We start from the raw sequence: 57136 nt of genomic DNA, 5'->3' as shown, positions 1-57136 counted from the left end.
TTCTTGACGATCGGTTCCCGGACGGGCGCGCGGAGGACGGGCCTAGGCGCACCACCGAGTCATAACCCCTTGGGCGGGTCGGGCTTGCGAGTGAGTCGGAAGGGTCGCGGCCCTGGACATTCTGATGAGCGGGGTGGCGTCGGTCCGATCTCGTGATAGGTTTGCAGAAGGCCGAACGCCCCGGCGCCCAGGAGGGGAACGCCATGAGTCGTCAGGCCGACGAACCGGATCGAGAAGAGCAGGCCCGCAAGCGTCAGATCGCGAAGAACCTCGGCGCAGCACGCGACAACGCGGCAGCGTCCGGACCGCGAAGGCTGGACCGGCTCCCGCCCTACAACCTGATGCTCCTGCACGACAACGCGCACGACGCACGCTTCGTGATCCGTGCGATCACGGACTCGACGCCGCTGGATGCGGAAGAGGCCAAGAGCGTGATGCACGAGGCGAGCGCACGCGGCCGGGCAGTGGTGCTGGTGGCGCACTTCGAGCGGGCGGAGTTCTACCGAGAGCGGCTCCGAGCGAGGGGCCTGAGCTCAACGGTCGAGCCGGCAGCGTGAGGGCGGCGCACCTGTCAAGCGGACTCGCCTGCCGATTTGGAGTGGTCGCCCGCACAGCCCGAACGCTCGACCACGCTCCCCCAGCCGATCCTTTCCGCGCATGGATCGCGGTCGGCATGAGATTGGCGTGCGATGTGCCTCCACGCTCGCCCCGTCCGCTCGCCGTGTCGATGCCTGAGCCATCGCCGGCGCTGGCCGGCAGGGGAGACATCCATGACGCTCCGACTCGGTGATCTGCTGGTGGCTCGCGGTCTGCTCAGTCCCGAACAGCGCGACCGCGTGCTGGAAGCGCAGCGCACGCGGGGCAGGCCCTTCGGCGCCCTCGCCGAGGACATGTTCGGGCTTGATCCTGGCTTGGTCGAGGAGGCATGGGCGGAGCAGTACGCGGCGGTCGCACCGCGGATCGACCCGCTGGCGGAGGCGATCGACCTCGAGGCGCTCTCGCTGGTCGAGCGTCGGCAGGCGTGGCAGTTCTCGGTGCTGCCGCTGCGGTTCGAGGACGGCGAGCTGGTCGTCTGCACGACGCGCGAGGCGTTGCCGCGTGCCCTGAAGTTCGTCGGCTGGCGCCTGGCTGGCGCGGTGTACCTGGTGACCGCGGAGCGGGACGCCTTCGTGGCCGCTCTGAAGCGGCACTACCCGGCAGAGGGCATGGCGGGGCTGGCGACTGAGCCTCGGCCTGTCGCGCCGATCGTCTCGTGAACGCCGTGGTTTCCCGGCCGGGGCCTACAGTCCTCATCTGATGCCCCGAGGCGCTCGCACATCCCGAAAGACCGCGGCCGATCCGGGCGTGCGAACGGTCTCGTTCGTGAGCCTGGGGTGCCCCAAAAACCTCGTGGACTCCGAGAAGATGCTCGGCCTGCTCGCCGAGGATGGGCTGATCCCGGTCTCCTACGACCCCTCCGCGCACGACTGGGGGCACGACGACGCGCTCTCGGTCGAGGGGGGCGGGCCGGTCGAGGACGGCATCGAGCCGGCGGACGCGGTCGTCATCAACACATGCGGGTTCCTCGAAGCGTCCAAGCAGGAATCGCTCGGCGTCATCCGCGACGCCGTGCGCGCGAAGCAGCGCGGCATGGTGAAGCGCGTGATCGTTGCGGGGTGCCTCGTGCAGCGGCACAGGGCGAAGATGCTCGAGTGGGCGCCGGGCATCGACGCGATGATCGGCGTCTTCGATCGCGACCGCATCGTCGAGGCCGTGCGAGGCACCGGCGCGGCGCGCCAGGACATCGGCGAAGAGCGGCCACCGTACTGGATCGCAGCCAACGCGCTCCAGGCCGCGAAGGAGCGGGGACGCAACACCGTCGGCCTGACGGTGAATGGGAAGGACGGCAGGGGAGTCGGGTACTTCGAGGACGACTCGGCCCGTCTGCGCCTCACCCCGCGGCACTACGCCTACCTGCGCATCAGCGAGGGCTGCAACCAGAACTGCGCGTTCTGCACCATCCCCGGCATCCGCGGCAAGATGCGGTCCAAGCCGATCGAGCGGTGCGTCGCCGAGGCCCGCGAACTGCTGACCGACGGCGCGTTCGAACTGAACCTCATCGGGCAGGACACGACGAGTTACGGCGACGACCTCGGGGGCGGGTGGCGGCCGGGCATGGGACGATTCGAGGCCGGGCTGCCCGCGCTGCTCGACGCCCTCGACCGGGCGGCGGAAGAGACGGCCGGATCGGCGTGGATCCGGCTCATGTACGCCTACCCCTCCAACTTCCGCGACGAGTTCATCGACGCCTTCGCCGAGGTGTGCGCACGAGGCCGCGTGCTGCCATACATCGACATCCCCCTCCAGCACGGCTCGGACCGCATGCTCGCTGCGATGCGCCGCCACGTGACGGCGGAGCAGCAGCGGCGTCTCATCCGCATGCTCCGCGAGCGCGTGCCCGGTATCGCCATCCGCACGACCTTCATCAGCGGCTTCCCGGGCGAGTCCGAGGACGACCACCGCGACCTGCTGGCCTTCGTGGAAGAGTCGGCCTTCGACGCGGTGGGAGTGTTCGAGTATTCGCGAGAGGACGGCACGCCGGCGGGCACGATGGAGGGAGACCCCGCGCTCGCCGTCGCGGCCGAGGTGAAGACCCGTCGCAAAGCGGAGGTTCTGCTGCTCCAGCAACGGATCGCGTTCGAGCGAGCGGCCGCCCTCGCCGCGAAGTTCGACCCGAACCGGCCGGCGGCGACGGGGGTACGGCTTGACGTGCTCGTGGACGGACAGTGGGCGATGGGCGGTGAACAGCGGACATCCGGCCACTGGTACCGAGCACGAGCGAGGTTTCAGGCCCCGCAGATCGACGCGGTGACGTACGTGCTCTCCGGCTCGCCGCTCAGCCCCGGCGAACTGGTGCGGTGCGTGGTGGTGGGGAGCGACGGGTACGACCTGATCGCCCGGCCCGTGGCGGACCTGGACCGCCGTGTGCCGCTGGCGGTCGTCCGCTGAGCCGACGCGGGGCCGCGGCGCGCCGTTGCAGGGTTTGCGGCGGGTCTCCCGATAACAGAGTCACGTCATGCTCCGCGCCGGCCAGACGATCGCCATCTGTGTGCTCGCCCTGCTCACGCTGGGCGTGGTGATGGTCAACTCGGCGGGGATGGCGGTCTCGCCCATCGGGGCCGAGGTGGACGCGGACGGCATCACGCCGCGGTCGATCATCCTGTCCCGCTCAACCGTCTACATGCTCGTCGCCTGCGGCGCGTTCGCGGCGGCGGCCTTCGCACCGGTCCGACGGTTCTTTGGTCCCTCCGATGTCCTTTGCCCACGGTCCACTGCCCATTGCCCTCCCGATCGCGGCCTTGTGGCCGCGGGTTTGGTCACGCTCGGCCTGGTTTGCGTGCTCGGTCTGGTCTACGTGCCGGGCCTCGGACGGGAAGTGAACGCCTCATCGCGCTGGATCGCGCTGCCGATCGCCGGCGGCCTGTCGGTGCAGCCCTCCGAGATCGCCAAGTGGGGGCTGATCGGGCTGATGGCGTGGCTCGCGACCCAGCGGGCGGCCCTCATGCCGCGGTTCTGGTTCGGCCTCTTTCCAGCGCTCGTGCTCACCGGTGTCGTCGCCGGTCTTGTGGTCCTCGAAGACCTCGGCACGGGCGTCCTGATAGCCGCGGCCGCGAGCGTCGTGCTGCTCGCGGGCGGGGCGAGGCTGCTGCACTTCGCGTGCTTTGTGCCGGTCGGCCTGCTGTGCATCGCCGGCGCGATCGTCGTCAGCCCCTACCGGGTGCGGAGACTCACGGCGTTTCTCGACCCCTTCGCCGATCCGCAGGGGTCCGGCTACCACATGATCCAGTCGATGGCGGCCGTCGCGGGGGGCCAGGGATGGGGGCGCGGGCTTGGGCACGGCATCCAAAAGTTCGGCTACCTGCCCGAGGATCAGACCGACTTCCTCTTCGCCATCATCTGCGAGGAACTCGGCATCGCCGGCGCAGCGCTCGTGGTCGGGCTGTACGCCTGCCTGCTCGTCACGGGGGTGGTGATCGTCCGGCGCGAGCGATCGCCCTTCCTGAAGCTCCTCGGCATCGGGGTGCTGGCGACGGTCGGCCTGCAGGCGATCATCAATCTCGCCGTCGTCACCGGACTCGGGCCGACGAAGGGGATCGCGCTGCCTCTGCTCTCGTCGGGCGGGACGGGCTGGGTGCTGACGGCGGCCGCGCTGGGGTTGCTCGCGGCGATGGACCGCACGCAGCCGGTGCCCGCCGCCGACGACGAGGAGCAGGCCGACGCGGAGGCCGTTCCCTCGATGCCCTGATGCCTTGATCCCTCGATCCCTGCTCCCATTCAATCCGCAGCATGAACACGCCCGGCTTCATCTTCGCGGGGGGGGGAACGGGCGGGCACCTGTACCCTTCGCTCGCCGTGCTCGAACGGCTCCGAGAGCGTGTCGGGGGCGAGGTGCGAGCGCTGTTCCTGTGCTCGTCGCGGGGCGTGGATCGAGCGATCCTGGAGGGCGAGGGGGTCGAGTTCGTTCCGCTGCCCATCGCCACTCCGGCGATGCGCCCTGTTGCGATGGCGCGGTTCATCGGGTCGTGGGGAGCGTCGGTCCGAACCGCGCGTGCCGCCATCCGGCGCGCGCGAGACGAGTGCGCCAGCGTGCGTGTCCTGTGCACCGGCGGGTTCGTGAGCGCGCCGTCGGTGCAGGCCGCCCGCGTCGAACGGTGCCCGGTGACGCTGCTGAACCTCGACACGCCGCCGGGGAAGGCGAACCGCTGGCTGGCGCGCCATGCCGCGCGGGTGTTGAACGCAGGACGCGACGCGCACGTCGGCTGGGCCTCGATCGCACCGGTTGTTCGGAGAGCCGCCCTCGCGCCGGGCGATCGTGCCTCGTGCCGACGCTCGCTCGGTCTGGACCCCCACCGCCCCACACTGCTCGTGACGGGTGCGAGCCAGGGGGCGAGCAGCATCAACCTGTTCATGGCCGAGTTCGTGCGCGAGCGTGCGAATGACCTGGCTGGCTGGCAGGCGCTTCACCAGACAGGCCCGAAAGACGGCGACGCGGTGCGCGAGGCGTACGTGCGGGCGGGCGTGCCGGCGCGCGTAGTGGACTTCATCAACCCGATGGGCATGGCGTGGGGCGCGGCCGATCTGGCCGTCGCGCGGGCAGGCGCGGGCACGGTCGCCGAGGTGTGGGCGAATCGAGTGCCCACGATCTTCATGCCCTTCCCCTACCACCGGGATCAGCACCAGCGGCACAACGCCGAGCCGCTCGAAAGGGCCGGCGGCGCGGTCATCGCGGCCGACCTGATCGAACCATCACGCAACATGACGACGGCGGGCGTAGCGCTCGCCGACCTCCTGCGCGACGCGGGCCGACGCGATGCCATGCGCACCGCCCTGGCCGACCTCGGACCCGTGGACGGAGCAGCCCGGGTTGCCGAAGCCCTGTTCCATTCCTGAACACCTTGGACTCCCTTCTTCACGTCCACTGTCACTGTCGATTGTTTCACGGGCGGCGTGCCGTACACTGGGGGCATGGAGGGTCCGCGTTCATCGCCGCCTTGCGTGCTCTGGCACGCTCCGCGTGTCCGTCCGCCGGCCGCGCTGCTGGAGGCCCTTCGGCGCCGCGGGATCGAGCCGACGGCGGAAATCGGTCCCTACGCGGCCTTCGCCCGGCTGTTGCGCATGAGCAAGTCGGCCGGACACCCGCGCCCTGTGCTTGTACTGGTCGAGCCGGACTCGTTGCCGGATTGGGATCGCGTGGTTGCCGCGGCTGTTCGCTTCGTCCCGGCTGCGGTCTGCTGGGCATTCCGAGCGGGCAACCCGGACTCGCTCACCGTGGTCGAGTCACCGAGGCCGAAGCCGGTGACTTTTGTTCACCCCGCCCCGGCACCTGCGTCCGGCGCGCCGCTGCGGTTGTCCGGAACTCTCGCCGGGGCATCGGCGGCGACGCCGGGAGCAAACGGGCAGAAATCCTCCCCCGAACCCGATTCGATGCCGAACGCCCGGACGCTCCTGACCGAAGAAGAGTTGGCGATGCTGTTGGCCGATGAACCCACCGGGGACGCGCAGCGCGGTCGCTGAAGGTGCGTCCAGGTCGAGTGCGGGAGTGGCAGGTGGCCCCTGAGTCCCCCGAGTTGCGAGTGATCCTGGTCGGCCGGACCGGCCTCGACGCGCGCCTCCGGCTGGACCCAGGCATCGAGGTCATCCGCGCTCGCACGCCGCTCGACGCCATCGGCGAACTGAGCGACCCGATCGACGATCGCAGCCCCTCGGCGGCAGTGGTGGTCGTCGCGCCGGACGCTGAGCCGTCGGTGAACGGGGACTCGGCGTCGCGCGGCGACAACCTGCCGAACTTCCTCGCCGGCCTGCGCCTGATCGATCCGTGCGTGCGGGTGTTCCGCGTTGGGGCGGGCAGCCCGCAGGCGGGGCTGTACGACGGCGTGGTTGAGGCGGGCGCTACGGGGCAGACGCTGCGCGAGATGCTGCGTGCGGCATCGTCGAACGGGAAGACGCCCACGGACGACGGCGATCGCGAGCGCGTGCGAGCGGAGAGCGCGATCGACCCGATCGTCGATGCCCTGCTCGCGGCCGGATCGGAGCGCCCCGTCGGCGATGCGCCGATGGTCGAGCGGCTGCTTCGCGGCGGGGAGCCGCTCGCTGAGGGCCTCGCGCTGATCCGTGATCGAACGGGGAGAGCTGACGTCGAGTTCATCCCACCTGGCGCGGAGCGCGACGCGGCCGGTGCCGTCGCGCTCGTGCCTGCGGGCGCGGGCGGCGCGCCGGCGGGCGCGCTGCGAAGCGCGACGGCCACACCCGAAGAGTTGCGTCCGCACGCGGCCTGGCTCGGGCTGTGGCTTCGCCTTTCGTCGCAACTCGCCGAACTGCGACAGGCCGCGTTCCGCGACCCGGTCACCGGGGCGTGGAATCGACGCTACTTCGACCGGTTCCTGACGGTTGCGATCGACCGCGCCCGCGAGGCGCGGCGTTCGCTCACCGTGCTCGTGTTCGACATCGACAACTTCAAGCAGTTCAACGACAAGCACGGGCACGGCGCGGGCGACGAGATTCTCCGCGAGACCGTGCGGATGCTCACGAGCGTCGTGCGGCCGACCGACCGTGTCTGCCGCATCGGCGGCGATGAGTTCGCGGTGATCTTCTACGAGCCGCACGGCCCGCGCGACCCCGGAAGCCGCCACCCGGCCTCGGTCTTCGACATCGCCGAGCGCTTCCAGCGACAGGTCCACTCGTGCCGATTCCCGAAACTCGCCGGGCTGGCTCCCGGCACGCTCACCATCTCGGGAGGGCTGGCGACCTTCCCGTGGGACGGCTCGACCGCTGAGAAACTGCTCGACCGCGCCGACCGCCTCGCGCTGGAGAGCAAGGAGGCGGGGAAGAACGTCATCACGCTCGGGCCGGGCGCGCTCAAACTTCGCGACGGCGGCTCGACGGAGTGACCGCGCCGCGCCCGCTACCATCGGGCGTGCGCCGCTACGACATGCTCGCGATCGACCTCGACGGCACGCTGCTCGACCCCGCGGGGCGCGTCAGCGCGCGCAACGCAGAGGCGATCGCAAGGGCGCGCGAGGCGGGCGTGGCCGTCACGGTCTGTACCGGGCGCGGGCTGGCGGAGTCGCAGTTTGCGTTGCGAGCGATCGGGCAGGAGGAGCCGGTGGTCGTCGCGGGCGGGTCGATGATCGCCTGCCCGCGCACCGAGGCCACGCTCCACCGGTTCCCCATGCACCCGACGCTCTCCTCGCGGCTGGTGGATGCGATCCTCGACCACGGGCACGCCGCGCTCGTGCTCAAAGACCGGCACGCGGCGGGATACGACTACCTCGTCGTCACCGGAGAGCAGCAGCACGCGCTGGACCCGACCACGCAGTGGTGGTTCGAGACGATGTGCGTGAACGTGCGGCTGGCCCGTTCGATCGCGGAGGACGAGCACCCGGATCACACGGTGCGCGTCGGGGCGTGCGCGCGACCGGCCTCGCTGCAGGGCGTCGAGGCGGTCGTGCGGGCCGAGTTCGGCGGGCTGGTCTGCTACCACAACTTTCCGGCGGTGGTGGAGGCGGAGAAAGCGTCGGACCCCGACGCCGTCCACATCCTCGAACTCTTCGACGCGCGGGCGGACAAATGGTCGGCGATCCGGCACCTCGCCGACGAGCGCGGCATCGGCGCCTCGCGCATCTGCGCCATCGGCGACCAGGTGAACGACCTGACCATGATCCGCGGCGCTGGCCTCGGCGTGGCGATGGGCAACGCCATCCCGGACGTGCGAGCTGCTGCGGCACGCATCACCCGCTCGAACGCCGAGGACGGCGTCGCGTGGGCGGTGGAGCGGGTGCTCTGGGGTGAGTGGTGATCGCGTGCGTTCGTGCCCCGATCGTACAATGCGTCGTGCCCCAAACGCTCTCCGAGATCCGCGGACTCCTCGCCTCGCGCGGACTCTCGCCGCGCCACGCGCTCGGGCAGAACTTTCTGATCGATCACAACCTGCTCCGTCGGCTCGTCGATGAGTCGGGCGTCGGAGCGGGCGACCTCGTGCTCGAGGTCGGGCCGGGCACGGGGACGCTGACGGAGGAGTTGCTGGCGCGCGGCTGCGAGGTCATCGCCTGCGAGCTGGACCGCGGGTTGGCCGGCTTGCTTCGGAATCGGCTCGGAAACGAAGCGAGGTTCACGCTGGTCGAGGGCGACTGCCTGGAGGGCAAGCGAGCGCTCTCGGGCGCGCTGGCGGGTGCGCTCGCGGGTCGCCCGTTCACGCTCGTCGCGAACCTGCCTTACGGCAGCGCGACGCCGCTCATGCTCACGCTGCTCGTGGATCATCCCGAGTGCCGCGCGATGTTCGCGACGATCCAGCGGGAGGTCGCGGATCGGCTGGCAGCGCGCCCGGGGTCGAAGGCGTACGGGCCGTTGGCGGTGGTCGCGTCGTTGCTCGCACGCGTGCGGACTGTTGCGGCGCTCGCCCCGGAGTGCTTCTGGCCGCGGCCGGAGGTGACCAGCGCGATGGTGGCGATCGAGCGCAACCCCGACGCTCCGTCGCTGGACACGCGTGCCCTGGCCGACTTCTGCCAAAGGCTGTTTGCCCAGCGACGCAAGCAGATCGGCTCGGTTCTCGGACGCGACTTCCCCTGGCCGGAGGGCGTCCGGACCTCGGACAGGGCAGAGAGCCTGCCTCCCGAGGCGGTGCTGGAGATGTTCCGCGCAGAGGTTGTGCGGAACGGCACGAACCGTGTAGCGTGATGGCGGCGGTGCCGACCGCCGTGGGAGAACGCGCCGATCCGATGAGCGGAGGACCGTCCAGCCCCAGCCCGGTGGGCGACCCGCAGACGCTGGCCGCCGCACTCGCTCCGGCATTGCGAGAGGCGTGCGGCGGGCGTCTCGGCGAGATCGAGTGGTTCCGTTCCACGTGGCAGCGGGGCGGCGCGGCAACGGGCTTCGCGCAGTGGACGGAGCGCGATGGGCGCACCCTGCCGGTTGTGGTGAAACTCCCGGTCGGCCCGCGCGAGCACCGCTGGGCGATGCTGCTTGGCGCAGCGGAAACGGACACGATGCCGACGCCTGCCCACGAGCGACCCGTTCCCCGTGTGGTGACGGGCGGGAACTCGCTGGACGGGTATGACCTCGGCTGGCTCGTGATGGAACGTCTCGACGGGCACACGCTTTCGCACGCGATCGACCGGGCTGCGATCGAGGAGCTTCTTCGTACAGCTGCCCGCTTCCATGCTCTCGCCGAGCAGGCCAGGCCGGTTGAGGGGCCGCCCCCGGAGCGTGACTGGGGATCGCTGATCGCCCGATCGCGCGAGGCCCTGCGGGCACACGAGGTCGAGATCGGTGACGCCCAGCGCTGGAACGAGGCGTTGAAGAAGGTGCAGCGAGCCTTGCCGATGCTCGAGGCAGCGTGGCGGGCGAGGCCCTTGGACACCTGGTGTCATGGCGACCTCCACCCCGGCAATGCGATGCGACGGTCGGGCAGTGACGGCCGCCCCGGGCCGTGCGTGCTGCTGGACCTTGCGTTCGTCCACGCGGGATCCTGGGTGGAGGACGCGGTCTACCTGGAGCGCCAGTTCTGGGGGCACGAGGATCGTCTGGATGGGATCAAGCCGGTCTCAACACTCGCTAAGTGCCGACGAGAACTTGGGTTGCGTACAGATGGGGACTACGGAACGCTGGCATCGATCCGACGGGTTCTGATGGCCGGCTGCGTTCCCGGAGTAGCCGCCCACGAGGGAACCCCGGCCTATGCGGCTGCGGCCCTGGGAATCATCGAGCGCGTCCTGCCGCAGATCACCCGCTGAGACCGGGCGATGCCGGTTTTTGACCCCTTGTGCCTGTCGGAAGGGGTATGCTGTGGCCGGGCAGGCCCGGGGGCCTGCCGGTATCCTCGGGGGTCCGAGGTCGAACCGCACGCACGCGTCCCGGCGTCCGACGCCGGGTCGCCCAGCAGCAGGGGCGCGAGGCCGTGGAAGCATTCGAACACCTCAAGAAACTCGTCGCCGAGGCGCAGGACGACATCGAGAAGGCCGAAGGTGGAAACAAGGCGGCCGGCACCCGCGCCCGGCAAGCCATGCAGCAGATCAAGGAAGCGGCCCAAGAGGTTCGCAAGCAGATCCTGGAACTCCGCGATGCCGGGAAGCCCTCCTGACACCACGACGCTTGGGGCGAGACCAGCCGTGGACGCCTCCGAGGACGCCCGTGGTGCATCGCCCGAGGTGAACCAGGACGGCCTCCTGTTCGACCTGTCGGGGCTGAATCTCGACCGGACCATCGTCGATCGCGCCGGACTCGAGCGATACCTCCCACACCGAGGGACGATGCTCCAACTCGACGGTGTCCTGTGGCAGAATGAAACGAAGACGCGCGCGGTCGGCGTGAAACGCGTGCGCGACGACGAGTTCTGGGTGGCCGGGCACTTCCCAGGCCGACCGATGCTGCCGGGCGTGCTCATGGTCGAGACGGCGGCGCAGCTCGCCGCGTACCTCTTCAACGTCCGGCAGACCGAGCCGCAACTGGCCGCGTTCCTGCGCATCGAGAGTTGCGTCTTCCGCAAGAGCGTGTCTCCCGGCGACACGCTGCTGATCCTGTGCCAGGAGCACAAGATCGGGCGGAGGCGGTTCACGAGCGATGTGCAAGGCGTCGTGGACGGGCAGCCGACATTCGAGGCACGGGCGAGCGGCATCGCGCTCGGCCCGTTCCGCGGGTCGATCACCGGGCAGCCATGACCGCGCCCTACCCGCTCACGTTCGAGCCGATCCTGAAGGAAAAGGTCTGGGGCGGTCGCCGCCTCGCGCGGTACGGCAAATCGCTGCCAGAGGGCGCGCTCGTGGGCGAGTCGTGGGAGGTCGCGGATCTGGCAACAACGAGCGCGTCGGGGGGTGGGGGGGGCGAAGCCCGCTCGATGATCGCTTCGGGCACGTTGGCAGGGCGAACGCTGCACGACGCAATGGAGGCGTGGGGACGCGGGCTGCTGGGTACGGCGCGCCCCGCCCCGGACGGCGGTTTTCCGCTGCTCGTGAAGTTCCTCGACGCGCGCGAGCACCTGAGCGTGCAGGTACACCCTTCGCCGGAGTACGCCCGCGAGCACCCCGGCGCGCACCTCAAGACGGAGTGCTGGTATGTGCTGGAGGCCGATCTCGGGAGCGTGATCTACAAGGGCGTAAAGCGGGGCGTCGCGCGGGCGGATTTCGAGCGGGCGCTGCGGCGCGGACAGGGCGAAGGTGTGGTGCAGTTGCTGGAAGCGGTCCCCGCCGTGCCCGGCGAGTGCCACAACCTCCCCAGCGGCACGGTGCACGCGCTCGGTGCGGGCGTGCTGGTGGCCGAAGTGCAGACCCCGAGCGACACCACGTTCCGGGTGTACGACTGGGCGAAGGAGTACGGTCGGGCGGGGCGAGAACTGCACGTCGAGCAGGCGATGGCGTGCATCGACTTCAAGCCCGCGCCGCGCGCAGTGAAGTTCTTCGGCGAGGGCACGATGCCGATGGCTTCGACCGCGATCTATTCGGTGACGGCGGCGGGGCGGGGCACGACGCGAGTTGCCGGGGCGTGCACCGTCGTGATCTGCGCCGCCGGGCGCATCACGGTCGGCGACCTGCCCGTGAAGGCGGGCGGCGTTGTACTCGTGCCGGCGGATACCAGCCTCGTCGTGGACCACACGGAGGGGGTCGCGCTGCTGGTGGGACTGGCGGCGCGCTGACTTCCCGTCACGAGGTCGTGGCCGATCAGCCGTCCTCCACACTCGGCCATTGCTCGTGGAGGCCGGATCGGTCGATCCCGCGATGGAGGTGCGCGTCTTCGATCATGCTCCGGGCGGAACATCACATCATCCCGTCGAGCATGGCGGGTCGTTCCTCGGGTGTCTTGCGCTGGAGCGCTTTCGCCATCGCTTCGCTGACGCACTCGCGTTCCGGAGTGGGGAAGCGCCTCGCATCCAAGGGCGAATCATAGGAGAACACCGGCGGCCGTGCGATTCAGGTCTACGCTCGGAATGCCTCGGCCACCTTCCGCAGCGATCCCTCGATCACGCGGAAGTGCTCCTCCGTCAGCGCGTGGTGCATGGGCAGGCAGAAAACCCGGGCGGAGAGTGAACTCGCGACCGGCGTGTCGTGCCTGTTCCACGGGGCCAGGGCGGGCTGGTCCACTGTCGCACGCGGGTAGTGAACGGCGGTCGGCACGCCCTCGGCCTTCAGCGCGGCGCAGAACTCGTCGCGGGTGCAGGTGAAACGCGACAGGTCCATCTTCACCGTGTAGAGGTGCCACACGGCCTCGGCCTTCGGTGTGACCGTCGGCGCCGCCAGCCCGTCGATGTCGGCCAGGATCGAATCGAACCGACCGGCCGCGGACTGGCGGGCGGCGGTCTCCGCGGGCAGACGGTCGAGGCGCGAGCACCCGATCGCGCCGGTGATGTCGTTCATGCGGTAGTTGAAGCCGACTCGCTCGTGCAGGTACTTTTCCGTCTCGCCGTGCGAGCGCAGCAGGCCGATCTCTCGGGCGAGGGCATCGTCATTCACGGTGAGCAGCCCGCCCTCGCCTGTGCCGAGGTTCTTGGTGGCGTAGAAGGAGTAGGTGACAGCGTCGCCGAACGCGCCGATGCCGTGCCCGCCGTAGCGCGCGAGGTGCGACTGCGCGGCGTCGTACACGACCCGCAGGCCGTGCTTCGCGGCGATCGACTGGAAGGCGTCAACGTCCACCGGGCACCCGTAGAGGTGCGTAGCCGCGATGCCTCGGGTGCGCGGCGTGACCTTGCGGGCCGCGTCCGCAGGGTCCATCTGGAAGGTGTCCTCGCGGCAATCCACGAAGACGGGGGTGCAGCCGGCCGCGACAACCATGCTCACGGTGGCGATGTAGGTCCAGGCGGGGACGAGGATCTCGTCGCCGGCAGAGAAGAGCGCGCCGTACGCGAGTTGCAGCGCGGTCGTGCCGTTGGAGCAGGTCAGCCCGTGTCGGGCGTCGGACATCTCCGCGAAACGTCGTTCGAGTTCCTCGCAGCGAGCGGCGGCGCGGAGCATCCCGGACTCGAGCACGGCGATGGCGGCGTCGATGTCGGCCCGGTGGAGCTGGGGCTTCATGAAGGGGACAGGGGTCGTGCTGACCGGCGTGCCGCCGTTCAGTGCGAGGCGGCCGGCGGGTCGGGTGGCGTGCATCACGGGTGTGGACACCGGGGGACTCCGTTCTGCCGATGTGGTGGGGGGAGCAGCCTCGGATGGGCGGCCTGAGGGCTACGATAGGCGGGAACCGGCCCCGGTGGCGGGGCGTAGACCTCCTAGCCCACCGTGCGGGAGCCCCAGGGCCGACGACCACACCGCGGCCCATCCCTCCGGCCAACGCCGGGAACGACGGCTCCTCCTTATGGAAGAAAGCACTCCCATGAGTCCACCTGTTGTCAGGCGGCGAGTTGCCGCGGTGATCGGTCTGGTGTCGGTCGCGGTGGTGTGCGCGGCGTCGATTGTGCCGTCGCCTCAGCCCGCGGCTGAGTCGGCGACGGTGCGTTCGTTCGGCGGCGAGCGGGCGGTCACGAAACCGAGCCGCGACGCGGTGATGGGCTTCTCTCTGTCTACGAGCGTGGCGGAGGTCGCCGTGGTCGGCGGGCAGCGGGTGGCCGCGGGCGACCTGCTCGTTCGCGGCGACGACAGCGAGGACATCGCCGAGGCGCGCTTCCAGCGCGAGCGCGCCGAGACCGAACTGCCCGTGCAGCGCGCCCGCAAGCAGACGGAACTGGCGAGGCTGGAGTTCGATCGCGCCGACGAGGTCTTCCGGCGCGGCGGGTTGTCGCAGGCGGAGTACGACCGCGCCCGTGTGGCGAGCGAGACGGCGGAGATCGACCTCGACCTCCAGTTGTTCAACCAGACGCTCTCTCGTCTGCAGGCAGACAGAGCCGAGGCGAGGGTGGCGAAGTTCAGCCTGCGCGCGCCGTGGGACGGCGTGGTGGACCAGGTGCTCGTGGACGAGGGCCAGTCCGTGCGCGAGGGCGATCCGGTCGTGCGCATCGTGTCCGTCGATCCGCTGGAGATCGATGTGCCCGCGCCGGCGGACCAGACGCTCGAACTCGGGCTGAAAGTCGGCGACCCGGCGTGGGTGCTGATGCCGGTGGCGCGCGACCAGCGCGTGTATCTCGGCACCGTCTCGGAGGTCGCGCCGACCGTGGACGCGGCCAGCGGCACGCGGCGCGTCCGCGTCGAGGTGCCGAACCCCGAGCATCTCGTGCCCGGCCTGGCGTGCTGGGTTCGCTTCACCGAGCCGAGCGCGGAGTGGCGGGAGCGGATCGTGCCAGGCCGCGCGGCACGCGCGACGAGGGGGGAGGCAGCGCCGTGATCGACCTGTCGAAGTTGCGAGCGCCAGGCTGGCAGCGCGTGGTGGCGGAACTCTCCGCGCCAGCGCCGGACGACCGCACGTTTTTGATGCGCCTGATGGCAGTGCTCGCCCAGGCGGCCGGGGCGCGCCAGGCCGTGCTCTTCACCGTGGGCGTGAGCGGGGACGAGGGCGGCTCGGGCGAGCCGGAGCCGCGGCCCGTCATGGTCTGGCCCCCCCCTTCCGACGCCCAGGGAGGGACGCTGCCCGAGGGCGCGGTCGAGCGTGAGATCGACGTCCGTGGCGGAGCACGAGCGGCGGCCACCGCGAACAGGATCGAGGTCTACGGCCTCGAGGCCGACAGCCCCTTCTACGACTCGGACCACAAGGGCTATCTCGTCGCGGTGCCGCTGGCGTCGGGCACGCCTGAGGGGCCTGCGCCGGTCGTGCGGCACGTCATCACGCTCCTTCTCGAAGGGCGGTCGCGGGCCGCGTTGCAGACGACCCTGGCGCTGGTCGAGGTGCTGTGCGGCTACGTTCATGCGCACGGAGCGCGGCAGGCGTTGCGCCGGACGCGCGCCGCCGGCGCCGCCCTGGACCTGGCGACGCGGCTGATCGCATCGCTGAACGCGACGCCGAACTTCAAGGGGGCGGCGATGCAACTGGCGAACGATCTCTCTCGCCAGCTGGGCGTCGATCGTGTCGCGGTCGGATGGGCGAAGGGCATCGGCCGCGGCGGCGAAGGGGCGAGCGTGAAGGTCGTGGCCATCAGCGACACCGAGCACGTGGACCGGCGAATGGCGATGGTCCAGAAGCTCGAAGCCGCGATGGACGAGTGCTTCGACCAGGAGCAGCCGGTGATGCACCCCCCCCCTCCGGAACGGGGCGAGGCCGGCGAGGTCGCCGACGTGCTGCTGGCGCAGGCGATCACGCACGCGCACCGGGAGTTGGCGTCATCGGACGCGAAACTGAAGGTCTGCTCGCTGCCGCTGCGCATCGACGAGGACGCCGCGGGCGTCGTGACGGTCGAGACGAGCGGCGAAGGACGGATCGACCCCGCGACGATCGAGCTGCTCCAGAGCACGATGGACCTCGTCGCGCCGGTGCTGCGGCTCAAGCGGCTCAACGACCGCAACCTCGCGCTGCGCACCTGGGACGCGACACTCCGCGCGGGCGAGTGGCTCGTCGGTCCGAAGCACACGGCGTGGAAACTGGCGGGCGTGACCGTGATGGCGATCGCCATCCTCGTCACGTTCGTTCGCGTGCCCTACCGCGTCGAGGCGCCGATCACGCTCGAACCGAGGCACAAGCGGACGATCTCCGCACCGTTCGACGGCATCATCGCCGCGCTGCCGGACGAGATCCGCCCTGGGGCACGCGTCGCAGCCGGCGACGTGCTGCTGGAACTGGACACGGTCGAACTGCGCCTGCAGATACTCGAAGCGGAGAACCGTCGGCGCGAGGCGCTCAAGCGCGCTGACAACGCCCGCGCTCAGGGCAAGCAGGCCGAGGTGCAGCAGGCCGAGGCGCAGGCAGATGCCGCACAGGCCGAGGTAGACCTCCTGGCGACGAAGATCGAGCGGGCCGTGGTGCGGGCGCCGATCGCAGGGACGATCCTCGCTGGCGAACTGGAGGAGCGGATCGGCTCGTCGGTGCAGACGGGGCAGGCGCTCTTCGAGATCGCTCCGCTCGACGACATGATCGGCGTCGCGCGAGTGGACGACCGCGACATCGCGCTCATCATGGAGGCCGCTGGTCGGGAGAGCGGCGCGGCACGGCACGACCTCGCGACGAAGGCCAAGCCCGACACCCGGTTCGGGTTCGAGATGGAGCGCATCGTGCCTTTGGCGACGCCGGAGGAGGGACGCAACGCCTTCGAGGTCCGCGTGCGTCTGACCGAGACCGCCCCCTGGATGCGACCGGGCATGGAAGGGCTGGCGAAGTTCGACACCGGCCGGCGCACGCTGCTCGACATCGGCACCCGGCGGATCAGGGACACGGTGAGGTTGTGGCTGTGGTGGTAGGACAAATGACCAAGCGGCAAACAGCCGAATAGCGAAAGTGATCCAGTCGTGCCATCAATCTCATGTGTTCCGGCTCCGCTTGACCGCTCGGCATTTTGAGGCATCCCCTTGAGCGAACGCCCGACATTCTCCCCCTTCTGGCACCGCGTGCGGGCGATGAAGCCCCGGCTGCGGCCGCACGTGCAGATCACGCGCCAGCACTACCGCGGTCGGCGCTGGCACGTCGTGCGCGACCCCTCCAGCAACCAGTTCTATCGGCTGAATCCGATCGCGCATGAGTTCGTCGGCCTGTTCGACGGCTCACGCACCGTGGAGGAGATCTGGCAGGCGTGCCTCGAACGCCACGGCGACGCCGCGCCGACCCAGGGCGAGGTGATCCAGCTCATCAGCCAGTTGTACAACTCGAACCTGCTGGCCGCGGACGTGACCCCCGAGACGGAGCAGCTCCTGCGGCGCGGGCGCAAGCGGCTCGGGCAGAAGGCGGCCCAGCAGGCGATCGGCATCATGTACTTCCGCATCCGGGTCTTCAACCCGGACCGTTACCTCGCATGGATCGAGCCGATCCTGCGGCCGGTGCTGAACAAGTGGGGCTTCTTCGCGTGGCTGGCCTTCGTGCTGTTCGCGCTCGTGCAGCTCGCACCGCACTGGGAAGCCCTGCTCGGACAGGCGGAAGACGTCTACCGCGACCCGACGCTGTGGCCTTGGCTCGTCGTCGTGTTCATCGTGACGAAGGCGATTCACGAGACGGGGCACGGCGTCATCTGCAAGCGGTTCGGCGGGCAGGTGCCGGAGTTCGGCTTCATGCTGCTCGTCCTCTTCCCGGCACCCTACGTCGATGCCTCGGCCGCCTGGTCCTTCGCCAGCAAGTGGAAGCGAATCGCGGTCGGCGCGGGGGGGATGATCTTCGAGTTGTTCGTGGCGTCGATCGCTGCGCTCGTATGGCTGAATACACAGCCCGGCTCGTTGGTGCATCAGATCGCGTACAACGCCATCTTCACGGCGTCGGTGTCCACCATCCTCTTCAACGCCAACCCGCTCATGCGCTTCGACGGCTACTTCATTCTCGCCGACCTGCTCGAGGTGCCCAACCTCATGCAGCGGTCGATGAACCAGCTCAAACACTTCTTCAAGACCCGCGTCTACAGGATGAAGAACGAGACGCCCCCGAGCAGCCAGCGCGGCGAGACGGCCATCCTCTACACCTACGGCATCCTCGCGCTCGCCTACCGCATCTTCCTGTTCTTCTCGATCACGCTCTACGTGATGGGCAAACTCTTCGCCATCGGGCTGGTGCTGGCGATCTGGACGGCGGGCATGTGGTTCATCCTGCCCGTCGGCAAGTTCGTCCACTGGCTGGCGAGCCACCCGTCGCTCGCCGACTTCCGGCCGCGGGCGATCGCGACCAGCCTGGCGATGATCGCCGTCGGTCTCGGTGCGGTCGGCCTTGTGCCCATGCCCGACCACAGGCGCGCTACGGGCGTCGTCGAGAGCGAGGCATCCACCGGCGTCTTCTTCGGTGCCGACGGGTTCGTCGAGGAGGCGCACGTCCGCATCGGCGACGCGGTCCGCGCCGGCGAACCGATCGTCACGCTCCGCAGCGATGAGTTGCGGGCACGCCTCGCCATCGTCACGGCCCGGATCGCCGAGATGGAGAGCATCGAGCAGCAGGCGATGGGCAGAGGCAGCACGGCAACGGCCCAGGTCGCGCGCCAGCGCATCGACACGCTCGGCGGGCAGGCCGATTACCTGCGGAAAGAGATCGAAAAACTCATCGTTCGCGCGCCCCACGACGGCCGCGTCGTCTCGGCGGACCCGGCGGCGCTCGTCGGCTCGTTCGCAAAGCGCGGCGAGCCGGTCTGCCGTGTCGTTGACGAATCGCGCGTTCGCGTGACCGCCTTGCTCAAGCAGCAGGACGCCGACTGGCACTATGCGCTCGGGCAGGAGCGTTACCGCGTCGAGGTGCGGTTCCTCTCGCGTGCAGGCGACACGGTGCCCGGGCGCGTCGTCAAGGTTTTGGAGGCGGGGCAGACCCGCCTGCCGCACCCGTCGCTCGGGTACGGCGGCGGAGGCTCGGTCGCGACCGCCAAGGACGACAACACGGGGCTTGTCGCGACAAACCCGCAGTTCGTGATGCACGTCGAGCCGCTGCCCGCGCAGGCCGGGCAGTGGACGGGGATGCCCGGTGAGCGGGTGCGGCTGCGGTTCACGCTGCCACGCACCCCGCTCGCGTGGCAGTGGATCGACCGCCTGCACAAACTGGTGCAGGGCAAGGTGAACGTGTGAAGACAGAATGACGAAGTGACCCATGTCCCAGGCAGTCACGCGATATCACGCATTGTTCGAGGCCGTTCGTTCGCGGAGGCGTCGGCCCGAGGTCCACAAGGGCCTCGACGGACTGGCCGTGCGCGCGGGCGTGAAGGCCCGACAGTTGCGCGTTCGGCGCGCATGGTTCATCCGGCAGGCCGAGCTGATCGATGACCTCGCGCCGCCGATCCGTGCGCTCTCAGAAGCGGCTCTCGAGGACAACATCCGTGAAGCGCGCGAGCGGTTCGTACGCGGACGGGCCGATGATGCGCTGGTGCGGCGCGGCATGGCGCTGGTGCGTGAGGCCGCACGCCGCGAAACGGGGGAGGAGGCGTTCGTCGTGCAGTTGATGGGCGCGCTCGCCCTCTATCACGGGCGCGTCATCGAGATGCTCACGGGCGAGGGCAAGACGCTGACCGGCTCCATCGCGGCTCCGCTCATCGCGTGGCGACGCAGACACCTGCACGTTTTCACCGTGAACGACTACCTCGCGCGACGCGACGCGGAGAGCCGGCGGCCGGTCTACCGCCGCTGCGGCCTGGACGTCGGCGCGATCCAGCAGGAGATGGACTCCGCCGCGCGGTTCGACGTCTACGCCCGCGCGATCGTCTACGGCACGCCGAAGCAGATCACCGCCGACTATCTGCGCGACCAGATCCGCCTGGGCGAACTGAACAGCGCGTGGGCCGGTCGGCAGCGATTGATGCTCTCGGGCGATGCGGGCGGGCCGCTGGTGCCCGGGCTGCAGGCCGCGCTGGTGGACGAGGCGGACGCGGTGCTGATCGATGAGGGCGTTGTTCCGCTCATCATCGCGCGAAGCCGGCGTGAGGACGATATGTCCGAGGTCTACCAGCAGGCCGCCGCGATGGCCGCGAAACTCGACGAAGGGCCGGACTACAAGATCGACTATCTCCGCAGGCGCGCCGAACTCAAGAGTCGCGGCGAGCACCGCCTGTCGCAGATGTTCCAGGGGCTGGACCAGCCGATCTGGCGGGCGACGCGCCGCGCGGAGGAACTCGTCCGGCAGGCGCTCGTTGCACGCCACTGCTACCGCCACGGGCAGCACTACCACGTCGTCGACGGCCGGGTCGTCATCGTGGACGAGTACACAGGCCGGTTCCTCCCGGACCGGTCCTGGGAGCACGGCCTGCACCAGGCGGTGGAGGCGAAGGAAGGGTTGACCGTCACCGCCGACCGCGAGACGCTCGCCCGCATGAGTTTCCAGCGGTTCTTCCGCAGCTACCCGTTCCTCTGCGGTATGACGGGCACCGCCGCCGACGCGACCGGCGAGATCGAGCACGTCTACTCGCTGCCCGTCGTCGTCGTGCCGACGAACAGGCCGGTCATCCGTGAGCAGTGGCCGCGGCGCATCTTCCGCACGGCGCAGGCGAAGTGGTCGGCGATCGTCGAATCGATCGAAGCCGTACACGAAGCGGGCCGGCCGATTCTCGTCGGCACACGGTCGATCGCGGCGAGCGAACTGCTCAGCGAACGGCTGACGCAGCGCGGCCTGCCGCACGTCGTCCTCAACGCCCTGCACGACAAGGAAGAGGCAGAGCTGATCGCACACGCCGGGCGCGGCGCGACCAACGAATCACCCGCGCCGATCACCGTCGCCACGAACATGGCCGGCCGCGGCACGGACATCGTGCTCGAACCCGCCGCTCGCGCCGCAGGCGGGCTCCACGTCCTGCTCACCGAGATGCACGCCGCGAAGCGCATCGACCGCCAGTTCATCGGGCGCGCCGGCCGGCAGGGCGACCCCGGCTCGGCCCAGGTCTTTTGCTCGCTCGAAGACGAACTCGTGATCCAACACGCCCGCGACCTCGCGCCCGTGCTGCTCCGGCGCACCCAGGCGGAAGAACTCTCGCACATCCGCTCAGCACACGCCTTGATGCGCCTCGCGCAGCGCCGCGGCGAGGCGTTCGCCCGCCGCAACCGCGCGGCCGTGCTGCGGCAGGACGACTGGATGGACCAGTACCTCCCGGGCCGGTGAGAGTCGGCTGGCGGCGATCGGACGCGGCGCACCAAGCCTCTGCCACCCATCCCAAGCCTCAGCAAAGAGCCACCTCGGGGACTCGAACCCCGGACCTGCGCTTTACGAAAGCGCCGCTCTACCGACTGAGCTAAGGTGGCGGTCGGGCGACGGAGGCCGCCGCGGAGAGGAAGTATCCGGGCCTCGGGGTCGATTGTCCAGTCAGGGCGTCGTGGGGATCGGTTCGAGGGTGTGGCAGATCCGGGCTTGTGAAACAAACGCCCCTGGCGGCAGCACTAGGGGCGAGTGTGGGATCACCGGCGGCGGTTGGCAGGCGGCTTGAGCGCGCGTGGGGGCACTGATGGCTGCAGCGGCGCTCAGCACCCGCCGACGAAGGCGTTCAGGAAGGTCAGCACGTCGATCGTGTTGACGGTGCCGGTGCCGTCCACATCGGCGCAGGGATCGCCGGCGGTGTAGGCGTTGAGGAAGCCGATGAAGTCGAGGGTGTTCACGACGCCGTCGGCATTCCAGTCGGCGATGCAGATGAGGGCGAGCACTGCCGCGACATCGGCTTGCGTTACCCATTCGGCGTTCGTGAAGCCGGCACCGTCGTTCACATCCATGTGCATGAGGGCGTGGACACTGTTGAAATCGCGGCCCTGCCACTTCCAGCCGGTGTATTCGAAGTCGTCTGAGGGATCGTTTTTCGTGCCGTTGTCGTGGACCATGAGCGTCTGGTCGTCGAGCGTTGCGCCCAGGAGCGACACGGCGAGGCAGTGATCGAGCCGGTCGGCTGCGCCGTCGAAGTTGATGTCGCCGATGACGTAGCGGAACTGAGCGACACCGGCCTTGTCGTTGAAACGGCCGGGAGTGAGCCCGAAGCCGGTGAGATCGACGCCCGTGGGTCCGTTGACGCGGGCCGAGTCGAAGAGCATGTCGGGGACCGAGACCACGTCGCCGTGCACCCATTCCTCGTCGGCGCGCCGGGGCTGCGGGCCTGGGTTGGTGTCGCGGTAGGCGAGCCGGACGATCGCGTCGGGGTTGTAGCCGGGCGTCTCGGAGATCTCGTCCTGGCTGCTGCGGACGTACTCCTTGCCGGCGTTGTGCGACCAGGCGATATCGTCGACCATCTGGTACGGCTCGAGCCTGCGGCCCCACGGCTGGTAGGGCGGGCCGAAGTCGATGCGGCTGTCCCAGTTCTCGTCGGGATCGACATCCTTGCGCCATGAAGTGCCGTAAGGCTGGTCCGCGGGTCTGCGGCGGAGAAGTACGTAGGTCGAGGAATCGTCGTTGGCGAGCTTGCCGGGGGTGTCCGTCGTGGGGACGTGCGTGGCGATGAAGCCTGCGATCGCGGTTTCGGGAGCGACGAGGTCGGGGATGAAACTGAACCCGCCGGTATCGTTGTAGAGCACGAAGAGTCCGTTGGAGCCGATGCTGTATCCGTCGAGGGCGAAGCACTCGTCGATCTCGGAAGGTCGGTCGGGGATGCCGTTGCCGTTGAGGTCCGCACCGCCCTTGAGCAGGGCGATGACGTACCCGTCGAGGCTGGCGCCGGGGTAGCCGTAGAGTTCGATGTATTCCCAGTACTCATCCACGCTGCCCGGAGGATTCTCGAACACCTCGTTGATGACGACCTGGGCTTGGGCAGCACCGCCCATGAAGGCCAGGACGAGTGCCGCGGGAACGCGAGTTCTGAGCATGTGATCCTCTCCTCTGGTTTGGTGGTGACTCAGCGGTATCTGCCCGAGGAGAGAATCCCCCCGAACACCCTGCCTTCGAGATCCGGGTATGTGTACTCGCCGCCTTGCAGCCTGCCCCCGAACTCCTTGTCGCCGTTGATGTCGCGGAAGGAATCGACGTGCCCGTCGGCGAAGGCGAAGTTGCCGATGACGCGATCGTGTCCCTTCTTTGAGATGCTCATCGCGCCCTTGCCGTGTGCGGGTCCGAAGTCGGTGTAGTTCTGCCAGGCGAACCACTTCGTTGCGGGATCGATGACTGGCCCGTCGGTCATCTGCTTGACGGCGGGATACTTCTGGCCCTTGTAGGTGATCTGGTCGTTTCCCGAGAGCGTGTCGGTTCTGGCGTCGGCCATGAGTGGGACGGCATCGGGAGGCGCCATCACCATGTACCGATCGTTCAGCGGGCCGACGCAGTCCTTGGGGTTCTTCGTGTCGGGAAACGGCACGCCTTCTCCGCCGCGCGGGTATCGCAGCTCGGTGAGGCCCATGTACCAGGACTGCGTGTAGTTGGTGTTGAAGCCGCGCTGGATCAGCAGGTCGCGCTCCTCTTCGGTGAACGGCTTGAACGGCTTGTCGTTCAGCCGTTCCATGATGAGGTTCTGGCTGAACTTCGCGGGCAGGCTGGGGCAGAGCATCTCGCCCGGCCTGCCGTACTCGCCGTTCACCATGTCCGCGACCCAACCGGCCTCGTCGGCAGGTCCGTAGCCCCGGTTCGTGCGGTTGTCCCAGGGGCCTGAGCCGTACGTTCCCTTCCAGGAGCCCGCGTACGAGGTGAACGCAACGCCGATCTGGCGCAGGTTGCTCGCGCACACGGCCTGACGCGCCACCTCGCGCGCCTGCCCGAGCGCCGGCAGGAGCAGGCCGATCAGTAGCGCGATGATCGCGATGACGACGAGCAGTTCGATGAGCGTGAAGCCCGAACGGGAAGGCTGCGTGTACGCCATGAACCGTGTCCCCTCGAACGGCAGCGCGAGCGACGATGCCCACGCGGCATGTGTCGAAAGTATGGACGTGCGAGCGTTGTCCCGGATCAAGGCGGCGCAAAGACTCGGCTAAGACTCCGGGTGCGTGAGCGTCGAGCACGCGGGGTCCGCGCTTTTTGTCAGGACCTTAGCGGAACGCCAATCCGTGCGAAACGAACCCCGTTCTACGCTGCGTCACTGCCACGGGTACGCGACGGGCCCGCGCGGGTCGGCGGGTCGGTGGCGACCGCAGTTCAGCATGGGAGCAAAGAGAGATGACGAAGATGAAGATGATGGCGACCGTTCTCGCGGCCGGCATCGCCTCCGCGGCCTGCGCCAGCAACGTCCGCATCACTGAGTGGATGTACTCCGGTAATCTCGGCGAGTTCGTCGAGTTCACCAACATCGGCAATGTTCCCGTCGATATGACGGGATGGTCCTACGACGACGACAGCCGCCTGCCCGGCGTGTTTGACCTTTCGGGCGCGGGCACCCTGATGCCGGGGGAGAGCTTCATCATCACCGAGGTCTCTCCCGCGGCGTTCATCGCCGATTGGGGCCTCTCCGGCGTCACTGTTCTCGGGCCTTACACCAATAACCTCGGGCGCAACGACGAGATCAATCTCTACGACTCCGGCGGCAACCTCGTGGACCGCTTCACCTACGGCGATCAGGCCTTCCCAGGCACCATCCGCACCCAGACGATCAGCGGCAACCCGAACTCGAACGCCGCTCTCGGCGCCAACGACGTCTACCAGTGGTCGCTCTCGTTCATCGGCGATGTGCAGGGGTCGTGGTTCTCGGCAGGCGGCGACCTCGGCAATCCGGGAACTTACATCCCGGCTCCCGCGTCGATCGCTCTGCTGGGCCTCGGGCTGGCGTCCGCCGCTCGCCGCCGTCGCTGATCGCGTGCCGAGATCCTGCGCGTGGTCACTCAGCCAGCGCCGCCCGTTCGTGTGGGCGGCGTTGTCATGCGCGGCGCAAGTCAAGGGCATCGGCGATCCGCACGCCTGGGGCGGCAGCCCGGAGGCGGACGAGTTGCCGCTCGCCGAGGCGCGCGCGGAGCGTGACCTCCGAGTCGTTGTACGACCGGTCCAGCACGCGCCCCTCGGTCTCGACGAGGTGCACGGCCCGCGCGTCCGTGCTCGGCAGCGTGACGAGCACTTCGCGCTCCCCCCCCCGTGCCGCGAGGGCAACCGCCGAGGCGAGTTCGTCCGCACCGAGGCGCGGCCTGCCGTCTGGGCCGGGCAGGGCGCAGAGCGCGATTGCACCGGGCCGCTTGCGTTGCCAGACGAGCGGCTCGGAGTTGTCGCGCAGGCGGTCGGCCTTGTTGAGGAGCAGCAGCCGCTGGGGTGCACGCCACTGAGTGTTTCCGTCGCGTTCCTCGTGGCGACGCACCTCCGCGAAGAGGTCGTCCAGCGTCCGCTCGACGACGCCGAGTTGGTGCTCCGCCGCGGGATCGGAGACGTCCAGCACGATGAGCAGGAGGTCCGCGTGCGTCGCCTCTTCGAGCGTGGCCCGGAACGAAGCGATGAGGTTGTGCGGCAGGTCGCGGACGAACCCGACCGTGTCCGAGAGCATCACCCGCAGGCCGCCCTCGACCGCCCATTCGCGGGTGCGCGTCATCAGGGTGGCGAAGAGGCGGTCGTCCGCGTACGCTCCGCCCGCGGTGAGCGTGTTGAAGAGCGTGCTCTTGCCGGCGTTCGTGTAGCCGACCAGTCCGACGGTGAAGTGCTCTTCGTTGCGCTTGCGCACGGCGCGGCGTTTGCGTCCCTGGATTTCGTCCAGTTCGCGCTGCAGGGCGAGGCGCCGTCGCTGCACGAGTCGGCGGTCGATCTCCAGCTGCTGCTCGCCGGGGCCGCGTGTGCCCACGCCGCCGATCCCGCCGCGTCCGACGATGCGTTCGAGGTGGTCCCACATGGCGCGCAGTCGGGGGTAGGTGTACTCCAGCTGCGCCAGTTCGACCTGGAGCCGGGCTTCGTGCGTGGTAGCGCGGGCGGCGAAGATGTCGAGGATGAGTTCGGAGCGGTCGATGACCTTGCGCTCGACTTCCTGCTCGATGTTGGCGATCTGTCGCGGAGAGAGATCGTGGTCGAAGATGACGGTGGTCGCTCCGAGGCGCTCGCACAGCCCCTTGAGTTCGCGCACCTTGCCCGTGCCCATGTAGGTGCCCGGGATGGGCCGGTCGAGGCTCTGGCTCATCTCGCCCACGACGACCGCGCCGGCCTGCTCGGCGAGGGCACGCAGTTCGCCGAACGGGTCGGCCCGGTCGTAGCGCGACTCAGGCAGCCGGACCGCCGCCAGCACGGCACGCTCCGCCTGCACGCCGAGCGACGTTCTTTCCCGTGGTTCCGGCACGGGCAAGTTTAGCACGCGCCGCGCCGCTCACGACCGTAGAATCACGCGCCCGCCGCGGCATCGAAGGGAGTACGCCGTGCCAAAGGTTCGCGTGTTCGTGCAGGTCGCGCTGGTCGCCATTCTCGGCGTCGCCGTGCTCGGCTCGACGCTCCGCATCGCCCAGATGGGCGGCGACTACGAGTTCTTCGACCCGCTCATCGATGTCAAGCACATCCTGACCACCCGCTACGTCGAGCCGGTGGACGCCGCGACGCTGCAGCGGGCCGCCATCGACGGCATGATCGAGTCGCTCAATGACCCATTCACGGTCTACGTCCCGCCGCGCGACGTGCGCGAGTTCGAGAAGGCCCTGACAGGCGAGTACGTCGGCATCGGGGCGCAGGTCATCGTCCGCGACGGCTGGCTCACGATCGTCACGCCGCTCGAAGGCTCGCCCGCCTTCCGGGCAGGCCTCATGCCCGACGACCGCATCGTCGAGATCAACGGCGAGTCCACCTTCGGCAAGACCGCCCAGGACAGTGTCGACGTCCTGACCGGACAGCCCGGCACGTCGGTCGAGTTGACCGTTGAACGCGCGGGCGAGCGCTTCGGCGTCACCGTCGTCCGCGACCAGATCAAGACACTCCCCGTCAAGGGCTTCCATCGACGCGGCGCGGAGGGCGAGTGGCAGCACCTCATCGACCCCGACCGCGGCATCGTGTACGTCTGGCTCACGCAGTTCAATCCCGGTTGCGCACGCACGATCGGAGAGGTGCTGCTGCAGCACGGCGCGGAACGCGGTGAACTGGGCGGCCTCGTCCTTGACCTGCGATGGAACCCCGGCGGCGTTCTCGGCGAAGCGATCGCTCTCGCGGACATGTTCCTCAAGGAAGGCGTCATCGTGTCGACACGCGGCAGGGCGCACCCGGAGGAGGTCGCCACCGCGCGCGCCCAGGGCACGCTGCCCGATTTTCCCGTCATCATCCTGCTCAACGAGGCGAGCGCATCCGCCAGCGAGGTGCTCGCGGGAGCGCTCCAGGAGAACGGCCGTGCCGTCGTGCTCGGCACACGCTCGGTGGGCAAGGGCAGCGTGCAGTCGGTCATCACCCTGCCGAACGGAAATGGCGCGCAACTCAAGATCACGGAGCAGGGCTACTACCTGCCCTCCGGGCGAAGCCTGCAACGAACCGACACCTCCGTCGAGTGGGGCGTCGATCCGACGCCGGGCTTCTACATGCCGCTCTCGACGGAGCAGGTGTCCGACCTGCTCCGCGTGCGCCGCGAGGAAGACGTCATCCGCGCCAACGGCGAGGGCGATTGGTCCGATCCCGCCACGATCGTGGACCGTCTGCGCGATCCGCAACTCGCCGCAGCGTTGCGTGCCGTGCAGGCACGGATCGACACCGGCGAGTGGGAGCGGACCGGCCAGCCCGGCCCGGAGCGCGAGGCGATCGCGCTCGACGAACTCCGCCGCATCCAGCGGACGCGCGACGTGATGCTCCGCGAACTCGGCCGACTCGAAAGGCGCATCGCTGCGATCGAGACCGGTGTGCCCGACGCCGCCGCTCGTGCCCAGCGCGATCTCTGGCCCGACGACGTCGAACTCACGGGCGGTACGCTCGAACTCTTCGACCCCGAGGGCAACCGTGTCGTCCGCATGCGGATCACGGCCGACGATCTCGAACGCTGGCTGCTCGACGCCCCCCTCGAACCCGCCGAATGACTCACCCTCCCGTTCTTCCCGCTCTCGCTGGTGCCCGGTGCCCAGCGCCCGATGACTGACCCGTCATGCTGCTGCTCGGCCTGGAAACATCGTGCGATGAGACCGCCGCCGCGATCGTCGAGGACGGCACGCGCGTCCGGTCGAGCGTGGTCGCCTCGCAGCACGACCTGCACGCGGAGTACGCGGGCGTCGTGCCGGAGATCGCGAGCCGTGCGCACGTCGAGCGCATCACGCCCGTGGTTCGCGCCGCGCTGCGCGAGGCGGGCGTCGCGCTCGCCGACCTCGACGCGGTGGCCGTCGGATATCGCCCCGGCCTGATCGGATCGCTCGTCGTGGGGGTGGCCGCGGCCAAGGCGCTCGCCTGGTCGCTCCGCGTCCCGCTTGTCGGCGTGGATCACGTTCACGCGCACCTGTACGCCGGCCTGCTGCACGAGGGGAACGCGGCAGGCGGCGACACGCACGCTCTGTTCCCGGCGATCGGACTCGTCGTCTCCGGCGGGCACACCTCCATCTATTCGATTGAGTCTCCGGTCGCGCTCGCGCGCCTCGGCGCGACCATTGACGACGCCCTCGGCGAAGCCTTCGACAAGGCCGCCACGATCCTCGGCCTGCCCTACCCGGGCGGGCCGGCGATCGACGCTCTCGCACGCACGCCCGGCGCGAACGATCACGCCCACGACTTCCCGATCGCACGCCTCGCCCGCGATTCCCTCGACTTCTCGTTCTCCGGCCTGAAGACCGCGCTCCTCTACGCCGTGCGCGGCGTGCCCGGCCCGGGCGGGCGGGTGACTCCGCCCGTTCTCACCGAGCGCGACCGCGCGGACCTGGCGGCGTCGTTCCAGCGGGCGGCGTGCGAAGCGGTCGTGCTGAAACTCCGGCGCGCCCTCGCCGGTCTGCGAGTGCGCGGGCCTTGCCGATCGCTGCTCACCGGCGGCGGCGTGACCGCCAACACGCGCCTTCGGGCCGAGCTGGCCTCGTTCGCGGCCGGCGAGGGGCTGGAACTGCGACTGCCGCCCGCGCGGTTCTGCCTCGACAACGCCGCGATGATCGCCGGGCTGGGTCATGCCCTGCTCGCCGCGGGCGTGCGGCACGGCCTCGACCTGTCCGCGGTACCGACAACGTCGCATTGACCGGAGAGTCATCGCATGGTTGCCCGTTCACTGCTCCTTCTGGCCGCGCTGACGTTCTCGTCCGTCACGCCCAACCCGCTGGCGGCACAACCCCAGCGCACGGGCGGGTGCCACGAGTCCATCGATAACTACGAGGCCCGTTCAATCCGGGGCTTCAGCGTGATGGTCAACCGTGCGTTGCTGACCGACGACACGCTCGTGCGAGACACGCTTGTCAGTCTCGAGCACGACCTGTCGATGGTGGAACGATCGGTCGCGTTGCCGCAACTCGCGTTCCTGCGCACGGTCACGGTCTGGGTCGAGGCCCAGGGCGCGGCCGTCCCGGGCGGCATGAGCGGGCGGGGCATGTGCTACCACCCCTCGCCGCAGTGGCTCGCGGCCCACGGCCTGCTCCGTGAGAAGGCCGGCGGCATCGAGGTCGTGAACGCTCGGGACTTTCTCGAGTGGCGGCGGAACCAGCCGTTCATGACGCTCCACGAGTTCGCGCACGCCTACCACCACGCGCTCGGCTACGACCACCCGGATGTCCGCGCGGCCTACGAAAGCGCGATGGCCGAGGGCCTGTACGAGGCGGTCGCCCACAACCTCGCGGCGGACGGATCGCCCGCGCGTGCCTACGCCGCGAACAACCCGCAGGAGTACTTCGCCGAACTGACAGAGGCGTACTTCGGGCTCAACGACTACTTCCCGTTCACACGCCCGCAACTCCGTCGGCATGACCCGCGGGGCTTCGCGCTGGTCGAGCGTCTCTGGACGATGACCGAGGCGGACCTGGCGCGCGCCCGCGCGGCACGTGCCGATCCGGACTGACCTTTCACGGTGCGCCATATGCCGGAACCACCGTCGAAGCCGCGAGTTTCGCACCATCCGGCATCCCTTGACCCGGATGTTCTGCTGCGACAGTGCTCGCTCGGGCGAGGGCGCAGCAGCGGACCTGGCGGGCAGCACCGCAACAGAGTCCAGACCCTCGTGATCCTGACCCACACGCCCACGGGGCTGTCAGCGCAGGCGTCGGAACGCCGCAGTGCGGAGGAGAACCGGCGCGTGGCGTTGCGGAGGTTGCGTCTGATCCTGGCCACGGAGCACCGCGCCGCGGTGCCGCGCGGGGAGTGCCGCACCGCGCTCTGGCTCTCGCGCTGCGGCACGGACGGTCGCATCGCGTGCAACTCGCGGCACCCTGACTACCCGGCCATGCTCGCCGAGGCGCTCGACGTCGTGGAGGCGTGCGGCCTGGACGTGAAGCAGGCGGCCGTTCGGCTCGGATGCACGCCGACGCAGATCGTCCGGCTCGTCGCGGCGCATCCTCCCGCGCTCGAACGCCTGAACCGGTCGCGACAAGCGCGGGGCATGCGCGCTCTCCGACATGAATAACAACACGAACCCGCCGGGTCGGGCGGGTTCGTGCGTACTCGGAGAGGGACGCCCCGTCCTCGGTCTGCCGGAGTCGTCGTCAGCGACGGCGACGAGCGGCGAGCAGCCCGCCCAGCCCGACGAGGGCGAGCGAGCCTGGCGCCGGGATCGTGTAGAGACGCATGTGGAACTGCGCGAAGGGGTTCCCGCCGAAGAAGAAGGTGCCCGCGTACGTGCCGGAGCCTTGCGGCCCGCCGTCGTAGCGGTCGAAGGCGTCCTCCTGCCCGTGACCGCCGGTCGAGATCAGCGGTCCCATGCTGGTGGCGTTGCCGCGGTTGGCCATGTTGTAGGAGTACTCGAAGTCCTGGCCGGGGATGGAATCCTTGTCCGGTCCGTTCATGATGAACGCCGAGGATCCCAGGTTCACGTCAACGATCCAGGCCTGAACGCCGCCGGTGTTTGAGCCGGGCAGGCCCGTGAGGAGGAACGCGGCCACCTGGTTCGAGACGTCGTTGAACCCGTTGCCGTTCTCGTAGAATCGGACCTCGATGTCCACGGGCACGGTGCTGTTGGTCGCGTAGCCGATCTGGAACCCGTCCACCGTGTTCAGCACGAGATTGCCTGCGGGAACATCGCCCCAGTCCACGACCCATTGGGTGCTGACGCGGTTCGAGAAGAACCCGGTCTGGTTCGTGCTGTCCCACGCGATCTGGTGGGTGCGGTGGCCCCCGCCGCCGACTTTGACCTTGCCGGTCGTCAGGTTGTACTTGGCGTAGTTGACCACGGAGACCGGCTCCGCGATGTCAGCCATCGCCATGCTTCCCGTCAGCGCGAGCGCGCTGACCACGACGAGACTCCTCATGTCTCAATCTCCTTCCGCGCTCCGGTGACTCGCGCTCCGGCGACCCCCGCGCGACGCACCGTCGCGCTCCAGAGGGGTGCCTCGGCCGACGCCCGCTGGGTGTCGGGGCCTCGGACATGCCCGCGCATCCATCGAAACGCACAAACTCCTCAGAACGAGGGGGATTGCCCGTTCGTTCATGGGGCAATATCCCTGCTTTGAAGGCGCGAATCAAGGGGAATCCGCCGGATTTGCTCGGGACACGATCGTTCGGAGTATGCACAGTGGACGGCACCTGAACTCGGGGATCGACGCCGCAGTTGTGTCGATGGGGGGACCTGGAGAACCCGCCGATCGTTCGTCGGGCTGTGCCGAGCCAGGGACTGGGCATCGGATGCGAGAATGGGGTGTTGAGTTCGTGCCGTGTGCGGATCGACGGGCTGGGCCGGTACTCCTGTCTCGCACTGCCGGATGGCCGCAGCCGAAGGCTTGATTCCCCCCGAACGGCGGGCGTGCAGGAAAAAGTGTTTTTGGAACGAACCGGGCTTGACACGGGGATCGGGCATCCGGTACTTTCGTCCGGTGAGTACCGCTCGGTTTGTGGCGGATTGAGAGAGACTGACAGTCGGAGAGAGATAAGTCGATCTTTGCCCGTGGTGCATGCGCCAGCCTCCACGCGAGGCTCCAGCGGTTGTTGAGGCGACTTCGTTCGCCGCAGGCGCTGGGATGCTGGCGACTTGGTTCGGAGACAGACTGCCTCGGACGCGTTGTCGGGGGCATCACCCCATGCGGGTGGTTCGTGTGGATTCGTATAGGAGTGACGAGACAATGAGAAATGTGACTCGCAGCGCACAGTGCCTCTTCGGCGGCACGATCCTCTCGGCGGGACTCGCTGCCCCCGCTTCGGCGCAGCTCTTCAACATCGACCAGAACCCCGGCGGCTGGGCCGCGGCCAAGGCCGGCCTCATCCTCGAGGGCTGCTCTGACTTCACCAAGGACGCCAGCTACCCGCTCATTGGCATCAAGGGGCCGGTGACCAGCGCGGGCAACGGACCGGTCAGCCCCGGCACCGTCTACGCCACGCACTCGTTCAACACCGTGAACGCGGCGAACTACTTCTACAACATCGCCACCCTCGGGCCGCACTACGGCTTCGGCAACCCGCACAACGCCCTCCTGGCGAACTACTTCGTCGACGCGTTCCGCATGGACTTCTCCGGCGCGGGCGTGCAGGCCGTTGAGTTCAACGCTCTCACCGTCGTCGGCGGCGCGTCCGTCAACATCACGGTCTATGACTCCAACGGCTCCACCGCCTACAACAACGTGAACGTCGGCGGCGCGTTCGGCGCGAACCTCGGCGTCCTCGGCAACGGGATCACCCGCATCGACATCTTCGACGCCGGCGGCGGCGCGGAAGGCGTCCAGCGGAAGGTCTGCACCTACCTCGTGCCCGCCCCGAGCAGCGCGGCGCTCCTGGCCCTCGGCGGCCTGGTCGCCACCCGTCGCCGTCGCTGACGGCACGGCACGCCGGCGGACTCCCGCTCCCGGCTTGCGCCGCGGGTGAGAGAATCGCAGGCGTGAACAACACACGCTCAAGCCCGACCCGGTGAAAGCCGGGTCGGGTTGTTTCCACAACCCCCGTCGCGCCCGGCACGCGCGCGTGCCCGCGTCTACGATTCGCCCGCGGGCGCTCGGACCGGCGCACCGCACTCTTATCCCGGGCGCCGGCCGCATCGCGTGTGCGGCGCGCCCGCAGGCAACGGCGAGTCGGGCAGGACGATGATCATCCAGGGCCAATCCCAGCGCATCCACGCCATCCGTCAGGCCGTCAATGCCCAGCAGTGGGTGATCGCCGAGGAACTGCTCCAAGAGGCCGTGCAGCGGGGGAGGCCCGACGCGGAGATGCTTTATTACATGGGCATCGTCCACGAGGTGCGGTTCGAAATCGACGCCGCCCTGGAGTACGGCGAACGCTCGATGCGGCTGCTCCCGAACCCGGGCGCCGCGCTCCTGATCGCCCGCGCTCACCGCCTGCGCGGCGAGACGGACGAGGCGGTGCGGATGTGCGATCGCGCCCTCGAACTCGCCCCCGGCAACGTGCTGGCCCTGGCGACGAAGGCCGGCTCGCTCGAGGAGGCGGGCCGGTACGACGAGTCGCTCGCCGTCGTGGAGCCGCTGCTCGAGCGAGCGAAGCAGCAGGACCGCCAGGCCGAGGCGCCCATCCTGGCCGAGTGGGCCAAGCTCCTCATCCAGCAGAAGCGTTACGAGGAGGCGATCGGCGTCATCGACGACCTGATCGCCAACCACCAGCCCGACGAGCGGCGTCGGTGCGGCCTGCTCTACACCCGGGCCAAGGCCTGCGACAAGGCGAAGGACTACGAGGGCGCGTTCCGCTCGGCGGAGGAAGCGAACAGGTTCGAGGCCCTCCCCTTCGACCCCGAGGTCTACCGCGAGCAGGTGACGGCCCTGATGACGCACTGGTCGCGCGAGAAGATGGCGAAGTTCCCCATCAGTTCCTGCGCCAGCGAGGTGCCGGTCTTTGTCGCCGGGATGCCCCGCAGCGGCACCAGCCTCATCGACCAGATCATCGACGCCCACCCCCGGGCGGCGGGCGTGGGTGAGCTCGACACCATCGACCGCTTCGCCATCGAGCTTGCCGCCGCGTGGAACCCGGACCTCGAGCCGCCCGAGAGTTTCGGCCCGTTCAACAGCCGCAGGTGGACGCAGGTCGCGGAGAGGTACGTCCGCGAGGTGCGCAGGCTCGCGCCGACGGCCGAGCGCATCGTGAACAAGTCGCTGGGGAACAACCGGCTGGTCGGGCTGATCGCGCGGCTCTTCCCGAGGACGCGCATCATCCACGCCATCCGCGACCCGCGCGACGTGGCCGTCAGCTGCTTCATGGGCGGGTTCAACAACCGGATGCACCCGTGGACGACGCGGATCGACTGGGTCGTCGCCGCGTGGGAGCAGTCGATGCGCATGATGGAGCACTGGAAGTCGTCGCTGGACGTGCCGATCCTCGACGTGCACTACGAGCGGCTCGTGAACGACCCCGAGACCGAGTTCCCGCGCATCATCGAGTTCCTGGGCCTGGAGTGGGACGACGCCTGCAACGAGTTCCACAAGAGCCGACGCACCGTCCGCACGCTCTCGTACGACCAGGTGAACCGCCCGCTCTACACCACCTCGGCCGGGCGCAACCAGCACTACGCGAAGTTCCTCGAGGGCGTGAAGTTCCCCGCCTACGACCCGTACGCGTGACGGGCCGCGACCGTGGGGGAGCGGTCGGCCGCGCGCCGTGCTCACGCCGCGCGGCGGGCCGTCGTTTCGGCGCGCGGCGCGTCCCGCGCGGACCCGAAGAGGACCGCGTGCAGCGCGGGATCGCCGCGGCCCGTGCTGCGCAGGGCCCGCACGCGGTAGACCGTCTCGCCCCCCCCTCCGCCCGGCGGGAGCGTCTCGTCGGTGAAGGCACGCCCGCCCGCGACGCCGAGCGTCTCGAACGGCCCACCCCCGAGCGACCGCGCCACCTCGTAGACCGTCCCCCCCAGCCCCGGCGGCGTGGCGCACGACCAGCGCAGCCCCACCGTCCCGTCCTGGCGCAGCGTCGTCCGGAAGCGGTAGGGCACGCCCGGCGCGGGCGCGGGCGAGGGCGGACGCGGCGCGGGGATCGCCGCCGCCGCGTAGACCTCGGGGTCGTCGGCCGCCGCCGCCTTGATCCGCGCCACCGCCGCCGCCGTGCGGCGCCGGGCCGTCGAGGCCGCCTCGCGGAACGAGGCCGTCGCGGCCCGGGCCGCGTCGCGGGCCTCCTGCGCGGCCGTCCGCGCCGACGAGGCCGACTCGTACAGCGTGCGGAGGGCGGCCACCTCGGCGGCCGTCAGGCCGATGGCCCCGGGGTCGGCCTCCCACCCGTCGAGGTGGGCGGCGAGGAAGTCGATCAGGCGTGAGTCCGACTTGGGGAGGACGCGCATGGGGGTTGCCATCGGGCCGATCCGCCCCCGGCTTCAGTGCGCGGGGCTGAAACCCACGTCCGACCCTCGCGAGCGTGCGCCCATGCGCCTCGGACCCGTGCCCGCGCGCCTCGGGCACGGGTCCGTGGGGGTCGGGCACGGGTCGGCGCGTCCTGGGCATGCGCCCGCTCGTGGGCGCTCGTGGGGGTCATGCGCCCGCTCGTGGGGGTCATGCGCCCGCTCGTGGGGGTCATGCGCCCGCTCGTGGGGGTCATGCGCCCGCTCGTGGGGGTCACGCGCCCGCTCGTAGGGGTCACGCGCCCGCTCGTGGGGGGCCGTGGGGGTCGCGGGTCACGGGGCCGCCGCGCGGACGCGAACCGCCAGCACGCCCGTCCGCCCGTAGTCGATCTCGAAGGGCGCGGCGACCGGCAGCGGCGTCACCTCCAGCCCGGCGGCGCGCAGCCGCTCGAGCGGGTCGCCCGGCGCGGCGTCGGCGTGCGGCGCGGCCCGCACCAGCACCGTCCACGGCCCCTCGGCGCGCACGCGCTCGACCAGCGCGGCCAGCGGGAGGGGCGCGCCGAACGGGTACCGCGTCTCCGGCCCGGCGTCGAAGTACGGCTCGACGCGCGTGCCCGCGTAGTACTCCACCGCCGGGTGCCAGAAGTCCACCGATGCCAGCCGCGACGGATCGACCAGCAGCCCCGGCCCGCGCAGCGCGGCGACGAACGCCCGCGGCGAGCGCTCCGCCTCCGCCCACTCGCGCCCGTAGCCGTACCACGCCCCCTGCGCCGCGGCCATGACCGCGACCGCGACCGCGGCGGCGCGCGCCAGCGCCCCCCCCCACGCGAAGTCGCGCACCGCCGAGGCCATCCACGCCCCCCCCAGCAGCGCGACGCCCGGCCAGACCGGCGTCAGGTAGCGCGGCACGCCCTTGCTCAGCGCGGCGAACCCGCACGCGCCCAGCACGACCCACGCGATCACCACGCACAATCCCGGCGTCGGACGCACGCGGTCGCGCACCAGCCACACCAGCCCGGCGAGCGCGGCGATCGAGCCGAGGCCGACGCCGTAGGCCGCCGCTTCGAGATAGGCCAGCGGGGCCTCGGGCACGAAGAGCTGCAGGTTCTCCGAGGCTTCGAGCTCGAGCGCGTCCCGCACCGCCTCCGGCCCGATGCGCGCCGTCACCGCCCGCCCCCACGCCCACAGCGCGGCCGCGCCCACGCCCAGCACGCCGACCGGGTGTGTGCGCGCAAACGCGGCGATGCACGCCCGCAGCGGCGCGGGGCGGGCCAGCGCGCCGACCAGCGCGGCCGGCAGCGCGACGCACGCCGTCATCAGCGCGAGGCCGGCCGCGTCTCCGAACGACCGCACCTCGTCGGCCCGCGTCGCCGCCACCGCCGCGGCGGCCGCCAGCGCGCAGGCCGCGACCACGCCCCACGCGCGCGCGCCCCGGGGCGCGTGCTCGACGGCGCAGCGCAGCGCGATCCCGCCGTAGCCGGCCAGCCCGATGACGAGCAGCCCCGGCGGCCCCTTCGTGAGCGCGGCCCCCGCGGCGCACATGCACGCCGCCGACACCGCCCCCCAAGCCGTGCGCGAACGCTCGCGGTGCGAACGCCACGCGGCGTCGATCGCCCAGACCGCGCCGACGACGAATGGGACGAGGATCGCGTCGAGTTCGCCGATGCGCCCGGAGCGCACCGAGAGGATGCCCGTGCCGAGGAACAGAGCCGCCCACCACGCCGCGTGCTGCGCCCACGCCCGCCCGCCGAGGCTCGCCCCTTCGCCCGCGTCGCGCTCGTGCAGCATCCGGCGCCCGAGCAGGTAGACGCCCACCACGCCCAGCGACATCGCCATCGCGACCGTCGCGCGCAGGTGCCACTCGCCCGGGCGCGTGCCCGTCAGCCGCGCGAGGGCCATCGGCGCCCAGTAGACCAGCGGCGGCTTGGCGAGGTACGGCCGGCCGTGCACCGTCGGCACGATCCACGCGCCGCGGTCGTGCATCTCGCGGGCGACGAGGGCGCGCTGCGCCTCCTGCCAGTTGGTCAGCCCGTGCGTGGAGAGGCCCAGGAAGAACACCACCGCGCACAGGGCGGCGAGCACCAGCACGTCGCGCACCGGCGGGCGGAGGCTCATGGCGTGGCCAAGCCTACGCCTCGTCGAGCAGGTCCACGCTCTCGAACCGCCTGCCCTCGAGCATCTCGAGGCTCGCCCCGCCCCCCGTCGAGACGTGCGACATCCTGTCGGCGAGCCTGAACCGCTCGACCGCGGCGGCCGTGTCGCCTCCGCCGACGATGCTCGTCGCGCCGGCGGCCGTCGCGTCCGCGATGGCGCGGGCCACCTGCTGCGTGCCGACGCGGAAGGGCATCCACTCGAAGACGCCCATCGGCCCGTTCCAGACGATCGTCTTCGCGCCGCGGAGCACTCGGGCGAACGTCGCCTGCGTCGACGGGCCGATGTCCAGCCCCATGAAGCCGGGCTTGACGTGCTCGCGCTGCACCTCGACCTGCCCCGAGGTCTCGGCGAACTGCGTCGAGCAGACGTGGTCCTCCGGCAGGTGCAGGTCGCACTTCAGCCGCGCGGCCTCCTCGACCATCCGCTTCGCCTCGGCGACGAACTTCTCCTCGACGCGGCTCTCGCCCACCTGCCGCCCCAGCGCGCGCAGGAAGGTGTACGCCATCGCCCCGCCGATCAGGAGCGCGTCGCACTTCGGCAGCAAGTGGCCCACCGCGCCGATCTTGTCCGAGACCTTCGCCCCCCCCAGCACGACCACGAAGGGCTTGGCCGGGGCGCGCAGGGCGTCGCTCAGGTAGCGGATCTCCTTCTCGACCAGGAACCCGACCACGCGCGGCCGGCCCTGCATCGCGCGCGGCAGCGCGACCATCGAGGCGTCCGCGCGGTGGCAGGTGCCGAAGGCGTCGTTGACGTACACGTCGCCCAGCAGCGCGAGCCGCCCGGCGAACGCCGCGTCGCCGTCCTTCTCGCCCCTGTGGAACCGCAGGTTCTCGAGCAGCACGACCTCGCCGTCCTTCATCGTGTTGACGGCGTTGAGCGCGGCCTCGTCGGTGCAGTCCTGCGAGGGGAACGCGACCGGCCTGCCGAGCAGCTCGCCCAGCCGCGCCGCGACGGGACGCAGCGAGAACGCCTCCTCGTAGCCCCTGCCCTCGGGTCGGCCGAGGTGCGAGATCAGCACCGCCCGCCCGCCGCGGTCGATGACGGACCTGATCGTGGGCAGGGCCTCGCGGATACGGCGGTCGTCGCCGATCACCCCGCCGTCGATCGGCACGTTGAAGTCCACGCGCACGAGCACACGCTTGCCGGCGACCTCGACGGCCCCGACGCTCTTCTTCGCCATCCCTGTGCCTCCTCGTCCGTGCAGGTCGTCCGCGCCGGGCGCGCGTTACGCGCCGCCCTGGTTGTCGATGATCCGCGCCGCGTTGCCGCGCACCGCGGCCGCCCCGCGCGAGGCCAGCTGCTCGCGCATGCGGCGCAGGCGCGTCGCCACCGAGGCGTCCACGAGCTGATCGCCGATGCGGAACCGGATGCCGCCGATGATGGACTCGTCCACGTAGGGGTGGACCACGACGTCCTTCTTCAGGGCGCGGCCGAGCCGGTCACGCACCGCGGCCAGCTCGTTCGCGCTCACGGGGGCGGCGGTGAAGACGTCCACTTCGACGCGGCCGAAGCGCTCCTGCACGATCGCGTCGTAGGCCGCGACGATCGCGGGCAGGTGCCCGAGCCGCTCCTTCATGTTCAGCACGAGCAGGAACCGGAGGAGCAGGTCGTCGCACCGGCCCTCGAAGATGCGCCGCAGCGCGCCCTCGCGGGCCTTCACCCCCAGCACGCGCGAGGCGAGGAACTCGCCGAACTGCCCGTCCGAGCGGGCCATCTCCAGCACATCCTCCAGCTGGTCGAGGATCGACTCGGTCTTCTCGCGCCCGCCCTCCGCCTCGGCCATCTCGAAGAGGCTGCGGGCGTAGGTGTTCGCCACGGCGTCGGGCTTGGATTCGATCAGGGGCATCGCCGCATCCTTCCTCGCCGCTTCACGAGCGGACCGACTCGAGCTCCGCGAGCGACTCGTCCACGAACGCCTGGTGGTCCGCGGCGTTGATCTCGCGCCGCAGAATCTTCGACGCGACCATCGCCGCGAGGCTCGCCGCGTCGGCGTAGACCTCGTTGAGGGCGGCGCGCTTCGCGCCCTCGATGTCCCGCAGCGCCTTCTCGCGCATCTGCCCGAGCTCGGCGTCCGCCTTCGCCTTCAGTTCCGCGGCCAGCTTCTGCTGCTGCGCACGGGTCTCGTCGAGCATCTTCTGGGCCTCGGCCCGCGCTTCGGCCAGGCTCTGCTGGTACATCGCCAGCGCGTCCGCGGCCTGCTGGCGTGCAGCCTCCGCCGCCGCGATCTCCTCGCGGATCTTCTCCTCGCGGTCCTTCAGGCCCTTGGCGATCTTCGGCCAGACCTTCGTGGCGAGGATCATGTACACGAGAAGGAACACGACGACGGCCATGATGCCGGACATCACGCCCGCGTTCGGGGCGTGGATCACGCTCGGCTCGCCCTTGGCCGCGTGGGCCTCGTCGCCCGCCGCGAACGCGACCGCCGGCATCATCGCCATCCCCGCCATCGCCGCCGCACGCACCAATCGTTCCATGGGTCATCTCCCGCGCCAGGGCGGTTGTGATCGAAAACTCGAATCCGCGCGCCGCCCCTTCGGCCGGCGCACGGGGAATGTCGTTCCGCGTCGCGTCAGGCGATCATGCCGACGACGACGGCGAAGAGCGTGGCGCCTTCGACGAGTGCGGCGCAGAGGATCATGTTGGTCATGATCGGGCCGGAGGCCTCGGGCTGGCGGGCGATCGACTCGACCGCGCCCTTGCCGATGAGGCCGATGCCCAGGCCGCCCCCGAGGACGGCGATGCCCGCGCCGATCGCGGCCAGGCCCTTGCCGATCTTGCCCGTCGAGGCGGCCGCCACCTGCACCGCCGCCGAATCCTGCGCCATCGCCAGCGCAGGGCCGAACACAGCAACCGCAGCCGTCGCGATCAGAGCGTGCTTCACGATGTTCTTCATGGCTCTACCGATCCCTTTCAGATTCAGAGAACTCGTTGCGAGAATCCTTCAATGGGGCCTGTCCGGCACACGACGCCGAGACACCCCGACGATCAGACCCGTTCCCCTCAGTGCGCCGCCGCGTGCGCCTGCCCCTCCCCGTGCTCGTGCTCCCCGTCGTGATGGCCGTGCGGCATCAGCTGGCTGATGAAGACGGTCGTCAGGAACATGAACACGAACGCCTGCAGCAGCGCGACGAAGATTTCGAGCAGGTACACCGCGATCGCGCCCAGGCCCGCCACCAGCGTCACGGGCACGCCCAGCGCCCAGCCGCCCGCGAACGCCGCCGCCGGGAACCCGAGCAGCACCGCCAGCAGGATGTGCCCGGCCGTCATGTTCGCCATGAGACGGATGGCGAGCGCGGCCGGCTTGATGAGCAGCGCGCCCGCCAGTTCGATCACCACCACCAGCAGAATGACCGGCAGGAACACCGGCTTCATCGGCACGCCGCCGGTCATGTGGGCCATGTAGCCCTTCACGCCCAGGCTCCGCAGCCCGCCGATGTTGAACACGATCGCCGAGATGAGCGCCATCGCCCCCGTGATCCACAGGTTCTGCGTCGCCGTCCCGCCGACCCACGCCAGGTGCCGCTCCGCCAGCCCCTTGAACGTCAGGTTGTGGATGTCCAGCAGCGGCACCAGCCCGATCAGGTTGTTCACCAGAATGAAGAAGAACGCCGTCAGCAGGAAGGGCAGGTACTTGTCCGTCCGCTCGTGCAGGAGCGGCCTGATCGTCGTGTCGCGCAGGTAGGTGCAGATCACCTCGATCATGCTCGCGAACGCGTTCTTCGTCAGGTAACGGTCGTTGCCCTCGCTCTCAGGCCCGGTCGCGATCTTGTTCGCCACGTACGGCCCGAGGATCAGCAGGATCGCCGCGGAAATGACGAGGTTCGTCATGTTCGCCGACCACAGCCACCACCCGTCCACGACCCACAGCGGGTGGTCGATGACGTGCGAGATCGGGTTGTCCGCAGCCAGCGTCAGCAACGCGCTCATGACCCGCTCTTCTCCCCGGCGCCGAGCCGCCGACCCACGCCCGCCGCAACCTTCGTCTCAGCCGCCAGCGCTCCCGCCTGCGCCGCGAGCAGCGCGGTCCAGAACGGCAGTTTCTCAAGCCCCTGGGCCGAGTAGACCGCCCATCCCAGGCCGACCGCGGCAGCCATGCGCAGCGTCGTGCCCGCGATCACGCTCGCCGTCGCCGCCATCACGCTCCGCTCACCCGCGAGCCACGCCGGCACCAGCCCCGCCACGCCTGCCGCGAGGCAGACGATCGTGGCCAGCATCACGGCTCGCGTCGCGCCCTCTTCGCCGACGAGCATCCAGACCAAGGCCGCAAGCCCCGCGCCGGCCAGCGTTCCGAGCGCAACGGCCGCGCCGAGTCTCGGCAGGGGCAGCCGCACCGTCGGTTGGGAGGCGCTCGCGGTCATGGTGTCGTCCGAAACCCCTCGGGGTTCGGCCCGGCGATTCCCATGACGCCGCAGCCAGTCCCGTAGGACGGGAAGAATAGCAGCCACCCTCACCCCCGGCGAGCGATCGCCCTCACCTTTCAAGCCTTCGCGGACCCGCTCCCGCCATGCCCCTTGCCGCGGGGTTTGTTGAGTTCCCTGACCGCCCGCATCAGCCGCCAGGTGCCGATGGTCAGGCCCAGGGCCATGCCCACGAGCGTGAGCACCGGGGCCGTCCCGACCTTGCCGTCCAGCCACCACCCGCCCAGGGCGAGCAGCCCGACCGCCGCCACGAACTCCGTCCCCAGCGTGCCCACCGCCGCGATCGGGCCGAGAGCGGAGACCGCCCGCTTGGGCGCGGGTTCACTCGGCCGTGGCAGAGGAGACCTCGGCCTCAACTCCTCGGGCAGTTCCGGCGGCTCGCCCGGCCGTCGTGCCATGGTCCGCCCCGATCATGCGTTGGAGGTGACTTGCCGCATCGCCCACGTCCGTGCCGCCGCTACCGCCTGCTTCACCTTGCCGACGTCCGGCCCGCCGCCCTGCGCCTGGTCGGGCCTGCCCCCCCCCTTGCCGCCGACCGCCTGCGCGGCCTCGCGAACCCACTCGCCGGCGCGGATGCCGAGTTTCATCAGTTCTTCGGGCACGCCCGCGATGATCGAGACCGACGGCTTCTCCCCGTCGTCCACGCTCAGCAGCATGACGGCCTTTCGCGGGCAGCGGTCCCGGATCGTCTGCAGCGCGGCCTGCAACGCCTGCCGGTCGCCGCCCGCGTCGAGCGTCGCCACGACGATCGGGTCCGGCGAGACACCGGCGGACTCGGCGATCTGCCTCGCCAGGTGCGCCGCCTCCGCCGCCTTCGCCTTCGATTCTTCCTTCGCGGCGGACTTCAGACGCTCCTGCAGCCCGGCCAGCGCGGCACGCAACTCCGCCTTGCGCGCGACCGGCATCGTCAGCTCGTCGATCTCGGCGGCGATCTCCCCGGCCTCGCGCCGCAGGCCCGCCGCGGGGAGCGACGCGGCAGCCCCGATCCGCTCGGCCATCGCGTCCGCCGCCGCGTGCGCCGCCAGCGCGGCCGCGCCCGTCACCGCCTCGACCCGACGCACGCCCTTGGCGATGCCGGTTTCCGAGACCAGCGCGAACTCCTTCGCCTCGCCCGTGTGCGCCAGGTGCGTCCCGCCGCAGAACTCGACCGAATACTCGGCCCACCGGGGATCACCCGGCTTGTCGAGCAAGTCCTTGATCGGCACGCCGATGGAAACGACACGCACCGGATCCGGGTAGGCCTCGCCGAAGACCGCCCGCAGCCCGGTGATGCCGCGCGCCACGAACTGCGGCGCAAGGTCGGCGTACACCGGCAGGTCACGCGCGATGTGCTCGCGCACGATCCGCTCCGACTCGGCCAGTTGCTCGGGCGAGACCGGGCCGTTGTTGGCGAAGTCGAAGCGCAGGCGCTCCGGCGCGACGAGCGAGCCTTTCTGGTCCACGTGCGCGCCGACCGTTCGCCGCAGCGCGAGGTTCAGCAGGTGCGTCGCGGTGTGGTTGGCGGCCGTCGGCCCGCGGCGCGAGTGGTCCACGTGCAGGTGCACGTCGTCGCCCACGCGGATCTCGCCCCGCACGACGCGGCCGACGTGCACGACGTAGCCGCCGAAGGCGCGCACGTCCTCGACGCGGAACTCCCCGCCGTGCGGCAGGCCGCCGCTCGCCTCCTTCGTCACGAGCATCCGACCGTGGTCGGCAACCTGCCCGCCGGACTCGGCGTAGAAGTTCGTCCGGTCGAGGATGACGCCCACGCGCGCGTGCCCGTCGGAGGCCGTCGCGTGCTCGTCGAAGTTCGCGCCGTTCCAGACCGCCCGCACGGTGGCGCGCATGTCGCGCCCGTGGTACTTGTCCGAGTCGTGCGTGGGCTTGACGCGCAACCGGCCGAGCCGGTCGATCGCCTCCGCGCTGAGCGTCAGTCCGCCCCCCCCCTCCTTGGCTCCCGCCCGCGAACGTTCGCGCTGCTCGGCCATCAGCCGCTCGAAGCCCTCGGTATCGACGAGCATGCCGCGCTCTTCTGCCATGAGGACCGTCAGGTCAAGCGGGAAGCCGTAGGTGTCGTAGAGCATGAAGGCGTCTTCTGCTGTGATGCTGCCGCCCTTGTGCGTGCGGGCAGCCGCCTCCTCGAACAACTTCATCCCGCGGTCCAGCGTCTTCCCGAAACTCACCTCTTCCTCGTGGATCGTCCCGACCACCCGCGCCTCGGCCGCGCGCAACTCGGGGAAGGCCCTCCCCATCGTCCGCACCACCGCCGGCACGACCTCGCTCAGGAACCCCGTCCGCGCCCCGAGGAACTGGTGCCCGAACCGCACCGCCCGGCGCAGCACCCGGCGCAGCACGTAGCCGCGTCCCTCGTTGCTCGGCGTCGCCCCGTCGGCGATGGCGAACGTCAGGGTGCGCGCGTGGTCGGCGATCACCCGGTACGCCGTGTCCACGCGCCCATCGTCGCGATCGCCCAGCCGGCCGCGGTATTCGTGCGGCGCGCCGGTCTTGCGCATGATCTCCTCGAAGAGCGGGGCGAAGAGGTCGGTATCGTAGTTGCTCCGCACGCCCTGGAGGATGCTGGTGAGCCGCTCCAGCCCCATGCCGGTGTCAACGTGCCGGGAGGGCAGCGCCCGCAGCGAGCCGTCGGCCTGCCGGTCGAACTGGATGAACACCAGGTTCCAGACCTCGATCACGTCCGGGTCGCCGGTGTTCACGAGTTTCGCGGCGTCGCGCCCGCCGATGCGATCAAAGTGGATCTCCGAGCACGGCCCGCACGGCCCCGTCTCGCCCATCTCCCAGAAGTTGTCCTTGAACGATCCCGGCAGCACGCGCTCCGCCGGCAGGTGACGAAGCCACAACTGCCGCGCTTCCTCGTCCGCAGGCTGGCCCGTCGCCGGATCGCCGCCGAAGTACGTCGCGTACAGCCTGTCCCCCGGCACGCCGTAGACCGTCGTGAGCAGCTCCCACGCCCACCCGATCGCCTCGCCCTTGAAGTAGTCGCCGAACGACCAGTTGCCCAGCATCTCGAAGAAGGTGTGGTGGTAGGTGTCCTTGCCCACGTCCTCGAGGTCGTTGTGCTTCCCCCCGGCCCGGATGCACTTCTGGCTGTTCGCCGCCCGCTTCAGCCCGTGCAGCGGGCTGCCCGGCGCTGCCGTCCCGAGGAAGAGCGGCTTGAACTGGTTCATGCCCGCGTTGGCGAAGAGCAGCGTCGGGTCGTCGTGCGGCACGACCGGGCTGGACGGAACCAGAGTGTGCCCGCGCTCGCGGAAGAACTCGACGAACGTGCTGCGGACCTGGTCGGCGGTCAATCGGCGCATGCGGGGAACTCCCGAGTCGGGCCGCATTGTAGGGATGCCCGCGAACCACACCGATTCTGGGGTACGCTGCACCCGCGCGCCGATCCCACTGAACCATCGCCCGAGCGGAAGCAGACATGAACCGCTACGACCTGTGCATCATCGGCTCCGGACCAGCGGGGACGCGGGCTGCCATCCAGGCAGCCAAGCTCGGCAAGCGCGCCTGCATCGTCGAGCGCAAGACCGTCGTCGGCGGCGCGGGCGTGAACACCGGCACCATTCCCTCCAAGGCCCTGCGCGAGGCGATCCTCCGCGCCGGTGGCCGCGTCTCCGCAACCCCGCTCGTGCAGGACTTTCTCGAAGCACGCAACGCGACCTTCCGGGCCATCCAGGCCGCTGCCGACCGCGTCATCGAGGCCGAGATCCGTATCCTCCAGCAGCAACTCGCTTCCAACGGCGTCTCGGTCATCACCGGGCACGCCCGCTTCGCCGATCCGCACACGGTCGAGGTCGCCGGGCCGACAGGTTCGCAACGCCTCGCCGCCGACCACTTCCTGATCGCCGTCGGCACCGTCCCGGCCCGCCCTGCGAACATCCCCTTCGACGACCGCACCGTCGTCACCTCCGACGAACTTGTCCGGCTTCCCTTTCTGCCGCACTCCATGCTCGTGGTCGGCGGCGGGGTGATCGGCGTCGAGTACGCCTCCATGCTCTCCGCCCTGGGAGTGAAGGTCACGCTCATCGAGGGCCGGTCGCGCCTGCTCGACTTCGCCGACGGCGAGATCATCGAGGCCCTGCAGTACCACCTGCGCCAGAACGGACTCACGCTCCGGCTCGGGGAGAAGGTCGTCTCCGTGCGCACCATCGAGGCGCCCCCGGGGGCGCGCTCCGCCGACCGAGTGATGGTCGAGGCCGTGCTCGAAAGCGGGAAAACCCTCCGCGCCGACTGCCTCCTCTACGCCATCGGCCGCCAGGGCGCGACCGACGACCTGGGGCTTGAGCACGCCGGCCTCAAGCCCGACAACCGCGGCCGAATCGCCGTGGACAAGCACTACCGCACGCCTGTCCCGCACGTCTACGCCTGCGGCGACGTCATCGGCTTCCCCGCCCTCGCCTCGACGAGCATGGAGCAGGGACGCCTCGCAGTCTGCCAGATGTTCGGCGAGCGCTGCGAGGTCGTCAGCGGGCACCTGCCCTACGGCATCTACGCCATCCCCGAAATCTCGATGGTCGGCTGGACAGAAGAGGCGCTCACCGAGCAGGAGATTCCCTACGAGGCCGGCGTCGCTCAATACCGCGAGATCGCACGCGGCCAACTCCTCGGCGACGAGATCGGCATGCTCAAGATGCTCATCCACCAGGACTCGCGGGCCGTGCTCGGCGTGCACATCATCGGCACCGGCGCGACCGAACTCGTCCACATCGGCCAGTGCGCCATGGCATTCAACGCCACCGCCGATTACTTCGTCAACGCCGTCTTCAACTATCCAACACTCGCCGAGTGCTACAAGGTCGCCGCCCACAACGGCATCAACAAACTGCGGGGCGTCTGAGGCCCGCCCTCCTACCCTCCGGCATGGCCAAGCGACCCGCCCGCCAGCCCGCCGCCGAGACGCCCATGGCCCCGCAGGCCCACGCCCCCCCCCTTGCGCTCCGCGACGTGCTGGGGCAGTCCCACGCCGTCGAGTTGCTGCGGGCCGCGATGCGCTCCGGGCGAGTCCATCACGCCTGGGTCTTCCACGGCCCCGAGGGCGTCGGCAAGTTCACGACCGCGCTCGCCTTCGCCGCCGCCGTCCTCGACCCGGCCACGGACCCCCACGACGACCGCACGCCCGACCCTGACTCGCAGGTGCAGCGTTTGCTCGCCGCGGGCGCGCACCCGGACCTGCACGTCGTGAACAAGGAACTGACGCCCTTCAGCCGCGACGCGAGCGTGCGCGGCCAGAAGCAGCGCACCATCCCGTTCGCCGTCGCCGAGGAGTTCCTCGTCGAACCGGCGACGCGCACGCGCAACCTGCACGAGCCGTCGCTCGTCGGCAAGGTCTTCATCGTGGATGAGGCCCACCTCCTGGGCCGCGACGCCCAGAACCTGCTGCTCAAGACGCTCGAGGAGCCTCCCGAGGGCACGGTCATCATCCTGGTCACGCCCGCGGAGGAGGAACTGCTGCCGACGATCCGCAGCCGCTGCCAGCGCATCCCGTTCCTGCCGCTTTCGGACGCCGACATGCGAGAGTGGCTCCGGCGCGGCGGTGCGGCGATCGACCCGGAGCACGAGGCCTGGGCGCTGCGCTACGCCGCCGGCAGCCCGGGCGTACTGAACCGGGTGATCGAGGGCAACCTGACCGCGTGGCACGAGGCGCTCGCGCCGATGCTCGCCGACGCCGACCGCGGGAAGTTCGACCTCGCCATCGGGGCGACGATGGCGAAACTGGTGGACGAGCGAGCGGCCGCGATGGTGGCCCGCAACCCGTCGGCGAGCAAGGAAGCCGCGAACGTCGCCGCCGCCGCCGACATGCTCCGCCTCGTCGCCGACCACCACCACGGGGCGATGCGTGCCTCGAGGCGCCCCGAAGTGCGCGCCCGCGCGGTCGAACTCGTCGCCGAGGCGGAGCGGCAGATCGAGCGGAACGTGCCGCTGGCCTTCGTGTTCGAGAACCTCGCCGCGCAACTCGTGGAAATGGCGTCGCGGGCGGTCGCTACGCGCTGAGACTGATCGAGCGCGACGCCGGCTCGACAGCGACCTCGGCCGCCTGCGTCGCATGCCCGGCCCGCTCGGCCGCGAGTTTTTCGAGGAGCATCGCCCACGTTTCGCGCTCGTACTCGAGCAGGCGGATGACGCCGTCCACGCGGGTCAGGTCGCGTTCGACGCTCGCCTGCACGAGTTCCTGGTAGAGATAGAGGTACAGCCCGCGCACGCGCTCGGCCAGCGTGCGGTCCTGGTCGGCCCGTACCGAGGTCGCCAGTTCCATCACGATGTCCTGGCACTGGCTCAGGCCCATGAAACTCGCCTCGTAATCGCTCCGTTCCAGCCCCTCGCGCCCCTGCCGGGCGAATCGGAGCGCGCCGTCCAGCAACATCAGGCGGAGTTCTTCAGGTCGGGCGGTCATCACCCGGGTCCGCAGGTAGCTCGCCGCCGCCGAGGGGTCGCTGGTGGTCATCGCCCCGTCTATCGGCACACGGCGGCACCGGCTTCAACGGACCCCGTGCGCGGGCGTGGGCCGCCGAATCTTGCGCACTCGAACCGATCTTGAAGCGATCAGAACCGCACATACCCCCGCAAACCCTGCAGGCCCCCCTCGCGACCGAACCCGCTCTCCTTGAACCCGCCGAACGGCGAGGCGGGGTCGAACTTGTTGTACGTGTTCAGCCACACCACGCCTGCCTTCAGCCGCCGCGCGATCTCAAAGATCTTCGAACCCTTGTCCGTCCACACGCCCGCGGCCAGTCCGTATGGCGTGTTGTTCGCTCGCGTGATCGCCTCCTCCGGCGTGCGGAAACTCATCACCGCCAGCACCGGCCCGAAGATTTCCTCGCGCGCGACCACGTGGCTCGGCTGCACGCCCGTGAAGAAGCACGGCCTGCACCAGTAGCCGCGTTCGGGGAGTGGTTTGCCGTTGGTCTCGTGAAGCCGTGCCCCTTCGCTCACCCCCGCCTCGACGTACCGTCGGATCGTCTCCAACTGCTGCTTCGAGTTGATCGCCCCGACGTCTGTGTTCTTGTCCAGCGGATCGCCTACGCGCAGGCTCGCCATGCGGATGCGAAGTTTCTCGACCACCTCGTCAAGCACGGATTCCTGCACGAACAGCCTGCTCCCCGCGCAGCAGACGTGACCCTGGTTGAAATAGATGCCCTCGACGATCCCTTCGACGGCCTGGTCGATGCTCGCATCCTCGAAGATGATGTTCGGGCTTTTTCCGCCCAGTTCGAGCGTCAGCCGCTTCCCCGTGCCCGCCACCGCGGACGCGATCTTCTTGCCCACCTCGGTCGAGCCGGTGAACGCGATCTTGTCCACGCCGGGATGGTTCACGAGGGCCGCGCCCGTGCGACCGTCGCCGGTCACCACGTTCACCACGCCCCGCGGCAGGCCGACCTCCGCGCAGATTTCGGCGAGCCGCAGCGCGGTCAGCGGCGTCGTCTCCGCGGGCTTGAGCACGCAGGTGTTGCCGCACGCCAGCGCGGGCCCGAGTTTCCACGCCGCCATCAGCAGCGGGAAGTTCCACGGAATGATCTGCCCGCAGACCCCGACGGGTCTCGGCCGATGCCCCGGGAACGCAAACTCCAGTTTGTCCGCCCATCCCGCGTGGTAGAAGAAGTGCGCCGCCGAGAGCGGGACGTCCACGTCGCGGCTTTCACGGATCGGCTTGCCCCCATCCATCGTCTCCAGCACGGCCAGTTCGCGGGCACGCTCCTGGATGCGCCTCGCGATGCGGTAGACGTACTTCGCACGCTCCCTGCCCGGCATGGCGGCCCACGCCGGCAGCGCATCGCGCGCCGCGCGCACCGCTGCGTCCACGTCCGCCTCCGACCCCTGCGCAACCTCGCACAGCGGCTGCTCGGTCGCCGGGTTGATCGACGCGAAGCGCCCGCCTCCCCCCGTCGGCCCGACGAACTCGCCACCGATGAAGTGCCCGTAGCGAGGAGCGATCTCGACCTTCGTTGTCTCCGGCGCGGCCGCGTACTCCCACCGCGTCAGTTCGGTAGCGAAGTCCAGCCGGCGCGGCGCGGTCGGGGCCTGGCGGGTCATGTCGGCCTCCTTCAACGCCCCGTCTCCGCCCCACACTCCGGGCAGACCGCGAGGCCGACAACATCGTACCCGCACCTCACGCATAGCCCTCGACTTCTCCGCCGACGTCGCCACGCCGAGCCGGCCGCGAGCATCACTCCGCACGCCGCTGCGCCGAAGATCAGCGTGTTCAGCGTGAAGCCCGGCCACGCGGGCCTGATCGGCAGCCTCGGCACAATGCCCCCACGCGGCACGCCCGAACCGCGTGCGGGCAAACCAACTTCGATCCCCATCCACCACGCCCGCGCGACACCCGTCGTGTTCTGCTGCGGCACGTCGCTCCCCTCGCCGAGCCACCGCAGCGCGAGGAACGGGAACCCCGCGCGGTAGTGCGTCACCGTCCGTTGCGGCCCGCCGTTCAGAGACAGGATGAGTTCTGAGCCGACCCACTCCCGCTCACTCACCATGTCCATGCGCAGCCCGAGGCCGTGCAACTCCCGCCACGTCGCGACGTCCCACCCCTCGGGCGGCGCGATCTCCGGTCGCGGCGGGCCAGCACCGCCGTAGTTCACGTGGAGCGTGCCCCTGCTGAACGTGCCGAACAGCGCGAACCCCCAGGCGACGAACACGGTCAGAGCCGCGCCGATCAGCAGCGAAACGGCGACGACAGGCGCGCGGTCCACCGTTACGCCTCCGAGAAGTCGTACCCCGCCGCGTACCGGCCCGTCCGTTCCTTCACGATCTGCCGGAGCAGGTCGTTGACCAGCGTGCTCGCGCCGAAGCGGAACAGGTCCGGCGAGAGCCACGCGCTCTTCCCCGTCTCGGCGCCTTGATGCCGCGAGGTCTCGATCCCTACCGTCCCCATCGTCTCCCACACCATCACCAAGTAGTGGAGGGCCTGCTTGGCCGTGCGGATGCCGCCCGCCGGCTTCATGCCGATCCGTCGCCCGCTGCGAAGGCACTCGTCGCGGATCGCTTCGAGCATGACCAGCGTGACGGGCATCGTCGCGGCCGGCTGCACCTTGCCGGTGCTGGTCTTGATGAAGTCGCCGTCGCGGATGCAGGCGATGGCGATATCGCTGGCGCGGCGCACATTGTCGAGCGTTTCGAGTTCGCCGGTTTCGAGGATCACCTTGAGATGGACCGGGCGTGGAAAGGCCCCGCCCGTGCCGGCATCGCACACCGCGACCACCTCGCGGATCTCCTCCGCCACCTCGGCGTAGCGCCCCGCGAGAAACGCGCCGCGGTTGATGACCATGTCGATCTCGTCAGCACCGTCCGCGATCGCCTGCTCCGTGTCGCGCAGACGCACGCTCAGCGGGTACTGCCCGCTCGGGAACCCCGTCGCCACGCTGGCGACCTTGACCGCGTTTCTGGTGGAGTGGGCGTCCCGCCCGTCCGCTTGTTCCAACTCCTCACGCGCCACCGCCACCATGCTCGGATAGACACACACCGCCGCGCAGCTCGGCAGCCGCTCGCCCAGCACGTCGTCATCGCGCTCGAACGGCCGCACCGCCTTGCGGCACAGGCTCCGCACCTTCTCCGGCGAGTCCTTCCCTTCCAGCGTCGTCAGGTCCACCATCGAGAGAGCCAACCGCAGGCCGACGGCCTTGGTCGTGGTCTTGATCGACCGCTTCGTGAACGAGGCCGCACGCTGCTGCGCCATCACCGGATCGACCGTCCGCCCGGCGGGCACTTCTAGCCCTTTCGACATGCCTCGATCTTACGCCCCGACCCGGCCTGCTCCCCCTCTCCGTGTCTCCGAGCCTGCGCGTGCGACTTCTTCGGAGAGCAGTCTGGCATCGCTCAGCGCGGGGAACACCCGCCTCCATTCCCGCACGGCCTGCACGTCCACGTCCACGCTCAACACGCCCTCCTCGTCCTTCAACTCGCCGAGCGTCTCGCCCTTCGGCCCGACCGCGATTGTCCCGCCGATGTAGTTCAGGTGCGGGTCGCGCCCGACGCGGTTCACGCCCAGCACGACCGCCTGGTTCTCGATGGCCCGAGCGATGAGCAGCGCCCGCCAGTGGTGCTGCCGTGCGTCGGGCCAGTTCGCCCCCAGCGCGAGAACCTCCGCCCCGCGCAACGCACCGATGCGGAAGAGTTCCGGGAACCGCAGGTCGTAGCAGACCGCCGGGCAGACGAGCGTCCGCTCTTCGTCCGCCCGCCACTCCCAGGTCTCGACGTGCCTGCCCCCCTCGAAGGCCTCGCTCTCGCGCCCGAAAGAGAACGGGTGGATTTTCGAATACTCACACACGAGCCTGCCGTTCGGCGCGAGGACGCTGGCCCGATTCTCCGCCTTCGCGCACCCGCACCCGTGAACCGTCCGTCCGCCCTGCACGTACACGCCGAGGTCTTCCGCCAGCCGGCGCAGGAAATCCAGCGTCTCGCCCGACTTGTCCGCGGTCGCCGAAACGTTGACGGAGAACCCGGAGTCGAACATCTCAGGGAGGAGCACGAAGTCGCCCGGCCGAACGTCCACGCCGTCCAGCAACGTCTCGACCCGCGCGAAGTTCGCCGGTCGGTCCTCCCACGCGATGTCCATCTGCACGAGGTGTGCGCGCATATGACGAACTGTAGCGCAACAGCCCGATTCTCGATCAACCGCGCCCAGCGCGGGCGGTACACTCACGCGATGGCCGGCGCATCCACGAACGCACCCGTTCGCCCGGCCACGCTGCCGCGACTGATCCTCGCCAGTTCCTCGCCGCGCAGGCGCGAGCTGCTCGCACGCCACGGCGTCGCGCATGAGGCGGTCGATCCCGCGATCGACGACGCCCTGCTCAGCCCAGGCTCCGTCCCGCCACACGCCTGGGTGGCGTCGCTCGCGTACCTCAAGGCGGCTTCCGTCGCCGCCTCGCTCGACGCCGCGGACGCCGCGGACGCCGCGGTCATCCTCGCCGCCGACACCCTCTGCTTTAAGGACGGGGAACTCCTCGGCCAGCCCCGCGACGAGGCCGACGCGGAGCGGATCATTCGGATGCTCCAGGGCGGCTCGCACCGGGTGCTGACGGGGGTGGCACTCGTTTGCCCACGCACAGGTCGGCGAGACCTCTTCACCGACCCGGCCACCGTTTCTCTCGGAATCGTGGGCGACGACCGGATCGCGGGGTACATTGCCTCGGGGGGCTGGCGCGGCAAGGCCGGGGCGTACAACTACGCCGAACGCCTCGCCGATGGCTGGCCTCTCTCCTGCGACGGCGACCCCGAGAGCGTTATGGGGCTGCCGGTTCGCAGGGTGTTGCAGCGGCTGGAGACCTTCGCCCGCTCCGCCGCCTGAGGCCCGTGCGTGACCCAGATCGCCACCACACCGATCCTGCCGGCTTGGTTCGTGCTGCCGCTGGCGATCGCCACGGTGCTTGTGATCTCCGCGCACCTGGCCGCGATGCAGCACGCCGAGATGCCCGCGACTCGCCGCAGGCTGCGCCAGGCGAACGGCGTGGTGATGCTCGTCGCGACGCCGATGCTCGCCTACGCCTTCGGCATCGCCACGACCCGCGACCCGCGGACTTTCGCCATGGTCTGGACGGCGTGCACGGGGCTGCTGGGGATGATCGTCCTGCTCGCCGGGCTGGATATCCTGAACAACCTCCGCCTCTATGCCTCGCAGCGGCGCGACCTTGAGGCGCGTGCCGCCGCCCTGCGGGCACACCTCGCCCGACTCGCCTCAAGCGCCGCCGCAGCGTCCGCCGATGAGCAACCACGCCCCGAGCCAGTCGGCGACACGCCCCGCGACCAGCGCGGCTCCCCCCCCCGGCGCGGTTGATCGCCCGATCGTGCCGGGCCTTCCCGGGAGGCTGGCGGCGATGGTCTATGGGGCGGCCATCGCCCGGCGCAACCGGGCCTTCGACGCGGGGCGCGGCGTGGTCACGCTCGACCGGCCCGTCATCAGCGTCGGCAACCTCTCCACGGGGGGAACGGGCAAGTCGCCCATGGTCGCGTGGATCGTGCGCGCACTCCGCGACGCCGGACACGACCCGTGCATCGCCATGCGCGGCTACCGCTCCCGCGACGGCCTCTCCGATGAGGCCGAGGAATACCGCGCCGCCTTCGACGACCTGCCCGTCGTCGCCCGCCCGCACAGGCTGCACGGGTTGATCGAACTCTTCGCGAGCGAACGCGGCGAACGGGTGGACAGCGTCGTGCTCGACGACGGGTTTCAACACCGGCGCATCGCGCGCGGGCTGGACCTGGCGCTCATCGACGCCACGCGCGACCCGTTCGCGGACGCCCTGATCCCGGCGGGACGCCTGCGCGAGCCGGTCGGGTCGCTCCGCCGCGCCACGCACGTCGTCATCACCCATGCCGAGCGCGTCGAGCCGGACGTGCTGGCGCGCCTCGCGCAGGGCATCTCGCGTGTCCATGGTCGCCCGCCGATCGCCGTCACCGAGCACGCGTGGTCCGAACTCCGCATCACGGATTCGAGCGGCGTCCGCGCCGAACCGGTCTCTTGGCTGCGCGGCCGGCACGTGCTGGCTGTGTGCGCGATCGGCAACCCCGCCCCGTTCCTCGGGGGCGTTCAGGAACGTGGAGCGCACGTCGTCGACGCGATCGTCCTGCGCGACCACGACCGCTACGCGCCCCGGACCATCTCGCGGATCGTGAGGCGCATCGCCGCCTCTTGCGCCGAGGCGGTCGTCACGACCGCCAAGGACTGGACCAAACTTGCCCGGCGCGACCTCTCTGCTCTGGGAGTCCCCGTGGTGCGTCCCACGCTTGAACTCCGCTTCCGCGAGGGCGAGTCCGCGCTCCGAGCGATCGTCTCCGAGCCGCCGGTGTGAGCCGGGGGAGCCGGTTCGGGCAACCGTGTCGGCGCCGGCACGATCGGCCGCTTTGGCCCGATCGCGGTGCGTCCGACGCTGCGATCACGTCAATGCTGTGAGGTTCTGGACTTCCCACGCTCCGCCCGGTACCCAGGTGTAGCGCACCGCTTCGCCGTCGGCCGTCGCACCGAGCACGTTGATCGACCCGGTCGCGGCCGATGTGACACCGCGGATCGTGCCGACGGGCAGGGGCGCATCCGCGATCTCGTCGCTCAGGGGCGAGATCACCCATTCCGCCATCCCCGGCGCCCACCAGTAGATGACGAGCGCACCGCCGCCGTCGATGCCGGCGACGTTCAGTCCGCCCCACGACGTGACGTAACTCGTCATACTCCCCGCCGTGAGCGGCGGCCCGCCGAACTGGTCGGAGAGATTGTTGGTCAGCCAATCGCCACCGAACTCTGGCACCCACCACGTCACGAGCACCTTCCCGGCCGAGTTCGTTCCGGCGAGGTTGATCCCGCCCCATGCGGTGAGATACGCGGTCAGTCCTCCGGAGAGCGCAGGCGCGCCTGTGATCTCGCTCAGGTTGTCCACGCGCCAGGAATCCATCCCCGGCGCCCACCACACCGCCTGGATCGCGCCGCTCGCGTCCAGGCCCGCGATGTTCATGCCGTTCCACGACGTGACGTAACTGATCAGCTCGCTCACCAGCTCGGGCATCTCCTGCCCGTTGGCCCGCAGATGGCTCTCGGCGATGTTCTGGAAGGCCCATCCGTACGAGCCTGGGCCGCCCGCGCCCGTCTGGGCGAAGTGCAGCAGGTCGCCGTCCGCATCCAGCCCGGCGATGCCGACCCGGTTGTCGGTCGAGATGAAGACCGTGACCGCCCCTACGACGCCGCCCGCGCCCGAGAGTTCCGTGGTCAGGTTGCGCACGCTCCACTGGCCCGCCGGGTTGCGCATGTAGAGCAGCAGCCCCTCGTCCGACGCCGCGGCCGCGTAGGTCCGGCCGTCCTTCGGATCAGTCCAGGTCTCGATCGGCCCGGTGGGCACCGGCCCGCCCGCCGTCGCTCGGATGTCCACGACCTCCCACGTGCCCAGGCCCTGCTCCTGGAACGCGATCGGCACGCCGTCGCTGTTCATGGTGGTCACGGTCATCAGGCCGGTCGGCGACGCGCTCCCGTTCACGACCGCGCCATCGGCGACGACGTTCGCCGGCGGCGGCGCGTCCCCGGTCAGTTCGGCACGCTTCGCGTCGAGTTTGACGTTCGTGCCGGCGACGATCGTCACGTCGGACACCTTGATCTTGCCGGTCGAGGTGTCGGTGAACGTGACGCGGTACTCGCCGCCGGGAAGCTGGATCTGGTAGTTGCCCGCCGCGTCGGTGGTGTAGGTGCCGGCGATCGTGCTCGGGTCGTCCTTCGGGCTGACGTCGATGCGCACGCCGCCGTACCCCTCGCCGACGTTGTAGAACGAGTTGTTGTTCGCGTCGTGATAGACGACGCCGAGCAGCCACGTCCTCGTGCTGAAGCCCGATGCACCGAAGACCTGCGTAAAGTACGAGCGGAACTCGAAGCCACCGCCCGCCCCCGGCAGGAAGAACCCCGTGCCGAACTCGTCGTAGTGGAACGTCTCGGTGAACGTGGACCACAGGCTCAGCACGTTCTTGCGGTGCCCGACCGAATCCAGCCACGCCTTGTGGGCGTCGTCGATCGTGTTGTATCCGACCGCGATGTTCTCGCCGACCGAGCCGGTGTACCCCTCCTTGTCGGCACGCTGCTGGGCACGGTCGCCGTCCGGGTTCTCGTGGTCGAAGAAACTCCGCTGCGCCATGTCGAGGCTGTGGTTGCGCGAGATGGTCGTCAACTCCGGCACGAGCGCGAGCGGTTCCTGCGGCACGAGCCTCGCCAGTTCTTCCGCGCTCAGGTCCGCCGTCAGGTCCAGCCCCAGCCGTGCCGCTTCCGCGGCCGGGTCCGAGCGCGCACGGTTCACGAGCTCGAGCATGTAGACCTCGTTGGCCGTCCAGGCGAAGAGCAGCACGCGCCCCTCAAGCCCCTCGAACGCCGCACGTGCATGACCCATCCGTGCCATGAGGCCCTCCCGCGCCATCCGCGCTGTTCCGTCAAGGTACCGACGACGATGCGATCGGTGCAAGCGGGTCAGATGGATCACAATCGTCAAGCAAATCCTCGTGCGGAGCTTCCTCTCCGAATGTCCACTGTCCATGGGTCCGTCGGCTACCACGCCCTCAGGTCAACCGTCACCCGTCCCGGTTCCGCCTGCCACGGCAGCATCCTGCGCGGCCAGGCCGTGCGGCGACCCTCCTCGCCCGTGAATCGCTCGATCGCCAGTCTCAGCAGGCCGCTGGCTTCGATGCACCGCGCCGGGATCGGTACGGCAACCGTCCAGCGATCGCGCCCCCTCGTGACGGCCAGGCTCGCTTCGGAACCCGTCGCGCCATCGCCCGTCCACGCCGACAACTCGTCCACGAATGAGCCGTCCGACGCGATGCGCAGCACTGCCTTCGCCGCGCCGTACGGCCCGAGCCAGACCCGCACGGCATCCGGGCCTGCGTCTCCCCCTTTCGTCATGCACTCGACGTAGAGCGTCCATTCGCCCACTCCTGTCGCGCCGCCACCGGTGACGCCTCGCTGGAGCATCGCCACGCTGAGCGTGTCCGGCGCGGGTATCGCGCCTGC

At 70.0% G+C, this 57136-nt stretch carries 50 protein-coding genes and 1 tRNA gene (1 of these 51 running past the window's edge); 28 read left to right on the top strand and 23 right to left on the bottom strand.

The window, feature by feature from the left end; translation table 11 throughout:
* Positions 1 to 203 precede the first annotated feature (203 nt).
* From FBT69_05645 to FBT69_05585, 13 genes are all read left to right on the top strand, one after another.
* Positions 204 to 557: an ATP-dependent Clp protease adaptor ClpS gene (locus tag FBT69_05645; protein MDL1904286.1), complete on the top strand. Its 354-nt coding sequence runs from the start codon at positions 204 to 206 to the stop codon at positions 555 to 557.
* A 132-nt stretch (positions 558 to 689) separates the two neighbouring features.
* Positions 690 to 1256: a hypothetical protein gene (locus tag FBT69_05640; protein MDL1904285.1), complete on the top strand. Its 567-nt coding sequence runs from the start codon at positions 690 to 692 to the stop codon at positions 1254 to 1256.
* 40 nt (positions 1257 to 1296) lie between these two features.
* Entirely contained in the window at positions 1297 to 2988 is a 1692-nt protein-coding gene (rimO, locus tag FBT69_05635) for a 30S ribosomal protein S12 methylthiotransferase RimO (GenBank protein MDL1904284.1), read from the top strand.
* Positions 2989 to 3055: 67 nt separating this feature from the next.
* On the top strand, positions 3056 to 4285 hold the full coding sequence (locus FBT69_05630) for a stage V sporulation protein E (protein ID MDL1904283.1): 1230 nt from the start codon (positions 3056 to 3058) through the stop codon (positions 4283 to 4285).
* Between the two features lie 41 nt (positions 4286 to 4326).
* Positions 4327 to 5430 carry a UDP-N-acetylglucosamine--N-acetylmuramyl-(pentapeptide) pyrophosphoryl-undecaprenol N-acetylglucosamine transferase gene (locus tag FBT69_05625; protein ID MDL1904282.1) on the top strand — a complete coding sequence of 368 codons (1104 nt, stop codon included), beginning with the start codon at positions 4327 to 4329 and terminating at the stop codon, positions 5428 to 5430.
* A 75-nt stretch (positions 5431 to 5505) separates the two neighbouring features.
* Positions 5506 to 6054, top strand: a complete 549-nt coding sequence (locus FBT69_05620) for a hypothetical protein (protein MDL1904281.1) — start codon at positions 5506 to 5508, stop codon at positions 6052 to 6054.
* A 32-nt stretch (positions 6055 to 6086) separates the two neighbouring features.
* On the top strand, positions 6087 to 7427 hold the full coding sequence (locus tag FBT69_05615) for a GGDEF domain-containing protein (GenBank protein ID MDL1904280.1): 1341 nt from the start codon (positions 6087 to 6089) through the stop codon (positions 7425 to 7427).
* A gap of 26 nt (positions 7428 to 7453) precedes the next feature.
* A complete protein-coding gene (locus tag FBT69_05610) occupies positions 7454 to 8335 on the top strand; it encodes an HAD-IIB family hydrolase (protein ID MDL1904279.1) in 882 nt (293 codons plus the stop codon).
* Positions 8329 to 9213 (top strand): ribosomal RNA small subunit methyltransferase A, encoded by an 885-nt coding sequence (gene rsmA / locus FBT69_05605; protein MDL1904278.1) that lies wholly within the window; start codon positions 8329 to 8331, stop codon positions 9211 to 9213. Before FBT69_05610 ends, rsmA begins: the two co-directional genes overlap by 7 nt.
* Positions 9213 to 10268, top strand: a complete 1056-nt coding sequence (locus FBT69_05600; GenBank protein MDL1904277.1) for an aminoglycoside phosphotransferase family protein — start codon at positions 9213 to 9215, stop codon at positions 10266 to 10268. The genes rsmA and FBT69_05600 overlap by 1 nt, the downstream gene beginning before the upstream one ends.
* Before the next feature lie 164 nt (positions 10269 to 10432).
* Positions 10433 to 10615: a histone H1 gene (locus FBT69_05595; GenBank protein MDL1904276.1), complete on the top strand. Its 183-nt coding sequence runs from the start codon at positions 10433 to 10435 to the stop codon at positions 10613 to 10615.
* Positions 10596 to 11192, top strand: a complete 597-nt coding sequence (locus tag FBT69_05590) for a beta-hydroxyacyl-ACP dehydratase (GenBank protein MDL1904275.1) — start codon at positions 10596 to 10598, stop codon at positions 11190 to 11192. The genes FBT69_05595 and FBT69_05590 overlap by 20 nt, the downstream gene beginning before the upstream one ends.
* Positions 11189 to 12163, top strand: coding sequence for a class I mannose-6-phosphate isomerase (locus FBT69_05585; protein MDL1904274.1), 975 nt, complete (start codon positions 11189 to 11191; stop codon positions 12161 to 12163). The genes FBT69_05590 and FBT69_05585 overlap by 4 nt, the downstream gene beginning before the upstream one ends.
* 280 nt (positions 12164 to 12443) lie before the next feature.
* Here the strand turns inward: FBT69_05585 and FBT69_05580 are convergent, their stop codons facing one another.
* Complete coding sequence (locus FBT69_05580; GenBank protein ID MDL1904273.1) at positions 12444 to 13610, bottom strand: DegT/DnrJ/EryC1/StrS family aminotransferase; 1167 nt, start codon at positions 13608 to 13610, stop codon at positions 12444 to 12446.
* On the opposite strand from FBT69_05580, the gene FBT69_05575 reads away from it, so the two are divergent.
* From FBT69_05575 to FBT69_05560, 4 genes are all read left to right on the top strand, one after another.
* Entirely contained in the window at positions 13495 to 14778 is a 1284-nt protein-coding gene (locus FBT69_05575; GenBank protein MDL1904272.1) for an efflux RND transporter periplasmic adaptor subunit, read from the top strand. The two genes, FBT69_05580 and FBT69_05575, sit on opposite strands and share 116 nt — an antisense overlap.
* Positions 14775 to 16778 (top strand): HlyD family efflux transporter periplasmic adaptor subunit, encoded by a 2004-nt coding sequence (locus FBT69_05570; protein MDL1904271.1) that lies wholly within the window; start codon positions 14775 to 14777, stop codon positions 16776 to 16778. Before FBT69_05575 ends, FBT69_05570 begins: the two co-directional genes overlap by 4 nt.
* 108 nt (positions 16779 to 16886) lie before the next feature.
* Positions 16887 to 19061, top strand: coding sequence for an HlyD family efflux transporter periplasmic adaptor subunit (locus FBT69_05565; protein ID MDL1904270.1), 2175 nt, complete (start codon positions 16887 to 16889; stop codon positions 19059 to 19061).
* 22 nt (positions 19062 to 19083) lie between these two features.
* Complete coding sequence (locus FBT69_05560; protein MDL1904269.1) at positions 19084 to 21078, top strand: hypothetical protein; 1995 nt, start codon at positions 19084 to 19086, stop codon at positions 21076 to 21078.
* A gap of 67 nt (positions 21079 to 21145) precedes the next feature.
* Here FBT69_05560 and FBT69_05555 read toward each other — a convergent pair.
* The 3 genes from FBT69_05555 to FBT69_05545 form a co-directional block, all read right to left on the bottom strand.
* A tRNA-Thr gene (locus tag FBT69_05555) sits at positions 21146 to 21218 on the bottom strand.
* A gap of 216 nt (positions 21219 to 21434) precedes the next feature.
* Positions 21435 to 22757, bottom strand: coding sequence for a hypothetical protein (locus FBT69_05550; GenBank protein ID MDL1904268.1), 1323 nt, complete (start codon positions 22755 to 22757; stop codon positions 21435 to 21437).
* 29 nt (positions 22758 to 22786) lie between these two features.
* The gene (locus tag FBT69_05545; GenBank protein ID MDL1904267.1) at positions 22787 to 23740 is read right to left on the bottom strand and encodes a DUF1559 domain-containing protein; all 954 of its coding nucleotides are present in this window, start codon (positions 23738 to 23740) and stop codon (positions 22787 to 22789) included.
* A gap of 302 nt (positions 23741 to 24042) precedes the next feature.
* Between FBT69_05545 and FBT69_05540 the strand changes: the two genes are divergently transcribed.
* Positions 24043 to 24663, top strand: a complete 621-nt coding sequence (locus FBT69_05540) for a PEP-CTERM sorting domain-containing protein (GenBank protein MDL1904266.1) — start codon at positions 24043 to 24045, stop codon at positions 24661 to 24663.
* A gap of 64 nt (positions 24664 to 24727) precedes the next feature.
* On the opposite strand, the gene hflX is transcribed toward FBT69_05540, so the two are convergent.
* Positions 24728 to 26131 (bottom strand): GTPase HflX, encoded by a 1404-nt coding sequence (hflX, locus tag FBT69_05535; GenBank protein MDL1904265.1) that lies wholly within the window; start codon positions 26129 to 26131, stop codon positions 24728 to 24730.
* A 61-nt stretch (positions 26132 to 26192) separates the two neighbouring features.
* Between hflX and FBT69_05530 the strand changes: the two genes are divergently transcribed.
* From FBT69_05530 to FBT69_05515, 4 genes are all read left to right on the top strand, one after another.
* Entirely contained in the window at positions 26193 to 27818 is a 1626-nt protein-coding gene (locus FBT69_05530) for a S41 family peptidase (GenBank protein ID MDL1904264.1), read from the top strand.
* 65 nt (positions 27819 to 27883) lie between these two features.
* Positions 27884 to 28948 carry a tRNA (adenosine(37)-N6)-threonylcarbamoyltransferase complex transferase subunit TsaD gene (gene tsaD, locus FBT69_05525; GenBank protein ID MDL1904263.1) on the top strand — a complete coding sequence of 355 codons (1065 nt, stop codon included), beginning with the start codon at positions 27884 to 27886 and terminating at the stop codon, positions 28946 to 28948.
* Between the two features lie 15 nt (positions 28949 to 28963).
* Positions 28964 to 29758 (top strand): zinc-dependent peptidase, encoded by a 795-nt coding sequence (locus FBT69_05520; protein ID MDL1904262.1) that lies wholly within the window; start codon positions 28964 to 28966, stop codon positions 29756 to 29758.
* Between the two features lie 18 nt (positions 29759 to 29776).
* Positions 29777 to 30319, top strand: a complete 543-nt coding sequence (locus FBT69_05515) for a peptide chain release factor-like protein (protein ID MDL1904261.1) — start codon at positions 29777 to 29779, stop codon at positions 30317 to 30319.
* Positions 30320 to 30398: 79 nt separating this feature from the next.
* On the opposite strand, the gene FBT69_05510 is transcribed toward FBT69_05515, so the two are convergent.
* Complete coding sequence (locus tag FBT69_05510; protein MDL1904260.1) at positions 30399 to 31160, bottom strand: hypothetical protein; 762 nt, start codon at positions 31158 to 31160, stop codon at positions 30399 to 30401.
* Between the two features lie 639 nt (positions 31161 to 31799).
* On the opposite strand from FBT69_05510, the gene FBT69_05505 reads away from it, so the two are divergent.
* Entirely contained in the window at positions 31800 to 32654 is an 855-nt protein-coding gene (locus FBT69_05505) for a PEP-CTERM sorting domain-containing protein (GenBank protein ID MDL1904259.1), read from the top strand.
* 264 nt (positions 32655 to 32918) lie between these two features.
* Positions 32919 to 34400: a tetratricopeptide repeat protein gene (locus FBT69_05500; GenBank protein MDL1904258.1), complete on the top strand. Its 1482-nt coding sequence runs from the start codon at positions 32919 to 32921 to the stop codon at positions 34398 to 34400.
* Between the two features lie 41 nt (positions 34401 to 34441).
* On the opposite strand, the gene FBT69_05495 is transcribed toward FBT69_05500, so the two are convergent.
* The 10 genes from FBT69_05495 to alaS form a co-directional block, all read right to left on the bottom strand.
* A complete protein-coding gene (locus FBT69_05495) occupies positions 34442 to 35119 on the bottom strand; it encodes a hypothetical protein (GenBank protein MDL1904257.1) in 678 nt (225 codons plus the stop codon).
* A gap of 318 nt (positions 35120 to 35437) precedes the next feature.
* Positions 35438 to 37219 carry a hypothetical protein gene (locus FBT69_05490; GenBank protein ID MDL1904256.1) on the bottom strand — a complete coding sequence of 594 codons (1782 nt, stop codon included), beginning with the start codon at positions 37217 to 37219 and terminating at the stop codon, positions 35438 to 35440.
* A 13-nt stretch (positions 37220 to 37232) separates the two neighbouring features.
* Positions 37233 to 38438 (bottom strand): phosphoglycerate kinase, encoded by a 1206-nt coding sequence (locus tag FBT69_05485; GenBank protein MDL1904255.1) that lies wholly within the window; start codon positions 38436 to 38438, stop codon positions 37233 to 37235.
* A 45-nt stretch (positions 38439 to 38483) separates the two neighbouring features.
* The gene (gene atpH, locus FBT69_05480; GenBank protein MDL1904254.1) at positions 38484 to 39104 is read right to left on the bottom strand and encodes an ATP synthase F1 subunit delta; all 621 of its coding nucleotides are present in this window, start codon (positions 39102 to 39104) and stop codon (positions 38484 to 38486) included.
* A gap of 22 nt (positions 39105 to 39126) precedes the next feature.
* Positions 39127 to 39732, bottom strand: coding sequence for a F0F1 ATP synthase subunit B (gene atpF / locus FBT69_05475; protein MDL1904253.1), 606 nt, complete (start codon positions 39730 to 39732; stop codon positions 39127 to 39129).
* A gap of 95 nt (positions 39733 to 39827) precedes the next feature.
* Entirely contained in the window at positions 39828 to 40019 is a 192-nt protein-coding gene (gene atpE, locus FBT69_05470) for an ATP synthase F0 subunit C (protein ID MDL1904252.1), read from the bottom strand.
* A gap of 239 nt (positions 40020 to 40258) precedes the next feature.
* Positions 40259 to 41185 carry a F0F1 ATP synthase subunit A gene (atpB, locus tag FBT69_05465; GenBank protein ID MDL1904251.1) on the bottom strand — a complete coding sequence of 309 codons (927 nt, stop codon included), beginning with the start codon at positions 41183 to 41185 and terminating at the stop codon, positions 40259 to 40261.
* On the bottom strand, positions 41182 to 41616 hold the full coding sequence (locus FBT69_05460) for a hypothetical protein (protein ID MDL1904250.1): 435 nt from the start codon (positions 41614 to 41616) through the stop codon (positions 41182 to 41184). The genes atpB and FBT69_05460 overlap by 4 nt, the downstream gene beginning before the upstream one ends.
* Before the next feature lie 119 nt (positions 41617 to 41735).
* Positions 41736 to 42074, bottom strand: coding sequence for an AtpZ/AtpI family protein (locus tag FBT69_05455; protein MDL1904249.1), 339 nt, complete (start codon positions 42072 to 42074; stop codon positions 41736 to 41738).
* A 12-nt stretch (positions 42075 to 42086) separates the two neighbouring features.
* A complete protein-coding gene (alaS, locus tag FBT69_05450) occupies positions 42087 to 44963 on the bottom strand; it encodes an alanine--tRNA ligase (GenBank protein ID MDL1904248.1) in 2877 nt (958 codons plus the stop codon).
* A gap of 125 nt (positions 44964 to 45088) precedes the next feature.
* On the opposite strand from alaS, the gene FBT69_05445 reads away from it, so the two are divergent.
* Both FBT69_05445 and FBT69_05440 read left to right on the top strand, forming a co-directional pair.
* Positions 45089 to 46504, top strand: coding sequence for a Si-specific NAD(P)(+) transhydrogenase (locus tag FBT69_05445; protein MDL1904247.1), 1416 nt, complete (start codon positions 45089 to 45091; stop codon positions 46502 to 46504).
* A gap of 23 nt (positions 46505 to 46527) precedes the next feature.
* Positions 46528 to 47658 (top strand): AAA family ATPase, encoded by a 1131-nt coding sequence (locus FBT69_05440; GenBank protein MDL1904246.1) that lies wholly within the window; start codon positions 46528 to 46530, stop codon positions 47656 to 47658.
* Here FBT69_05440 and fliS read toward each other — a convergent pair.
* The 5 genes from fliS to FBT69_05415 all read right to left on the bottom strand — a co-directional run bounded on the left by fliS (position 47648) and on the right by FBT69_05415 (position 52423).
* Positions 47648 to 48109 carry a flagellar export chaperone FliS gene (gene fliS, locus FBT69_05435; GenBank protein ID MDL1904245.1) on the bottom strand — a complete coding sequence of 154 codons (462 nt, stop codon included), beginning with the start codon at positions 48107 to 48109 and terminating at the stop codon, positions 47648 to 47650. The two genes, FBT69_05440 and fliS, sit on opposite strands and share 11 nt — an antisense overlap.
* Before the next feature lie 98 nt (positions 48110 to 48207).
* Complete coding sequence (locus FBT69_05430; protein MDL1904244.1) at positions 48208 to 49695, bottom strand: aldehyde dehydrogenase family protein; 1488 nt, start codon at positions 49693 to 49695, stop codon at positions 48208 to 48210.
* Between the two features lie 11 nt (positions 49696 to 49706).
* The gene (locus FBT69_05425; GenBank protein ID MDL1904243.1) at positions 49707 to 50357 is read right to left on the bottom strand and encodes a hypothetical protein; all 651 of its coding nucleotides are present in this window, start codon (positions 50355 to 50357) and stop codon (positions 49707 to 49709) included.
* Between the two features lie 2 nt (positions 50358 to 50359).
* Entirely contained in the window at positions 50360 to 51388 is a 1029-nt protein-coding gene (gene deoC, locus FBT69_05420) for a deoxyribose-phosphate aldolase (GenBank protein MDL1904242.1), read from the bottom strand.
* A 9-nt stretch (positions 51389 to 51397) separates the two neighbouring features.
* Positions 51398 to 52423: a carbon-nitrogen family hydrolase gene (locus FBT69_05415; protein ID MDL1904241.1), complete on the bottom strand. Its 1026-nt coding sequence runs from the start codon at positions 52421 to 52423 to the stop codon at positions 51398 to 51400.
* Between FBT69_05415 and FBT69_05410 the strand changes: the two genes are divergently transcribed.
* Together FBT69_05410 and FBT69_05405 are read left to right on the top strand one after the other, a co-directional pair.
* Positions 52241 to 52954: a septum formation inhibitor Maf gene (locus FBT69_05410; GenBank protein MDL1904240.1), complete on the top strand. Its 714-nt coding sequence runs from the start codon at positions 52241 to 52243 to the stop codon at positions 52952 to 52954. The two genes, FBT69_05415 and FBT69_05410, sit on opposite strands and share 183 nt — an antisense overlap.
* 319 nt (positions 52955 to 53273) lie before the next feature.
* Complete coding sequence (locus FBT69_05405) at positions 53274 to 54455, top strand: tetraacyldisaccharide 4'-kinase (GenBank protein MDL1904239.1); 1182 nt, start codon at positions 53274 to 53276, stop codon at positions 54453 to 54455.
* A gap of 84 nt (positions 54456 to 54539) precedes the next feature.
* On the opposite strand, the gene FBT69_05400 is transcribed toward FBT69_05405, so the two are convergent.
* Positions 54540 to 56663 carry a hypothetical protein gene (locus FBT69_05400; protein MDL1904238.1) on the bottom strand — a complete coding sequence of 708 codons (2124 nt, stop codon included), beginning with the start codon at positions 56661 to 56663 and terminating at the stop codon, positions 54540 to 54542.
* Between the two features lie 11 nt (positions 56664 to 56674).
* On the bottom strand, positions 56675 to 57136 hold the 3' end of the coding sequence (locus tag FBT69_05395) for a hypothetical protein (protein ID MDL1904237.1). It continues 1317 nt past the right edge of the window; only the last 462 of its 1779 coding nucleotides appear in the window; its start codon lies beyond the right edge, outside the window — the gene reads right to left on this strand; its stop codon occupies positions 56675 to 56677.

Source organism: Synechococcales cyanobacterium CNB (assembly GCA_030263455.1).
Classification (GTDB): Bacteria; Planctomycetota; Phycisphaerae; order Phycisphaerales; family UBA1924; genus CAADGN01.
Note: the sequence above shows the minus strand (reverse complement) of the source record. Positions and strands in the feature narration are given on the sequence as shown.

Bases quoted from the DNA above. Each gene is read 5' to 3' on its own strand.
- FBT69_05550 (MDL1904268.1), bottom strand. From the start codon at position 22,757: ATGCTCAGAACTCGCGTTCCCGCGGCACTCGTCCTGGCCTTCATGGGC.
- FBT69_05520 (MDL1904262.1), top strand. From the start codon at position 28,964: ATGGTTGCCCGTTCACTGCTCCTTCTGGCCGCGCTGACGTTCTCGTCC.
- FBT69_05590 (MDL1904275.1), top strand. From the start codon at position 10,596: ATGCCGGGAAGCCCTCCTGACACCACGACGCTTGGGGCGAGACCAGCC.
- FBT69_05625 (MDL1904282.1), top strand. From the start codon at position 4,327: ATGAACACGCCCGGCTTCATCTTCGCGGGGGGGGGAACGGGCGGGCAC.
- FBT69_05575 (MDL1904272.1), top strand. From the start codon at position 13,495: ATGGCGGCGTCGATGTCGGCCCGGTGGAGCTGGGGCTTCATGAAGGGG.
- FBT69_05640 (MDL1904285.1), top strand. From the start codon at position 690: ATGTGCCTCCACGCTCGCCCCGTCCGCTCGCCGTGTCGATGCCTGAGC.
- FBT69_05510 (MDL1904260.1), bottom strand. From the start codon at position 31,160: ATGAGGAGTCTCGTCGTGGTCAGCGCGCTCGCGCTGACGGGAAGCATG.
- fliS (MDL1904245.1), bottom strand. From the start codon at position 48,109: ATGACCACCAGCGACCCCTCGGCGGCGGCGAGCTACCTGCGGACCCGG.
- tsaD (MDL1904263.1), top strand. From the start codon at position 27,884: ATGCTGCTGCTCGGCCTGGAAACATCGTGCGATGAGACCGCCGCCGCG.
- FBT69_05540 (MDL1904266.1), top strand. From the start codon at position 24,043: ATGAAGATGATGGCGACCGTTCTCGCGGCCGGCATCGCCTCCGCGGCC.
- FBT69_05410 (MDL1904240.1), top strand. From the start codon at position 52,241: ATGACGAACTGTAGCGCAACAGCCCGATTCTCGATCAACCGCGCCCAG.
- FBT69_05500 (MDL1904258.1), top strand. From the start codon at position 32,919: ATGATCATCCAGGGCCAATCCCAGCGCATCCACGCCATCCGTCAGGCC.
- FBT69_05645 (MDL1904286.1), top strand. From the start codon at position 204: ATGAGTCGTCAGGCCGACGAACCGGATCGAGAAGAGCAGGCCCGCAAG.
- FBT69_05445 (MDL1904247.1), top strand. From the start codon at position 45,089: ATGAACCGCTACGACCTGTGCATCATCGGCTCCGGACCAGCGGGGACG.
- FBT69_05505 (MDL1904259.1), top strand. From the start codon at position 31,800: ATGCGCCAGCCTCCACGCGAGGCTCCAGCGGTTGTTGAGGCGACTTCG.
- FBT69_05490 (MDL1904256.1), bottom strand. From the start codon at position 37,219: ATGAGCCTCCGCCCGCCGGTGCGCGACGTGCTGGTGCTCGCCGCCCTG.
- FBT69_05415 (MDL1904241.1), bottom strand. From the start codon at position 52,423: ATGCGCGACGCCGTGGCGTGCGAGCAGCTCGCGCCTGCGCGGCGAGGA.
- FBT69_05460 (MDL1904250.1), bottom strand. From the start codon at position 41,616: ATGACCGCGAGCGCCTCCCAACCGACGGTGCGGCTGCCCCTGCCGAGA.
- FBT69_05485 (MDL1904255.1), bottom strand. From the start codon at position 38,438: ATGGCGAAGAAGAGCGTCGGGGCCGTCGAGGTCGCCGGCAAGCGTGTG.
- FBT69_05580 (MDL1904273.1), bottom strand. From the start codon at position 13,610: ATGCACGCCACCCGACCCGCCGGCCGCCTCGCACTGAACGGCGGCACG.
- FBT69_05440 (MDL1904246.1), top strand. From the start codon at position 46,528: ATGGCCAAGCGACCCGCCCGCCAGCCCGCCGCCGAGACGCCCATGGCC.
- FBT69_05515 (MDL1904261.1), top strand. From the start codon at position 29,777: ATGCCGGAACCACCGTCGAAGCCGCGAGTTTCGCACCATCCGGCATCC.
- FBT69_05630 (MDL1904283.1), top strand. From the start codon at position 3,056: ATGCTCCGCGCCGGCCAGACGATCGCCATCTGTGTGCTCGCCCTGCTC.
- FBT69_05585 (MDL1904274.1), top strand. From the start codon at position 11,189: ATGACCGCGCCCTACCCGCTCACGTTCGAGCCGATCCTGAAGGAAAAG.
- atpH (MDL1904254.1), bottom strand. From the start codon at position 39,104: ATGCCCCTGATCGAATCCAAGCCCGACGCCGTGGCGAACACCTACGCC.
- FBT69_05405 (MDL1904239.1), top strand. From the start codon at position 53,274: ATGCCTCGCAGCGGCGCGACCTTGAGGCGCGTGCCGCCGCCCTGCGGG.
- FBT69_05600 (MDL1904277.1), top strand. From the start codon at position 9,213: ATGGCGGCGGTGCCGACCGCCGTGGGAGAACGCGCCGATCCGATGAGC.
- atpF (MDL1904253.1), bottom strand. From the start codon at position 39,732: ATGGAACGATTGGTGCGTGCGGCGGCGATGGCGGGGATGGCGATGATG.
- FBT69_05495 (MDL1904257.1), bottom strand. From the start codon at position 35,119: ATGGCAACCCCCATGCGCGTCCTCCCCAAGTCGGACTCACGCCTGATC.
- FBT69_05620 (MDL1904281.1), top strand. From the start codon at position 5,506: ATGGAGGGTCCGCGTTCATCGCCGCCTTGCGTGCTCTGGCACGCTCCG.
- FBT69_05455 (MDL1904249.1), bottom strand. From the start codon at position 42,074: ATGGCACGACGGCCGGGCGAGCCGCCGGAACTGCCCGAGGAGTTGAGG.
- FBT69_05560 (MDL1904269.1), top strand. From the start codon at position 19,084: ATGTCCCAGGCAGTCACGCGATATCACGCATTGTTCGAGGCCGTTCGT.
- deoC (MDL1904242.1), bottom strand. From the start codon at position 51,388: ATGTCGAAAGGGCTAGAAGTGCCCGCCGGGCGGACGGTCGATCCGGTG.
- FBT69_05430 (MDL1904244.1), bottom strand. From the start codon at position 49,695: ATGACCCGCCAGGCCCCGACCGCGCCGCGCCGGCTGGACTTCGCTACC.
- atpB (MDL1904251.1), bottom strand. From the start codon at position 41,185: ATGAGCGCGTTGCTGACGCTGGCTGCGGACAACCCGATCTCGCACGTC.
- FBT69_05400 (MDL1904238.1), bottom strand. From the start codon at position 56,663: ATGGACAGTGGACATTCGGAGAGGAAGCTCCGCACGAGGATTTGCTTG.
- rimO (MDL1904284.1), top strand. From the start codon at position 1,297: ATGCCCCGAGGCGCTCGCACATCCCGAAAGACCGCGGCCGATCCGGGC.
- FBT69_05545 (MDL1904267.1), bottom strand. From the start codon at position 23,740: ATGGCGTACACGCAGCCTTCCCGTTCGGGCTTCACGCTCATCGAACTG.